Annotated in this window: 51 protein-coding genes and 1 CRISPR repeat array; of the genes, 32 read left to right on the plus strand and 19 right to left on the minus strand. The window is 72.5% G+C overall.

Features of this window, described 5'->3' with window-relative positions; genetic code table 11:
• The 4 genes from B5D66_RS16180 to B5D66_RS16190 all read left to right on the plus strand — a co-directional run.
• Positions 1-222 (plus strand): MerR family transcriptional regulator (locus B5D66_RS16180; protein WP_394330064.1); only part of this gene is annotated, 222 nt, incomplete at its 5' end.
• Positions 219-545 carry a hypothetical protein gene (locus B5D66_RS16185; protein ID WP_078762600.1) on the plus strand — a complete coding sequence of 109 codons (327 nt, stop codon included), beginning with the start codon at positions 219-221 and terminating at the stop codon, positions 543-545. The genes B5D66_RS16180 and B5D66_RS16185, both read left to right, overlap by 4 nt.
• A 590-nt stretch (positions 546-1135) precedes the next feature.
• A complete protein-coding gene (locus B5D66_RS26345; protein ID WP_268805439.1) occupies positions 1136-1258 on the plus strand; it encodes a hypothetical protein in 123 nt (40 codons plus the stop codon).
• 62 nt (positions 1259-1320) lie between these two features.
• Entirely contained in the window at positions 1321-2379 is a 1059-nt protein-coding gene (locus B5D66_RS16190; protein WP_078762814.1) for a methyltransferase domain-containing protein, read from the plus strand.
• A 418-nt stretch (positions 2380-2797) separates the two neighbouring features.
• A CRISPR array of direct repeats spans positions 2798-3253; the repeat unit is 29 nt; unit sequence GTAAGCCCCGCGCACGCGGGGATGGACCG.
• A 62-nt stretch (positions 3254-3315) separates the two neighbouring features.
• On the opposite strand, the gene B5D66_RS16195 is transcribed toward B5D66_RS16190, so the two are convergent.
• Positions 3316-3999 (minus strand): response regulator, encoded by a 684-nt coding sequence (locus B5D66_RS16195; protein WP_078762601.1) that lies wholly within the window; start codon positions 3997-3999, stop codon positions 3316-3318.
• A 232-nt stretch (positions 4000-4231) separates the two neighbouring features.
• On the opposite strand from B5D66_RS16195, the gene B5D66_RS16200 reads away from it, so the two are divergent.
• The 3 genes from B5D66_RS16200 (at position 4232) to B5D66_RS16210 (ending at position 8212) form a co-directional block, all read left to right on the plus strand.
• On the plus strand, positions 4232-4819 hold the full coding sequence (locus B5D66_RS16200) for an HD domain-containing protein (RefSeq protein ID WP_078762602.1): 588 nt from the start codon (positions 4232-4234) through the stop codon (positions 4817-4819).
• Between the two features lie 241 nt (positions 4820-5060).
• Positions 5061-6521, plus strand: a complete 1461-nt coding sequence (locus B5D66_RS16205) for an outer membrane protein assembly factor BamB family protein (RefSeq protein ID WP_159457279.1) — start codon at positions 5061-5063, stop codon at positions 6519-6521.
• Positions 6522-7357: 836 nt separating this feature from the next.
• A complete protein-coding gene (locus B5D66_RS16210; RefSeq protein WP_078762604.1) occupies positions 7358-8212 on the plus strand; it encodes a VanZ family protein in 855 nt (284 codons plus the stop codon).
• Positions 8213-8590: 378 nt separating this feature from the next.
• Here the strand turns inward: B5D66_RS16210 and B5D66_RS16215 are convergent, their stop codons facing one another.
• Positions 8591-9151: an NUDIX hydrolase gene (locus tag B5D66_RS16215; RefSeq protein WP_078762605.1), complete on the minus strand. Its 561-nt coding sequence runs from the start codon at positions 9149-9151 to the stop codon at positions 8591-8593.
• 717 nt (positions 9152-9868) lie between these two features.
• Complete coding sequence (locus B5D66_RS16220; RefSeq protein WP_078762815.1) at positions 9869-11062, minus strand: MFS transporter; 1194 nt, start codon at positions 11060-11062, stop codon at positions 9869-9871.
• A gap of 52 nt (positions 11063-11114) precedes the next feature.
• Here B5D66_RS16220 and B5D66_RS16225 point away from each other — a divergent pair, with 52 nt between their 5' ends.
• The 4 genes from B5D66_RS16225 (at position 11115) to B5D66_RS16240 (ending at position 14147) form a co-directional block, all read left to right on the plus strand.
• On the plus strand, positions 11115-11861 hold the full coding sequence (locus B5D66_RS16225) for an AraC family transcriptional regulator (RefSeq protein ID WP_235001037.1): 747 nt from the start codon (positions 11115-11117) through the stop codon (positions 11859-11861).
• A 253-nt stretch (positions 11862-12114) separates the two neighbouring features.
• Positions 12115-12882, plus strand: coding sequence for a DUF1963 domain-containing protein (locus B5D66_RS16230; protein WP_078762607.1), 768 nt, complete (start codon positions 12115-12117; stop codon positions 12880-12882).
• A 159-nt stretch (positions 12883-13041) separates the two neighbouring features.
• On the plus strand, positions 13042-13458 hold the full coding sequence (locus B5D66_RS16235; protein ID WP_078762608.1) for a TIGR03668 family PPOX class F420-dependent oxidoreductase: 417 nt from the start codon (positions 13042-13044) through the stop codon (positions 13456-13458).
• 89 nt (positions 13459-13547) lie between these two features.
• Positions 13548-14147: a hypothetical protein gene (locus tag B5D66_RS16240; protein WP_078762609.1), complete on the plus strand. Its 600-nt coding sequence runs from the start codon at positions 13548-13550 to the stop codon at positions 14145-14147.
• Positions 14148-15050: 903 nt separating this feature from the next.
• Here the strand turns inward: B5D66_RS16240 and codB are convergent.
• The 3 genes from codB to B5D66_RS16255 form a co-directional block, all read right to left on the minus strand.
• Complete coding sequence (gene codB / locus B5D66_RS16245; RefSeq protein ID WP_078762610.1) at positions 15051-16322, minus strand: cytosine permease; 1272 nt, start codon at positions 16320-16322, stop codon at positions 15051-15053.
• On the minus strand, positions 16319-16780 hold the full coding sequence (locus B5D66_RS16250; RefSeq protein WP_144390171.1) for a nucleoside deaminase: 462 nt from the start codon (positions 16778-16780) through the stop codon (positions 16319-16321). Before B5D66_RS16250 ends, codB begins: the two co-directional genes overlap by 4 nt.
• Before the next feature lie 223 nt (positions 16781-17003).
• Positions 17004-18143, minus strand: coding sequence for an Mrp/NBP35 family ATP-binding protein (locus B5D66_RS16255; protein WP_078762612.1), 1140 nt, complete (start codon positions 18141-18143; stop codon positions 17004-17006).
• Positions 18144-18374: 231 nt separating this feature from the next.
• On the opposite strand from B5D66_RS16255, the gene B5D66_RS16260 reads away from it, so the two are divergent.
• The 4 genes from B5D66_RS16260 (at position 18375) to B5D66_RS16275 (ending at position 22193) form a co-directional block, all read left to right on the plus strand.
• Positions 18375-19598, plus strand: a complete 1224-nt coding sequence (locus tag B5D66_RS16260; RefSeq protein WP_144390172.1) for a CPBP family intramembrane glutamic endopeptidase — start codon at positions 18375-18377, stop codon at positions 19596-19598.
• A gap of 53 nt (positions 19599-19651) precedes the next feature.
• Positions 19652-20311 carry a DUF6758 family protein gene (locus B5D66_RS16265; protein WP_078762614.1) on the plus strand — a complete coding sequence of 220 codons (660 nt, stop codon included), beginning with the start codon at positions 19652-19654 and terminating at the stop codon, positions 20309-20311.
• Positions 20312-20358: 47 nt separating this feature from the next.
• Complete coding sequence (locus B5D66_RS16270; protein ID WP_078762615.1) at positions 20359-21219, plus strand: PHP domain-containing protein; 861 nt, start codon at positions 20359-20361, stop codon at positions 21217-21219.
• Between the two features lie 173 nt (positions 21220-21392).
• Complete coding sequence (locus B5D66_RS16275; RefSeq protein ID WP_078762616.1) at positions 21393-22193, plus strand: MBL fold metallo-hydrolase; 801 nt, start codon at positions 21393-21395, stop codon at positions 22191-22193.
• 47 nt (positions 22194-22240) lie between these two features.
• Here B5D66_RS16275 and B5D66_RS16280 read toward each other — a convergent pair whose 3' ends face one another.
• On the minus strand, positions 22241-23122 hold the full coding sequence (locus tag B5D66_RS16280; protein WP_078762617.1) for an alpha/beta fold hydrolase: 882 nt from the start codon (positions 23120-23122) through the stop codon (positions 22241-22243).
• Between the two features lie 84 nt (positions 23123-23206).
• Positions 23207-24721, minus strand: coding sequence for a DEAD/DEAH box helicase (locus B5D66_RS16285; RefSeq protein ID WP_078762618.1), 1515 nt, complete (start codon positions 24719-24721; stop codon positions 23207-23209).
• A 541-nt stretch (positions 24722-25262) separates the two neighbouring features.
• Here B5D66_RS16285 and B5D66_RS16290 point away from each other — a divergent pair.
• Positions 25263-25967 (plus strand): ferritin-like fold-containing protein, encoded by a 705-nt coding sequence (locus B5D66_RS16290; RefSeq protein ID WP_078762619.1) that lies wholly within the window; start codon positions 25263-25265, stop codon positions 25965-25967.
• Between the two features lie 747 nt (positions 25968-26714).
• Complete coding sequence (locus B5D66_RS16295) at positions 26715-26957, plus strand: hypothetical protein (protein ID WP_078762620.1); 243 nt, start codon at positions 26715-26717, stop codon at positions 26955-26957.
• Between the two features lie 104 nt (positions 26958-27061).
• On the opposite strand, the gene B5D66_RS16300 is transcribed toward B5D66_RS16295, so the two are convergent.
• Positions 27062-27685 (minus strand): TetR/AcrR family transcriptional regulator, encoded by a 624-nt coding sequence (locus tag B5D66_RS16300; protein ID WP_078762621.1) that lies wholly within the window; start codon positions 27683-27685, stop codon positions 27062-27064.
• A gap of 173 nt (positions 27686-27858) precedes the next feature.
• Positions 27859-28086, minus strand: coding sequence for a hypothetical protein (locus B5D66_RS16305; RefSeq protein WP_078762622.1), 228 nt, complete (start codon positions 28084-28086; stop codon positions 27859-27861).
• A gap of 243 nt (positions 28087-28329) precedes the next feature.
• On the opposite strand from B5D66_RS16305, the gene moeZ reads away from it, so the two are divergent.
• The 5 genes from moeZ (at position 28330) to B5D66_RS16330 (ending at position 37023) form a co-directional block, all read left to right on the plus strand.
• Positions 28330-29508, plus strand: a complete 1179-nt coding sequence (gene moeZ, locus B5D66_RS16310) for an adenylyltransferase/sulfurtransferase MoeZ (protein ID WP_078762623.1) — start codon at positions 28330-28332, stop codon at positions 29506-29508.
• A 151-nt stretch (positions 29509-29659) separates the two neighbouring features.
• Positions 29660-30013: an SPW repeat domain-containing protein gene (locus tag B5D66_RS16315; protein ID WP_144390173.1), complete on the plus strand. Its 354-nt coding sequence runs from the start codon at positions 29660-29662 to the stop codon at positions 30011-30013.
• 89 nt (positions 30014-30102) lie between these two features.
• Positions 30103-30420, plus strand: coding sequence for an MGMT family protein (locus tag B5D66_RS16320; protein WP_078762624.1), 318 nt, complete (start codon positions 30103-30105; stop codon positions 30418-30420).
• A gap of 40 nt (positions 30421-30460) precedes the next feature.
• Positions 30461-33607: an ATP-dependent helicase gene (locus B5D66_RS16325; protein ID WP_078762625.1), complete on the plus strand. Its 3147-nt coding sequence runs from the start codon at positions 30461-30463 to the stop codon at positions 33605-33607.
• Between the two features lie 65 nt (positions 33608-33672).
• Complete coding sequence (locus B5D66_RS16330; RefSeq protein WP_078762816.1) at positions 33673-37023, plus strand: ATP-dependent helicase; 3351 nt, start codon at positions 33673-33675, stop codon at positions 37021-37023.
• A gap of 19 nt (positions 37024-37042) precedes the next feature.
• Here the strand turns inward: B5D66_RS16330 and B5D66_RS16335 are convergent, their stop codons facing one another.
• The 4 genes from B5D66_RS16335 to B5D66_RS16350 form a co-directional block, all read right to left on the minus strand.
• Positions 37043-38311, minus strand: coding sequence for an acyltransferase family protein (locus B5D66_RS16335; RefSeq protein ID WP_078762626.1), 1269 nt, complete (start codon positions 38309-38311; stop codon positions 37043-37045).
• A 23-nt stretch (positions 38312-38334) separates the two neighbouring features.
• Positions 38335-39174 (minus strand): alpha/beta hydrolase, encoded by an 840-nt coding sequence (locus tag B5D66_RS16340; RefSeq protein ID WP_078762627.1) that lies wholly within the window; start codon positions 39172-39174, stop codon positions 38335-38337.
• A 107-nt stretch (positions 39175-39281) separates the two neighbouring features.
• Entirely contained in the window at positions 39282-39935 is a 654-nt protein-coding gene (locus B5D66_RS16345) for a response regulator (protein WP_078762628.1), read from the minus strand.
• A gap of 58 nt (positions 39936-39993) precedes the next feature.
• Positions 39994-42249 (minus strand): histidine kinase, encoded by a 2256-nt coding sequence (locus tag B5D66_RS16350; protein ID WP_159457280.1) that lies wholly within the window; start codon positions 42247-42249, stop codon positions 39994-39996.
• A gap of 259 nt (positions 42250-42508) precedes the next feature.
• On the opposite strand from B5D66_RS16350, the gene B5D66_RS16355 reads away from it, so the two are divergent.
• Both B5D66_RS16355 and nudC read left to right on the plus strand, forming a co-directional pair.
• Complete coding sequence (locus B5D66_RS16355) at positions 42509-43891, plus strand: dipeptidase (RefSeq protein ID WP_078762630.1); 1383 nt, start codon at positions 42509-42511, stop codon at positions 43889-43891.
• A gap of 59 nt (positions 43892-43950) precedes the next feature.
• On the plus strand, positions 43951-44916 hold the full coding sequence (gene nudC, locus B5D66_RS16360; protein WP_078762631.1) for an NAD(+) diphosphatase: 966 nt from the start codon (positions 43951-43953) through the stop codon (positions 44914-44916).
• Positions 44917-44951: 35 nt separating this feature from the next.
• Here nudC and B5D66_RS16365 read toward each other — a convergent pair whose 3' ends face one another.
• Positions 44952-45437, minus strand: a complete 486-nt coding sequence (locus tag B5D66_RS16365; protein WP_235001038.1) for an ANTAR domain-containing protein — start codon at positions 45435-45437, stop codon at positions 44952-44954.
• Between the two features lie 76 nt (positions 45438-45513).
• On the minus strand, positions 45514-45771 hold the full coding sequence (locus tag B5D66_RS16370) for a mycoredoxin (protein WP_078762632.1): 258 nt from the start codon (positions 45769-45771) through the stop codon (positions 45514-45516).
• A 271-nt stretch (positions 45772-46042) separates the two neighbouring features.
• Here B5D66_RS16370 and B5D66_RS16375 point away from each other — a divergent pair, with 271 nt between their 5' ends.
• From B5D66_RS16375 to B5D66_RS16395, 6 genes are all read left to right on the plus strand, one after another.
• The gene (locus tag B5D66_RS16375; protein ID WP_078762633.1) at positions 46043-48130 is read left to right on the plus strand and encodes an ATP-dependent DNA helicase UvrD2; all 2088 of its coding nucleotides are present in this window, start codon (positions 46043-46045) and stop codon (positions 48128-48130) included.
• Positions 48127-49044, plus strand: coding sequence for an acyl-CoA thioesterase II (gene tesB / locus B5D66_RS16380; protein ID WP_078762634.1), 918 nt, complete (start codon positions 48127-48129; stop codon positions 49042-49044). The genes B5D66_RS16375 and tesB overlap by 4 nt, the downstream gene beginning before the upstream one ends.
• Before the next feature lie 627 nt (positions 49045-49671).
• Positions 49672-49950, plus strand: coding sequence for a WhiB family transcriptional regulator (locus tag B5D66_RS16385; protein ID WP_078762635.1), 279 nt, complete (start codon positions 49672-49674; stop codon positions 49948-49950).
• A gap of 67 nt (positions 49951-50017) precedes the next feature.
• Positions 50018-50176 (plus strand): hypothetical protein, encoded by a 159-nt coding sequence (locus B5D66_RS25780; RefSeq protein WP_200813677.1) that lies wholly within the window; start codon positions 50018-50020, stop codon positions 50174-50176.
• Between the two features lie 406 nt (positions 50177-50582).
• Positions 50583-51155, plus strand: coding sequence for a M48 metallopeptidase family protein (locus B5D66_RS16390; protein ID WP_235001039.1), 573 nt, complete (start codon positions 50583-50585; stop codon positions 51153-51155).
• Positions 51156-51200: 45 nt separating this feature from the next.
• Positions 51201-51857 carry an NTP transferase domain-containing protein gene (locus B5D66_RS16395; RefSeq protein ID WP_078762636.1) on the plus strand — a complete coding sequence of 219 codons (657 nt, stop codon included), beginning with the start codon at positions 51201-51203 and terminating at the stop codon, positions 51855-51857.
• A 37-nt stretch (positions 51858-51894) separates the two neighbouring features.
• Here B5D66_RS16395 and B5D66_RS16400 read toward each other — a convergent pair whose 3' ends face one another.
• Complete coding sequence (locus B5D66_RS16400; protein ID WP_235001040.1) at positions 51895-52713, minus strand: pentapeptide repeat-containing protein; 819 nt, start codon at positions 52711-52713, stop codon at positions 51895-51897.
• Positions 52714-53550: 837 nt separating this feature from the next.
• Here B5D66_RS16400 and B5D66_RS16405 point away from each other — a divergent pair.
• The gene (locus B5D66_RS16405) at positions 53551-54525 is read left to right on the plus strand and encodes a YbgA family protein (protein ID WP_078762638.1); all 975 of its coding nucleotides are present in this window, start codon (positions 53551-53553) and stop codon (positions 54523-54525) included.
• Positions 54526-54538: 13 nt separating this feature from the next.
• Here B5D66_RS16405 and B5D66_RS16410 read toward each other — a convergent pair whose 3' ends face one another.
• Positions 54539-55087, minus strand: coding sequence for an NUDIX hydrolase (locus B5D66_RS16410; protein WP_200813678.1), 549 nt, complete (start codon positions 55085-55087; stop codon positions 54539-54541).
• Complete coding sequence (locus B5D66_RS16415; protein WP_078762639.1) at positions 55084-56475, minus strand: zinc-dependent metalloprotease; 1392 nt, start codon at positions 56473-56475, stop codon at positions 55084-55086. The genes B5D66_RS16410 and B5D66_RS16415 overlap by 4 nt, the downstream gene beginning before the upstream one ends.
• 61 nt (positions 56476-56536) lie before the next feature.
• On the opposite strand from B5D66_RS16415, the gene B5D66_RS16420 reads away from it, so the two are divergent.
• Positions 56537-57658 (plus strand): NAD-dependent epimerase/dehydratase family protein, encoded by a 1122-nt coding sequence (locus B5D66_RS16420; RefSeq protein ID WP_078762640.1) that lies wholly within the window; start codon positions 56537-56539, stop codon positions 57656-57658.
• Positions 57659-57671 lie beyond the last annotated feature (13 nt).

Here is a 57671-nt window from a genome sequence, read left to right on the forward strand (position 1 = left end):
GTCCGGGTGAACGGGCGTCACCTTCCCATCGCGCAGACACCCGCCGTGGGGTGGCCGGAGTTGTTGACCACGATCGAGGTCGCCGATCTGTGCCGGGTGGCCCCCAGCACCGTCGGCCGATGGCTACAAGAAGGACGGTTGCGCGGACAGCGGACGTTGGGGGGTCATTGGCGGATTCCCGCCGACCAGATCCGCGCACTCCTGGAAGGAGACCAGGGATGAGGCGGCCCTGCCTTCCCGGCCACGCCGTCGCGCGTGATCTGTCCCGCCGAAGCGGCGTGCTGGTGTGGCACGGGGAAACCTCACGCGGCTATCTCGCTCTGGTCGGTCATGAACTGCTCATCGCGGCCACTCCCGAGGAGATGTGGATGAGGCTCGCCGCGCGCGGTCTCATCCCGACACGGGAGGAATCTTCCCCGCGTTCCATGGTTCTGCCCGGGCGCGATCACCTGGCCGGCGCCGACACGACCAACACCACCTGGACCCAGGTCAGAGCGGTCAGACCAGCCGGCCCGGTCTCGTGGGGGCGTCCCGCCTCCGCATAGGCGGCCGCGTCGGGGTGAGCGTCCTGCTCACCGGAAACCCCGGCGTTGGCCGGCCGGCCGTCCGTCTCGGGCGCGGGGCGGGCGGCCCGAGCTCCCGCGCGTCGTCCTCAGAGCCCGGCGCGCGGGACCCCGGGGAACCGATGAGGGGTGTTCCCCGGTCCGGGACGGTAGAGGGACCGTCCCGGACCACCCTCTGTCCGTCACGGAGCCGGCTTCAGGCATCGGTCCGCCCATTCCGAGCAGCGAATGGAGTCCGCCCATGGAACGCACCGACTCCGAGACATGCGGCATCCGCAACGGACAGGACATCGACCACAACGGTGATGCGTGCACATGCTGCAAGCGCCAGGGAACGCAGTGACCTGCCTCCCGCGCCGTGTGCTGATCTTGTCCGCCTCAGACCAGCAGCCCCAGAACGCAACGAACCCCCTCACCGGGCAGAGGCAAGGGAGTGGCGTTCTTCCCGATGGTCCGTGTTCGTAGAGTCACCGACGTGCCGCATTCGGTCACCCTGTTCTCGTTTCCGAGGTTCCAAGGCCGGGGACCGGTGAACACGTCCGGTCGTTCCCCCTGGCCCCGGAGGTGCCGCAGTGAGCAAGCACGACGACCCGTCCCGCTGGGATGGCCAGAAGGACAAGCCGATTCCTCCGCCGACCCCCGACGGCGGAGGAAGTAGCGGCGGGAAGCACGAGAGGGACGAAAACGACAAGTGAGTCCTGATGAGCTTCAGGCCCGCTTGGCCCGGAAGATTCCCCCGGCGTGGCGGGCCGCGTTCATGGCTGTCCCCCGGCACCTGTTCATCCCGGACACGGTCTGGGTTCGTGAGGAAGGCCGTCCCGTCCCGCTGCGCAGAGCCGACTCACCGGAGCGGTGGTTGGAGGCTTGCTACAGCGACGAGCCCATCGCTGTGCAGCTCGACGACGGCGATGGCAGTGGGCGCGGCTACGTGACGTCGTCAGCGTCCATGCCCAGCGTCGTCGCGCTCATGCTGGAAGCGGCAGAGCTGCGCTTCGGGCACCGGGTACTGGAAATCGGCACCGGGACCGGATTCAACGCCGCCCTGATCGCCTGCCGTGTGGGGATCGACAACACGACCACGGTCGAAATCGACGCCGACTTGGCCGAGCAGGCCCGCGAAGCGTTGAAGAATGCCGGATGGCCGGTGGAGACCGTGGCCGCAGACGGGACCCAGGGGTACCCGCCGGGCGCCCCCTACGACCGGATCCTGTCCACGGCGTCGGTCTACAAGGTCCCCTACCCGTGGATCGAGCAGGCCGCCCCCGGAGGGAAGGTGGTCACCCCCTGGGGAACCGCCTTCCACAGCGGCGCCCTGCTCCGCCTGTACGTCAACGGCGACGGGACCGCATCGGGCCACTTCGAAGGCGACACCGGATTCATGTGGGTCCGCGGCCAGCGCCCCCCGCACGGCGCGGTGGAAGACCGGGTGAGCCCCGAGCACGACTACGCCGAGACGGTCACCGATCTCCACCCCTACGAGCCCGTCGGGGACTTCTCCGCCTCATTCGCGATCGGTGCCCTGGTCCCAGGGATGACATCGACCCTGGTCTATGACCGGGACGACCCCGCTTCCCAGCGTTACACCGTCTATCTCATGGACCCCGGGTCCGGGTCGTGGGCTTCATGGCGCATCCAGCCGGGTCCTCACGAGTACGTGGTGAAGCAGCATGGCCCTCGTAGCCTCTTCGACGAACTGGCTCGCGCCTACCAGTGGTGGAAGGAGGCGGGGAAGCCCGACCACACCAGGTTCGGCCTCACTGTCACCCCGGACCGGCAAATCGTGTGGCTGGACGACCCGGCGCACCCGGTTGCCTAGCACGGGACGGGACATCCCCTTCTGTATGGTGACCCGGCCCGCTCGCCCTTATGGCCCCGCAACCTGCCCGGCGCTGGAAACCACGACGGGGTGGGGGATGAGAAGTCCAGGCGCCCACCAGCGGGACCGCTATCGAGAGTCGTCGGAGCTCGTAATCCAGATAGCGGCCCTGGATCAGGGCCGCAGCATCGATCACCGAGGGCCGCGTGCCGGGGTGCGTAGGAGCGGATCCGGGAGTGGCCGGACCGCTGCGCGGCGGGACAGACGGGGCGTGCGGAAGGGCGCGTGGAACGTTCGAGGGGAACGTGTCATGTGAGAGGGCGGTTCTCCGGCAGAATGGCTGTCGCCGCCCACTCCGGTGGGCTTCCGGATTTGGTAAAGCGGAGATAACGGCCCGCAAAGCCGCAGGTCATCTTCTGTAAGCCCCGCGCACGCGGGGATGGACCGGCAGTACTCAGCGACCACACCGCAGGTACGGCGTAAGCCCCGCGCACGCGGGGATGGACCGCCAGTGGGGGATACCGCGCTACGCGCGGCGACGTAAGCCCCGCGCACGCGGGGATGGACCGAGCCTGCGCGTAGACCACGGCGGCGCACAGTGGTAAGCCCCGCGCACGCGGGGATGGACCGAGGTTGGAGTTGCGGCAAAACGACCTGCTCGTGTAAGCCCCGCGCACGCGGGGATGGACCGTCCGGCGCGACTATCACACGGCTTTTCGACGTGTAAGCCCCGCGCACGCGGGGATGGACCGGAGCTGGCCGCCGCCGAGGCGGAGCAGGAGGAGTAAGCCCCGCGCACGCGGGGATGGACCGGAACAGCTCGGCATCCCCGAGCGCGGCCTGTGGTAAGCCCCGCGCACGCGGGGATGGGCCGGTCGGCAGTAGCCGGTCCTTCTCGGGGAAGGGGTGAGCCCGCGCAAGCCGGGACGAACCGGGCTAGTCCCCGAGTCCGGCCTTCTGGGCGTACAGGGCGGCCTCCATCCGCGTGTGCAGCTGGAGCTTGTCGAGGATGTTGCGGACGTGGTTCTTGACGGTGTTCTCGGAGATGTAGAGGCGCTGGCCGATGTCCCGGTTCTTCAGCCCGCGCGCCACCAGGCGCAGGACCTCCGTCTCGCGCTCGGTCAACCTCGGCGCGGACTCCGCCGGGGAGCGTGAGGAGCCCTTCTTCGCCAGCGCGGCGAACTCCCCGATCAGCTTCGCCGCCATCGACGGGTTGATGAACGACTGGCCGTCGGAGACCGCGCGCACCGCCGCCGGCACCTCGTCGACCGGGATCTCCTTCAACAGGTAACCGGTGGCCCCCGCCTTGATCGCCTCGAACAGGTCCTCCTCCTCGTCGCTGACCGTCAGCATGAGGATCTTCGCCATCGGGGCGATCGCCTTCACCCCGGCGCAGGCGTCGATCCCGCTGCTGCGCGGCATGCGGATGTCCATGAGCACGACATCGGGCGACAGGTCGCCGGCCTGCCGGACGGCCTCTTCGCCGTCACCGGCCTCGCCGACCACGTCGATGTCCGGCTCCACTTCGAGGACCGACACCAGACCGCGCCGGAACAGGGCGTGATCGTCGACGACCAGGACCCTGATGGGTTCGTAGCGACGGGTGGGGGGCGTGCTCATAGCAGGTCCTCCGGCGGCGGACGGGGGGGACCCCTAGTTTTTCACAGACAGTGAGTGGAAGACGGCGGGCATCCGTGCCGGGCGTCCGCCGCTCACCGGGCCGTCTCCAGCGGGGCGCCGCGGCCCGCGCGGCCAGGCGCGGCGCCGGAATCCTCCGCCCTGGTCCCGCCGTGGATCCGGGGGAGGTGTTCTACGCTCTACGGACCACCCGCCGGCGCCGAGAGGGGATCGTATGGCCGACGACCAGGACGCCCGTACCGTGGACTTCCTCTACGAGATGGGACTGCTGAAGCGGCTCCCCCGCACCGGTTGGGTCATCGCCGGCGTCTCCGACCCCGAGAGCGTCGCCGACCATTCCCACCGCACCGCGATCATCGCGGCGGTCATCGCCTCGTCGGAGGGCGCGGACCCGCAGCGCGCCGCGTTCCTCGCGCTGTTCCACGACACGCAGGAGACCCGGACCACCGACATCCCCCACCTGGGCAAGCGCTACCTGAAGGCGGTGCCGAACGGCGAGGTGACCGGCGACCAGGTCGCCGGCCTGCCCGGGGAACTGGCCGGCGTGATCGCCGATGCGGTCGCCGAGTACGAGGGGCGGGAGTCCGTCGAGGCGGTGTGCGCCCGTGACGCCGACAAGCTGGAATGCCTGCTCCAGGCCGTGGAGTACCGGGAACAGGGCAACAGGCATACCCGGGCGTGGATCGACACCTCGCTGGCGTCGCTGACGACGGAATCGGCCAAGCGCCTGGCGGACCTCGCGTTGGCCCGCGGGCCTCTCGACTGGATGCACCGCGCGCGGAAGGGGAGGCCGCCGTTGTAGGGACGGGGCCGCCGCCCAGGTCCCGCGGAGTCCCGCGCGGCCGCCGCCCGGTTTTCCGGACGGCCGTGGCCCTGCCCCGCCCGCGCCACCGGGCATCTCCGCGCCGGGGAGGAAGCGTTGCCGTCCCCGCGAAACGGAGGCTCCACGGCCACAAGTGGCCTTCTTTCCGATTCGGACGTGTGGTAGATCCGAGGCCGCTCTAGGATCTCTCGTGCCCCTCGCAATGACGGCCGGAGTCAGCATGAGCCCCGAACACCGACGTCCCCTCGCGACCGCGCTGTCCCTGGCGGCCCTGCTGGCCGTGGGCGGGTGTTCCACGCCGGCGGAGGACGCTCCCTCCCCGAAGCCTTCGGAGAGCGGCGCCGCGCAGCCTCCCGCCGAGCCGATCGTCCCGGCGACCCGGTTCGACACCGACGCCTCCGTGACGCTCCAGCGCGACTTCCTGGGGGAGGGGGCCGAACGGCTCCCCGTGGCGTTGCGCGGTGGCGTCGCCTACTACACCTCCGGCGACAGGCTCATCGCGCACGACACCATCCGGGACGAGTCCCTGTGGACGCTGAGCACCGAGGAGACGTTCGACGCCGAGAACCCGGGCCACAGCGCGGTGCTCGTCGAGACGGACGACGGTCCCGTCGTCTTCGGGGCCTTCCGCACCCACACCACCGCGTCCGGGACCACGCGGGCCTCGTCGAAGGTGGAGGTCATCGCGGCCGACGCCGACAGCGGCGACCTGCTGTGGCACGCCGTGCACGACCACGAGGAGTACGAGGAGTACACGCCCCGCGTCGTCGGGGTCAGCGGTGACAGCGTCATCCTCAACGCGGGCACGACGCTCGCCCTTGACCTCGCCGGCGGCGAGGTGACCTGGAGCGACGAGTCCGAGCCACGCCTGGTCATGGGGTCGACCGTCATCGGGACGGTCAGCCACTTCGACCGCTCCACCTGGATGCGGGCCGTGGACGCGGCCACCGGTGAGGAGCTGTGGACCGCCTGGGAGGACTACGCCGAGGACCTCGCCTCCGACCAGCGCCTCGACCTCCTCGCCGAGTTCCAGGAGGGCGGGGCCGAACCGGGCGAGGTCGCCGACGCCGCGGCCGAGTACTACGGGTACTTCGTCCACAGCCAGCGGCAGGGCGCCCCCGTGCGCGAGGAGTTCTTCCCGGCGGGGCCGGGACGGTTCGCCGTCGTGGCCTTCAACTACCTCAACACGAACCTCCACATGCAGGTCGCCGGAGGCAAGGAGCCCACCCAGGTCTTCGGAACCGTCCTGCTCGTGAGCGCGGAGACGGGGCGGATCGAGTACAGCTTCGCCTTCGACCCCGAGATCCGGGAGCGGATGGACAACGACTGGGGCGGATGGGTGGACGGCAGATGCCGCCACGACGGCGAACGCACGCTGGCCTGCTGGGGATGGGCGCCGCAGATCCGCTCCACCGTGGTCTTCGCCCTGGACACCGAGGAGGGCGCGCTCCGCTGGGTCGAGGAGTTCGGGGGCGAGGCGGAACGCGCCGACATCGACCCCACGGGGGCGTGGAGGGGCGCCCTCTACGGCGAGGCCGGCGGCGGAGCGGTGGTGCTCGACCTCGACGACGGCGCCGACTTGGAGACCCTGGCGGAGATGGCGCCGGCCACCACCAACGGTGTCGTCGCGGTCGAGTACGGCGAGAACGGGGAGTTCACGGTCGCGCCCGTGACGGGCTGAGGCGGGCGGGGAGGCCTCGCGGGGGTGTGGGGCGGAGGGCCGCGCGCCGCGGGGCCGGTGGACGGAGCCCTGACCGCCGGGCCGGGGAAGGCGAGGACCGTCCGCCTCCCCGGAGCCGGCCGGGTCCGGACCGCGTGGCCGAGGCGGCGCCACGGGGCCGGCAGCGGGGTGGACCAGCGGTTTCGCGCTCCCATCGGATCAGCGAGCGCGGTGGGGGTGGAGCCGACTGTGGGGGAGCCCCCAACGGTGTCTCCAGCCGAGCGGCCGCCCCTCGCCCAGGGGGCGGCTGGAACCGATCGGCGGGGGCATGCCCACGCGGGGATGGGCCGTACCCGCCCGCCGGTGTTCACTCCACCCCTCCACCCGCCGTTCGTGCGGTGCCTCGGCCGGACGCAGGTGTGCTGAGGGGGACATCCGGCCAGGGGTTCCCGTCCTGGTGCGCCCGCGTGCGGGCGTCAGGCTCGCGGGAGGGCTCTTCGTATCACGGATTTCCCGCTGTGACTTCAACCTGCAATTAGTTCACCTTTCTTACCTGCTGCTATATGGCGCGCAGTGGCCTACCTTGGTCAAAAGATGGACTGTGCGTAGAAATCTGGAATGCTGCTTCCCGGTAACCGGAGACATGCGGCCTTCTGTGACGAGTCCTCCTCGCATTTCCCGGCCAGAGCGGGCTTGGAAAACGCTTCTGCTTTCTCCGGGTATCCCTGAACACGCCGGGCGATCCAGGTCCATCGGTCTGCCTGAGAAGAAACAGACATGACGGCTAAGCCGTCTGCTCTTCCGGAACAGGGCCGGAATGGGCAGGCGGTTCAGCAGTTTTATAGGAGTCTTCGAACATGTGGCAGGTCCTGCTCTACACCACACCGTTGACGGTGGGGATCACCCTCGCGGTGCTGGCGGTGGCGGCGGTGGTGGTGGCCCGCCTGCTACGGAACAACCCGGGAACCTTCCCCCGTGAGGCGAAATGGATCCTGGCCGCGGCCACACCGGTCTACCTGCTCATCCTGGCCGCGCCCATCCTGAGCTGGGACCAGATCGGGGAGGGCGATCGCGAGATCATCTGGAATCCCGTCGCCTACTACAAGGCTGACAACGCCCCGACCGAGGGCGTCTCCATCTCTTATCCCGCAGACAGATCCCAGACGGTGAGCCTGCGGGTCATCCCCGTCTCACCGGAACGGCTGGAGGAGGTCCAGGCCGAGATCGAACGAGAGGGAGAGGACTACTATCTGGCGGCCGACTACCACCGGTACCCGCTCACCACCGGCGAAGTCGCCTACTTCGACGCGGAGGGCGAGGAGCTCGCGCCTGACGTGGCCGCCCAGCTCGACGAGCTCTACGAGGAACACGCCGCCGGCGTCGACGACAACGTCGCTCCCAGCCTGCTGGTGCAGGAGAAGACGGTCAACACCCTGCTGTTCATCCCCATTGGCATCGTGGCCTTTGCCGCCTTCTCCTCGTGGGCCGCGCGCCTGGCCTTCGGCCCAGGGTTGTCCTTCACCATCGAGTTCCTGCAATGGGCCATGGCGGCCACCCGCAGCAGCGAACTCGCCGACTTCGTCGTGAACTCCGCCGGCCACCTCATCGGCCTGGCCATGGCCGTGGCCGCCTTCCGGTTCGCTGCCAGGTCTCGGCGTCGCTCTCACCACCATCAAGACCCCGCGAAGACACCCGAGCACCTCACCGTCTGACCGACACTGATCCCCGGCTCGCCCAATCGCGCCGAGGGCGACTTTCTCGACACGCCGCGAGCCCGCATACGCGGAGAGGTCCTTCGGTTATCTCCGTAGAGAGGGGAACCGCTTCTCGCTGATGAAGCGATAAGTTATTTGAGAACGGTTCCTGAGGATACTCGTCTTTATCCGTTTCCATCTGTACTGATGAATCGCTAACGGGTCGCTGTGGAAACGGGGTTCCAAGAGGACGGCAAGATACGGACTTCCCCTCGCTCGCTGATCATCCCTGGAGGGATTTCAGCGAACGGTCTGTTCTTCGACCGCGAGTCGGTGCAGACGAGTCCCCTGCGCGCGGGAACGGAGCGGTCGGCATGCCCATCGGGTCGCCCACCGTCAACCGCTCCGCCCCGGCGTGCCCACGGCGCGTGCGACGCGCGGCCCGACCAGCCGTTCGGCCATCGGGAGCGAGTACCAGCCCGCACCTGTGACCTCGGCCTCCTGGACGCGCCCGATCTCGGCGCGGACCGTCGTGAACGCGAACCCGATGTCGAGGTGATGGTGCTCCGGCTCGCCCTTGTCCGGCCGCGCCGGAACCCGGCCGTACTCGATGTAGGCGGGGGAGTACGAGACGGGGAGCACGGCGTCGGTGTCGACACCGGTCTCCTCCGCCAGCTCGCGGACGGCCGCGCCGATCAGCGTCGTGTCGGCGGGTTCGAGATGTCCACCAGGCTGCAACAGCAGCCCGTATGCGCGGTGTTCGACCAGAAGGATCTCGGCCTCACCGCGTACCAGGAGCGCGCCGACGGTCACGTGCATGGGGAAGGTCCACCGCGAAGCGAAATCCCGGCCCTGCCGCAGCAACAGCGCCGGCTCGGCGAGCCCCGCGGCCTCTTCGGGAAACCGCTCCAGGTAGGCGGCCAGCGTGGCCGAAATGTGCGCGTCAGCGATCGCCACCCGCCACCTCCACCCCGGTCTGGAAGCAACCCCCTCCATGGCCGACCGCGCGCAGGCGGGAGACGGGAGAAGCCGCAGGCCGGCTCACCGATGGCGTTCGAGCCTACAAGGCGGTGGCCGGCCGGTGGGCGTGTACCACGCAGAGGGGCCTCGCGCGTGTGGGGTGGGCCGGCTGTCCCCCTGACCTGGGGTGGGCGGGACGCCGTTCCTTCGAGTCACGACCAGGGGCGCCCACCGCGGGGTGAAGCCGGTCCGTGGAGCATCGCGCCGGGGCCGTCTCCGCCGGTGCCCGGTCCGTCTTCGTCCTCAACCCGCGCACAGGAGTCGCCGATCCACCGTTGGGCGTTCGCGTCTCCCCGATTCCGCCACTCGATCCCCGGATCACGTGTTCGATCTTGTCGGCGTCCTCAGCGGGCCTCTGGGGCCGCGTACGCCGGCCGTCCACCGGCCGGTGCGACGCTGCCTCCCCGACGCCGCGGCCTCGAAGCGGCCCCGGGGCGGCCGTCCCCGAGCAGCCTCCTGATCTCGGTGTGCCGTGGCCGGGCGGAAGGCGTCCAGAACGCCGCCGGGCTTTCGACGCGCCCGCGTCGATGTGCCGGTGTCATCCAACGGAGGCAAGGGCGCCATCGCCCCCACACCCTCCCCGTCGGCCCGCCACGGTGGACGGCGGGTTCCGTGATCGGACACCTCCTCGCCCTCCCGGCGGGCCAGGCGCGCTCACCGGTCCGCGCGGGGCTCCCCGTCCTGCCGTGCCGGCGCGGCGGCCTGGGGCGGGCGGGCGGCGGGTTCGGGGAGGGTGCGGAAGAGCAGCCAGCTCAGGGCGGGCATGGCGATCAGGGGGAGGAGAGCCGTCCGCAGGGAGGTGGCGTCGGCCAGGTACCCCAGCAGGGGGCTGACGAGGCCGCCGACGCTGACGGTGAGGCCGAGGGTGACGCCGCTGGCGGTGCCGACACGGGAGGGCAGGTAGTCCTGGCCGAGGGTGACCTGGAGGGAGAAGGGGACGTACAGGCCGGCGGAGGTGAGGGCCACGAAGAGGAACATCGCCGGGCCAGGCAGGTAGATCACCCCGGTGACGGCGGCGATCGAGAGCAGGTAGGACCAGCGGGAGACACGGACCCGGTCGTAGCGGTTGGCCAGCGATCCGCCCAGGAGCGAGCCGACGGCGCCCCCCAGGAACAGCAGGAACAGGGCGACGGTTCCCGCGGTGGCGCTGCCCTGCATGCGCTGCTGGGCGTAGAGGAAGATGAAGGTGCTCAGGCCGGTGAAGACGATGGAGCGGAAGACCACCGCCAGGGACAGCTTCACGAAGGAGGCCACGTCGTCGGCGCCCGCGGGCACCGGCGTCTTCGACGGGCCGGCCTGAGACCGGGCGAGCATCCGGAGCACGGGCACGCACAGGGCGGCGCCGACGAGCGCGGGCAGCACCAGGACCGGCGTCCAGCGCAGTGAGCCGTTTCCGATCACGGCCGACACCAGGAGCGGGGCGAGGGCGAAGCCGATGTTGCCGCCGAGGGAGAACCAGCTCATAGCGCTGTGGCTGCCCCGGCTGGCCAGCCGGGCCACGCGGGCGGACTCCGGGTGGTAGGCGGCCACCCCGATCCCGGAGACCGCGACGAAGACCAAGGTCAGCCCATAGGAGCCGCTCAGGCCGCTCAGCGCGATCCCCAGGCCGCCCAGCAGGGTGCTGACCGGCAGTAGCCACGGCATCGGCCATCGGTCGGTGAGCGCGCCGAACAGCGGCTGGGCCACCGACGACAGCAGCGACGCGGCCAGCACGATTCCGGAGGCCACCGCGTAGCCGTAGTCCCGTTCGGCCACGAAGAACGGGATCAGCGCCGCGACGGAGCCCTGGTAGACATCGACGCAGGCGTGCCCCACGGCCAGCAGGGAGATCGGGATGTTCCTTCGCACCCGTCCCATGCTGGAAGACCCACCCGCTGGCCCGCTTTCGATAGATTGCCAGGTGTTGCAGAAAATCCGCCACACGCCTGTCGCGCCGACCCGGACCCAGCGCCTCGCCTCCGGCGGCGAGATCGACGCGCACCGCCATGACGACCACCAGATCGCCTACGCCAGCCGGGGCGCCATCGCGGTGACGACCGACGCCGGCTCCTGGGTCGCCCCCGCCACCCGCGCGATCTGGATCCCCGCCGGCACCGTCCACCAGCATCAGGCCCACGGCGAACTCGTCCTCCACCTCGTCGGTCTGCCCGTCACGGAGAACCCGCTCGGCCTCGACAAACCGGCCGTCCTCGCCGTCAGCCCCCTCCTGCGCGAACTCATCGTCGCCTACACGCGCGCCCCCGAGGACGACAGCCCGCCCCGCCTGCGCCTGCGCGCCGTCATGCTCGACCAGCTCACCGTCTCCCCCGAGCAGCCCCTGCACCTGCCGGTTCCCACCAGCCCCCTGCTGCGGGAACTGCACGACATCCTGCGCGCCGACCCGGCGGACAACCGCTCCCTCGACGAACTCGGACGGCAGATCGGCGCCAGCGCCCGCACCCTCTCCCGCCGTCTCCGCGCCGACCTCGGCCTCACCTATCCCCAATGGCGCACCCAGATCAGGCTCCACCACGCCCTGATCCTCCTGGCCGACGACACCCCCGTCACCACCGTCGCCCACCGATGCGGCTGGTCGTCCGCCAGCACCTTCATCGACGTCTTCCGCCGAGCCTTCGGCCACACCCCCGGCTCCCGCCCCGCCGCCTGACGCGGGACCGGCCGGCGCGGGGGCGGACGGGGGAACGCCGGTGGGCGAATGGGGGCGGAACCCGCCACGGAGGAGTCCGGTCACGGTCCACGGACCCGCCCCACCGAGAGGGATCGTCTTCACGCGCGTGGAGACGGCCGGCCGCCCCACCCGCGGTTTCCGCCGTGTGGAGTCCACGGCCGGCCGGGTCGTGGATCTTCCGAGATTCAGGCGTTCATAGGCCGGGATGAACATGTGACAGACTTCTCACCTCATGGACAGACGCCAGGAATTTCGCGAATCCGCCCTCGAAATGGGGATCCCCGAACACACCGTCGACTGGGCGCTCCAGTTCGCGCTGCCGCAGATCGAACTGCGGCCGGAGGGGCAGAGCGACGGTCCCGTCGTCGGACGCTACGGGGGTCTGCCCGCCCTCCCGGCCGACGTCGAATGGTCCGGCTACCCGCATTTCTTCGCCTCGGTCGACTGCGCGGCCCTGCCCGCCGGCGCGCTCGACCTTCCAATGCCCACGGACGGCCACCTCCTGTTCTTCGCCAGCAAGGACGACCCGACGTGGGCGGACGACTCCGAGGACATCGAGGGTCGGGTGGTGTACGTCCCGGCGGGGACACCGACCGCCGAGCGGCGGCCCGAGGAGAAGTACGCCGGCTACCTCGACGAGCCGTTCCCGCTCCACGGGCACGTCGCCTGGAACCTGCCGGGTCCCGGCCACGACGTCATCGACTCGGACGAGGAACGCGCGCAGATCTGGGAGGAGTTCGGCGACCTCGGCTACGACAACTCCTCCGCCGGCGAACTCACCCTGGGCGGGCACGCCTCCCCCATCTGGGACGATCCGTGCCTTCCTCCCTATCCGGGCGGTGACGACACGCCGTGGCGGCTGCTGGCCCAGGCCCATCGCCCGGCAAGGGAGGGATCCTCGAACAGCGGCACGGTCTTCTGGCTGATACGTCCCGAGGACCTGGCCGAGGGAAGGTTCGACAGGGCCAAGGTGCGGCTGGAGATGTACCCGCCCGAGTGACCAGGCCCGTGGGAAGGGCCATGTGCGCGGGGACGGGCCGATCCGCCGGAACGGCCCAGGGCGAGGGCTCCCTCCGCCGCAGGTGCCGTGTGGCCCACGGGGAGCGGTGCTCGGCCGGAGAGGCTTCGCGCGGCGGGGGCGCCGTGCGAGCCTCGGACCATGAGACTGACACCGCACGACGCCCGGGAGCGGTTCGCCGCGAGCCGGGTCGCCCGCCTGGCGACCGCCGACGGGCGGGGACGCCCCCACCTCGTGCCGGTCACGTTCGCCGTCCACGGCGACACGGTCGCGATCGGTATCGACCACAAGCCGAAGAGCGGCCACAACCTGAAACGGCTCGCCAACATCGCGGAGAACCCGCTGGTGTGTCTCCTCGCCGACGAGTACGACGAGGACTGGGAACGGCTGTGGTGGGCGCGGGCGGACGGGAGGGCGCGCGTCGTCCGCGACGGCCGGCCGTGGACGGAGGCCCGATCCCGGCTGATTGCCCGATACCGGCAATACCGTGACATACCTCCCGAGGGGCCGATGATCCTGGTCGACGTGCTGCGCTGGTCGGGATGGTCGTTCACCTGAGACACGTTCCGGAGCCCGGTTCGTCCAGAAAGGTCCTACCGCTGCGGCAGGATCTCCTCGACACCTGAAAACCGGGAGGTGGCGCCCGCATGCGTCAAATACGGGACGAACTCGTGCTACGGCCCGATCGCCGGTCGGGACGGACGAAGCTGGCCGTCTCGGCGGTGATCGCCGTGGTCATGACGGTGAGCATCGCGTTCCGCGTCGGCTGGGAGGTCGCCCTGGCCTCGGTCGTCTTCTGGATCGTGCTGTTCGCGGTGGTCATCGGGCATCTGCGCCACGCCCGGATCGTCCTGACACCGTACGAGATCGCCGTGGAGGGGATGGTCTTCCGGCAGCGCCGGCCACGCTCCCAGGCCGTGCGGGTGGTTCGCGCGACCGTCGTCCCATCACGGGGATGGGCCTCTGACACCCTGTTCCTGCTCGACGCCCACGACAACGTGCTTTTCCGGGTGTACGGCCTCAACTACGCGACCGAGGACATCAACCGGCTGGTGGGCGCGCTCGGACTGCCCTGCGAAGGCCCCGGCCGTCCCGTCAGCGCCGGAGAACTGGCCAAGATCTACCCGGGCATCGTCCCGTGGTACGAGCGGCACCCCTACCTGCTGGGTCTCCTGACGACCGGTGTCGTGGCGCTGGTCGTGCTGGCCGTCGTCCTGATCGCCATCTCCATGGGAGCAGGGTCGTAGCGTCCTCGCCCGGCGGGGCCGCCCGCGCCCCTCTCGGCGGTCATCGCGTCCCGGAAACGGGAACCGGCCGCACACGTGACCTTTTCCGGCTCATGCCCCCGGACGGGGCGACCGTCCGGCAGAATGACGGCCACCGGCGCCGGTCCGCCGACCGGTCCGGCAGGTCCCGGGATTTATAAAGCGGAGATAACGGCCCGCAAAGCCGCAGGTCATCTTCTGTAAGCCCCGCGCACGCGGGGATGGACCGGCGTTGAGGTGCACACCTCCCCCTCCCCCATCCGTAAGCCCCGCGCACGCGGGGATGGACCGCGACGTACATCGGACCGCCACACACGTCGCACGTAAGCCCCGCGCACGCGGGGATGGACCGCGGCCGTCAGCGGCGACGTGTTCGAGTCCGCGGTAAGCCCCGCGCAGGCGGGGATGGACCGGCTCGCCCGATGACACGCAGGCGAGTTCCTTCGTAAGCCCTGGGCGCGCGGGGGAGTCTTCGGCTGTCTCCGTGAAGATGTTCGCGGGGCGCCTGCTGCCCTCTCATGACGGAAAAGGCCTTTGAAAGCACCGCCCTGAAAAGGACCATCGCAGCCTTTCTACCTGCGCTGATGCATTACCGGCGGACCGCTGCAAAAATGGGGTCTGGAGAGACCAGTAAGACGGCTTTGACCTGCGACTTTACTCTTGGGTCGCTGATCATCCCTAGAGGGATCGCAACAGGGGGAGCGCGTCCGGCCGCTGCCGGATGTGGGACGTCGCTGATCATCCCTGGAGGGACCGCGGCTCCGGTCGTGGGACGGTGCGGGTGGGGCCCGAGTGCGGGAGGTCTCCTGTGCCGTGGTCGGCGGGAGGCATGGTGAAGGGGCCGGGGGTTTCCCGGCCCCTTCGCATGTGATGGGAGGAGCGGCCTCAGCCGGTCCGGCGGCGGGACAGGGCGCTGAGGGCCAGGGCGCCGCCCGTGGCGACGAGGATGCCGACCACCGGCGGCACGAACCAGCCGGCCTCGTTGCTCCACCAGGCCGCCAGCGACGCGACCGCGTAGACCGCGATGACGTCCCAGCGCGCCACCGGCAGGGTGGCGGCGTCGGGCAGCTCGCCGCGCCGGCGCAGCAGGAAGTCGCCGATGATGACACCGCCCAGCGGCGGGATGAGGATGCCCAGCCAGGTGAGGTAGGCGGTGAGGTGGTCGTAGATGCCGGTCACCGCCAGCAGGGTTCCCAGCACGACGCACACGAGCACCCAGGGCTTGCGGGAGCGGGTGTTGAAGATCTCCGCCCCCGCGACTCCCACGGCGTACGCGGCGTTGTCATTCGTGGTCCAGATGTTCGCGACCAGGAAGACGACCCCCCAGACCACCAGCCCCATCTGGAACAGCACGAGAACGAAGTCGCCCTCGCCGAAGGCGAGGGCGCCGATCGCCCCGCAGAACAGCATGAGGAACTGCCCGCCGAAGAACGCGACGACGCAGGCCCAGAACCCCGCGGAGGGGGTCCGCGCGAAACGCGACCAGTTGGGGGCCTGGGTGCCGCCGGAGGCGAACGTGCCGACGATGACGGTGATCGCCGCCGTGAGGGTCATGCCCTGCGTGGGCTCGACCGCGTTGAGCCCGGCCAGGCCGCCCGTCTCCGCGAACGCCCGCCACGTCACCCAGCCCGCGAGGATCAGCAGCAGCGGCACCGACACGACCGACAGCCAGTACATGCCCTTGTAGCCGATGTAGGCGGTGACGCCCATGACCGCGCCGGCCGCCACCATGACGAGCTGTCCGGGCAGGTCGCCCTCCCAGCCCGCGGCCTGGGCCGTCAGCAGGCCGACCGTGGCGATGGAGACGCCGTACCAGCCGATCTGGGTTCCGCCGAGCAGCAGCGACGCCAGCTTCGCGCCGCCGGTGCCCAGCGAGTAGCGCGACATCATGACGGTGGTCAGGTTGGTGCGCGCCCCGATCCAGCCGATCACGCCGACGTAGAGCCCCAGCACGAGCGAGCCGAGCAGGAGCACGCCCACGAGCGGGCCGAACCGGAAGGCCGCGCCCACCTGCGCGCCCGCCAGCATCGTCGGCGTGAACAGGGTGAACCCGACCAGGACGACGCTGAGCGACAACAGCGACTTGCGCGCGTGGACGGGGACCGGCTCGACCGGGTAGTCGGGGTCGACGGTCTCCTCCGGCGCGGTGGCGGTCATTCGCCGTCCTCGCCGATGTCCTCATTCCACAGGGCCGGGTTGGCGGCGATGAAGTCCGACATCATCCGCACGCAGCCCGGGTCGTCCAGCAGCACGACCTCGACGCCGTTCTCGGCGAGCCATTCGTGGCCGCCGCTGAAGGTGCGGGCCTCGCCGATGACCAGGCGGGAGATCCCGAACTGGCGGACCAGGCCGCTGCAGTACCAGCACGGCGACAGGGTGGTGACCATGGTGGTGCCGGCGTAGGAGCGCTGCCGTCCGGCGTTGCGGAACGCGGCGGTCTCGCCGTGCACGGACGGGTCGTCGTCCTGCACCCTGCGGTTGTGGCCGCGGCCGAGGACCTCGCCGTCGCGGCCGATGAGCGCCGCGCCGATGGGGATGCCCCCGCCGGCCAGGCCCGCCTCGGCCTCCTCGACGGCGATCTGCAACCACTGCGCGTACCGCGCGGAATCGGACATGGAAGCCCCCATTCGACGGTGGGATGGAAGAACGTGTGGCCTCCGTGCGACGAGGAGACCACCCCGCCGGCGCGAGGGCAACAGGGCGAATCGGGCGCGAGTCCCGAACGGCCTCGAAGACTCTATACGTATGTCCAGGTCAGATGGACGGTCGGGGGTGTGTTCCCGGACACGCGCGAGGCCGTCACCCACAGCGGTGACGGCCTCGCGCGTGAAGAACGGTCTAGCGGCGGGCGGGGCTGATCCCCAGCTGCAGGCCCGACAGGCCGCGCGGCTTGCCCACCAGCTCGCCGGCGATCGTGCGCAGCACCTTGGCCGCCTCGGAGTCGGGCTGGTCCAGCACCAGCGGCTTCCCCTCGTCGCCGCCCTCGCGCAGCGCCATCTCCAGCGGCACCTGGCCCAGCAGCGGGACGTTGGCGCCCAACGCCTTGGTGAGGCCGTCGGCCACGGCCTGGCCGCCGCCCTCGCCGAACAGGTAGGTGCGCTCCTGGCTGCCGGGGGCGACGAAGTAGGACATGTTCTCGATGACGCCGGCCACCCGCTGGTGGGTCTGCGCGGAGATGGCGCCGGCGCGCTCGGCGACCTCGGCCGCGGCGAGCTGCGGGGTGGTCACCACGAGGATCTCGGCGCCCGGCAGGAGCTGGGCGACGGAGATGGCGATGTCGCCGGTGCCCGGGGGCAGGTCCATCAGCAGCACGTCGAGGTCGCCCCAGAAGACGTCGGCGAGGAACTGCTGCAACGCGCGGTGCAGCATGGGGCCGCGCCACACGACGGGCTGGTTGCCCTGGGTGAACATCCCGACGGAGATGACCTTGATGTCGTGCGCGGTCGGGGGCAGGATCATGTCCTCGACCTTGGTGGGACGGTCGGAGACGCCCAGCATCCGCGGCACGGAGTGGCCGTAGATGTCGGCGTCGACGACGCCGACCTTGTGGCCCTGGGCGGCCATGGCCGCGGCGAGGTTCACCGTCACCGACGACTTGCCGACCCCGCCCTTGCCGGACGCGACCGCGAACACCTTGGTCAGCGAGCTCGGCTTGGCGAAGGGGATCTCCTTCTCGGCCTGCCCGCCGCGCAGCTTGGTCTGGAGGGCCTTGCGCTGCTCGTCGCTCATGACGTCGAGCTCCACCGCGACCCGGGAGACACCGGGGACCTTGGCGACGGCCTCGGACACGTCCTTTTCGATGCGTCCCCGCATGGGACAACCGGCCACCGTCAGGAAGACGCCGACCTTCACGACGCCGTCGTCGCCGATCTCGACGCTCTTGACCATGTCGAGGTCGGTGATGGGACGGCGGATCTCGGGGTCCTGGACCGTTGCCAGGGCCGCGTTCACCTGCTCGGTGGTGGGTGTGGAGGACATGTACTCAATGGTACGAAAGTCGGGGCGGCCCGTGGGCCGCAGACCCGCGCGCGAGGGCGCGTTCCCGCGCGCAACAGGCGTATTCCCGATGGGGCACCGGGGAAGGTCCACAGTTCCCGCCCTGCTCCGGGGCAGGTGGGAGCGCTGCCGGGGCGGTGTGCCACGTGGCGGCCCGTTGCGTCCGGCGCCTTAACACGGTCGATACACCACCGGCTAGTAACCTCGGCAGCGATGGGAAACGTGTCACCACCGCCGGGTTCGTCCTGGGCGTCCGGAGCCGAAGGGCCCGATCGTCCGGAGTTCGAGCCGTCCTCCCCGGCCTGGGCGTGGCCGCCCGGAGCCGAGGGGGACCCGGTGTGGGCGTGGCCGCCCCCGCCGGCCGCGCGGGTGCGCCGTTCCCGGGTGGTGTCCGTGCCGCCCGGCACCCCGTACCACCGTCTCGCCCGCACCGCCCGCTTCCGCTGGTGGGTGCCGCCGCTGGCCGTCGTCGCGGCGGTCGCGCTGTATCTCCTCGTCCAGATCCCGCTGGTGCTCGCGGCCAAACTGGTCGCGGTCGTCGCCGGGGCGCCGTTGGACGTGACGGTCTTCTTCGGCTCGGAGGTCCCCGACCTCGCCGTCGAACTCGTCCTGCTGGCGGCCATGATCCCGGTGGTCATGTTCATCGCCCGGTTCGTCCAGTGGCGCCCGGTCGGGACGCTGTCCTCGGTCGAGGGCAGGCTGCGGGTGAGGTGGCTGCTGACGTGTTCGCTGGTGGCGCTCCTCGTCGTCGGGGTGATGGTGCCCGCCCGCTTCGGGCTGTACCTGGCGACCGGTGTCAGCGGCCCGCTGGTCGGCGAGTGGGTGGGACCGCGGCTGTTCCTCGGCGCGCTGCTGGTGGTCGTGCTTCTGGTGCCCTTCCAGGCGGCGGCCGAGGAGTACGCGCTGCGCGGTTTCGTGATGCAGGCGGTCGGCTCCTACGGGGCTCCCGGACCCGGGGGAGGCCCCCTCACCCGCCTGCTGCGGTCCCCGCTGCCCGCGATCCTGGTCAGCGGCGGGGTGTTCGCCCTGTTGCACACCTACAGCGCCTGGGCGCTGGCCGAGGTGCTGTGCTTCGGCGTCGCCATGGCCTGGCTGGCCTGGTACACCGGGGGGCTGGAGGCGCCGATCGCGCTGCACGTGCTGCACAATCTCGCGGCCATGGGCATCTCGGCTTATGAGGGCACGCTCGGCGCCAGCGGCGGCTCGGGGAGCTGGCAGAGCCTGGCCGGCACCGTGGCCCAGCTCGTCGTGTACTGCCTGGTGGTGGTGTGGCTGGCCCGCCGCGCCGGGCTGCGGCGCGTGGTTCCCGGTTCCGCCCCCGCGCCCGACCCCGCCTGTTCGCCCGCCCCCGACCCCGGATCGCCCGGCTGGGCGCTGCGCCCGGCCGCCTCCGAGACCGAGGAGCGGCGGGACCACCGGCACCGTTACGGCGGCTGACCGGCGGGGACGTGTTTTCCCGTCGGACCGTCCGGGTATCACCTCCCTCGATCATGAAGGCTGACCCGTCGTGTCCCCGATGTGGCCACGCCGTACACCCGCCCAGCGTGTGGACGAGCGCGTGGCACTGTCCCCTGCACGGCCCCGTGGCGCCGTTGCAGCCCGTTCGCCGGCCCGGGGCCGAGTCGCTGGAACTCGTCCTGTCGGCCGCGCAGGTTCCCGTGTGGGTGCCGTGGCCGCTGCCCAGCGGCTGGGTCATCACCGGTTTCGCCGAGGCCGGTGACGAGCGCAGCGGTTCGCTGGCCGTCGCGGTCGCGTTGTCCGGCCCCGCTCCGTTGGGCGGGGTGGGCGAGCTCCTGATCGTCGCCGAGGACCCCGGTATCGGGCTGGGCGCCCGGCTGGCCGGGCTGGAGGGCCCCGATCCCGGCGACGGGTTCGACTCCGGTCCTCCCCACGATCACGTCCGCCACGACGGGCACGAGATCGCCCTGTGGAGCGTCGACGCGGGCAAGGAGTGCGCGGTCTACGTCGGCGAGGCCATGGCCAGCTGGATGTGGTTCCTGCTCGCCCCCTCCGACACCGGGCTCATGATGTGCGAGCTGTCCACGGTGCGCGACCTGCGCGACCGGCGTGACGGGGGAGCGGCGCTCGAACCCCCCTTCGGCGCCCTGTCGCCCTTCCTCGACGGACGGCTGCGCCCGATGAATCCCTGAAATCCGGCCCCTCCCCGCGGCCGCGCCCCCTCCCTACAATCGTTGCGATGCGCATCGATCTGCACTCCCACAGTTCCGTCTCCGACGGCACCGACGCGCCGGCCGAGGTCATCGAGTACGCCGTCGCGGCCGGCCTGGACGTCCTCGCCCTCACCGACCACGACACCGTGGCCGGGATCCCCGACGCCGCAGGGAACCTGCCCCCGGGGTTCACGCTCGTCCCCGGCATGGAGCTGTCCTGCGCCCACCAGGGCTCCTCGGTCCACCTGCTGGCCTACCTCTTCGACGCCCGCCACCCCGGGCTGGCCGCCGAACTCGTCCGCATCCGCGACGATCGGGTGAGCCGCGCGCGCGGCATGGTGGAGCTGCTGCGGGAGGCCGGGGTCGGGGTCACCTGGGAACGGGTGCGCGAGATCGCCGGCGACATCGACGGCGACGACGTCGTCGGCCGGCCGCACATCGCCCGCGCCATCGTCGAGGCCGGCGCCGCCGACAGCGTCCAGGACGCCTTCGACCGCTGGATCGGCTCCGGAGGCCCCGCCTACGTCGCGCGTTACGCCCTGGACCCCGTGCGAGCCGTGCGGCTGGTGCGCGAGGCCGGAGGCGTGTGCGCGCTCGCCCACCCCGCCCGCGGCGAGGGCGCCTTGACCGGGGCCGTCCCCGACGACCTGGTGGAGCGCATGGCCGCGGCCGGGCTCGGCGCGATCGAGGCCGACCACCCCTCCCACGACGAGGCCGAGCGCGCCCGCTGGCGGGCCCGCGCGGCGGAGCTGGGGCTCGTGGTCACCGGGTCCAGCGACGACCATGGCGACCTGACCGGGCACCGGCTGGGGCGGTGCACCACCGACCCGGACGCCTACGCCGAGCTGATCGCGCCGGCCACCGGCGCCACGCCCGTCGTGGGCTGATCCGCGGCCCCGGTCCCGACGCCCGCGGTCGGCGATTCAGTGACTTATCCGGACTTTACGAAACGGGCACGACGCTGATGTGCCGCGAACCGGACGGTACACATCTACACAGCGGGGCCGCGACAATAGGCCCGCACAACGTCATAGTCAGACGGAATCGAAGGGTCGGCACCGTGTTCTGGAAGCGGAAGGACAAGAAGAAGGCCGAGCAGGCTGAGGAGGTCACCGGCACGGGCGGCACCGAGACGGAGACCGTCGAGGAGGCGGGCGACGAGGAGAAGACCCCCGACACCGCCGCAACGGCCGACTCCACCGACAGCGCGAAGGAGACGGCGGAGAAGGACGCCCCCGCCATCCAGCGCGTCGAGATCCCCGGAAAGCTGGAGGTGGACGGCGAGGAGCACGACGTCCTCACCAACACCTGGATCGTCCCGGCCGACGACGAGGGCGTCATCGTGATCGACCCGGCCGACGACGCCGAGGCGATCCTCGAAGCCGTCGGTGACCGCGAGATCTACCTCGTGGCCTGCACCAACGGCTACGCCCCGCACATCGCCGGCGCCGTGGCCGTCGCCGAACGCGACGAGGCCCCCATCGCCCTGCACGCCCGCGAACTGCGCGCGTGGCGCAAGCTCCACGGGATCGAGCGCAAGCCCGACTGGGAGGTCGAGGGCGGCGGCGTGCTCGACGTCGGCGACCTGGAGGTGGAGATCCTGCCGACCCCGGGCACCGCGCCCGGATCGGTCTCCTACTACATCGCCTCGCTCGGCGTCGTCTTCAGCGGCGACACCCTGGTCGCGGGCAACCTGGGCACCGTGGGCGGCGGCTACGTCGACTACACCCGCCAGCTCGCCTCGGTGGGCGAGATCCTGCTGTCACTCCCCCCGAAGACCCGCGTGCTGCCCTCCAGCGGCGAGGAGACCACGGTCGCGGCCGAGTCGGAGAACTTCGACAGCTGGGTCGCCGGCGACTGACGGCCCCACGGCCGTCCCAGGGCGAGGGGCGGCCGTGGCGGGCCGGGTCACGGCTTGCGGGTCTTCTCCACCGAGTTCCAGAAGTCGGTCAGGGCGCTCGCGGTCGTCTCGGGCGCCTCGACGTTGGGGGAGTGCGCGGCCCCGGGCACGACGACGCGCTGGGCCTTCAGACGCTCGGCCATGTCCGACTGGACCTGCGGCGGCCAGGCGTCGTCGTTCTCGCCGTAGAGCACGAGCTTGGGCAGGTCGACGGCGGCGAGCTCGCCCGTGCGGTCGGCCGCGCTGGTCACCTCGTGCGCCATGCGCACCAGGCCGATCGGGGAGTTGGCGAGCATGCGGTCGCGCAGGAAGGCGTACAGCTCCTCGGTGGGGACGCTGGAACGCGCCTGGCTGTCGAAGTGCTCCCACCATATGGCGGCGAGCACCTCCGAGGTGGGGGAGTCGCCGAGCAGCGCCATGAGCGCCCGCGCGTTGGCCGCGGAGGTGCCGGCGATCCCGCTGGGCCCCGACCCCATCGCGGTGTAGGAGAGCAGCGGGACCTCGCCCGAGAGCACGGTCTCGCGGGTCACCAGGCCGCCGAAGGAGTGCCCGAGGAGGTGGACCGGGCCCTCGTCCAGGGCCCGGATCAGATCGGTGACGCACCGCCCCAGCGCCGCGCAGGTGTAGGCGGCGGGGTCCTCGGGGCCGGGCGACTCGTACTGGCCGGGCAGGTCGATCGCGTACACCCGCCGCCCGGCCTGGGCGAGCGTCTGCAGCAGCGCGATGAAGTCCTCTTTGCTGCCGGTGAACCCCGGGACGAGGACGGCGGCCTGGAACTCACAGCCGCCGGCGGCCGGGACCGCCGCCAGGGCAGCGATCGGGCCGTCCGGGGTCGCGACGTCCATCCGCCGCACTCCGGGCGGCAGGTCCAGAAACCGAGGCGTACTCACGACGATTCACCCTAGACGATCGATGGCCACGGGGGGCCGTGGGCGACCGGGGGAAGAACCTCCGGCCGTCCCGCCCGTCCGGGGTCAGTCCTGGTCGTTGCGGACCTCGACGCCGCTGCGGGTGCGCCGGCGGCGCCGGACCCGACGCGGACGTTCGGCCTCGTTGTCCCCTGGGGTGGGCTCGGCCGCCGCGGGGGAGTCGGCGGGACGCTCCGCGCCGGAGCCGCCACGGGTGCGCCGCCGGTTACGGGAGCGGCCCCGGCGCGGGGACTCCTCCGCGCGGTCGCGGCGGGGACGCCCGGTGTCGCCGATGTCCTCGACCTCCTCGGCCTCCAGCCCCGCGCGCTCGCGCCGCTCCTTGGCCAGCGTCCCCTTGGTCCCGGCGGGGATGCGCAGGTCCGAGAAGAAGTGGTCGGAGGTGGAGTAGGTCTCGGCCGGATCGCCGAAGGACAGCCCCAGGGCGTTGTTGATCAGCTTCCAGCGCGCGATCTCGCGCCAGTCGATGAACGACACCGCGGTCCCCGAGCGGCCGGCGCGGCCGGTGCGGCCGATCCGGTGGGTGTAGGTCTTCTCGTCGTCGGGACACTCGTAGTTGACCACGTGGGTGACGTCGTCGACGTCCAGCCCGCGCGCCGCGACGTCGGTGGCGACCAGGACGTCGATCTTGCCGTTGCGGAACGCGCGCAACGCCCGCTCGCGCTGGCTCTGCCCGAGGTCGCCGTGGACGGCCGCGGCGGCGAACCCGCGTTCCTTCAGCGTCGAGGCGACCTGGTCGCACACGCGCTTGGTCTGGCAGAACACCATGGTCAGGCCGCGGCCCTCGGCCTGGAGCAGCCGGGCGAGCATCTCCGGCTTGTCCATCTGGTGGGTGCGGTAGACGTACTGGTCGATGCCGCCGGTGCGGCGCCCCTCGGGCTCGTCGTCGTCGCCCGCGCGCACGTGGGTGGGGCGGCGCAGGTACTTGCGCGACAGGGCGACGATCTCGCTGGGCATGGTCGCCGAGAACAGCATGATCTGCCGTTCCTGCGGCACCTTGTTCAGGATGCGCTCGATGTCGGGCAGGAAGCCGAGGTCGAGCATCTTGTCGGCCTCGTCGAGCACCAGCGCCGCGGTGCCGTCCAGCACCAGGTGGCCCTGGCCCTCCAGGTCGAGCAGCCGTCCCGGGGTGCCGACGACGACGTCCACGCCGCTCTTGAGACCGGAGATCTGGGGCTCGTAGGCGCGACCGCCGTAGACGGTGACGATGCGGGCGCCGGTGCGCTTGCCGGCGGTGGCGAGGTCGGCGGCGACCTGGATGGCGAGCTCGCGGGTGGGGACCACGACGAGCGCGCGGGGACGCTTGGACGTCCCGGGCGTCTCCTGGCAGCGCTGGAGCAGCGGGATGCCGAAGGCGAACGTCTTGCCGGTGCCGGTGCGGGCCTGGCCGATGATGTCGGTACCGGTCAGCGCCAGGGGGAGGGCGAGGGACTGGATGGGGAAGGGCTCGACGATGCCCTCGGCCTCAAGGGCGTCGGCGATGTCGTCGGCGACGCCGAGATCACGGAATGTCCGCTTGGTCTGTGTGGTGTTCTGTGTGCTGGTCAGGGCTCGTGCCTCCATCTTGGGCGGGCCGCACAGGGTGCTGAATGGCCTGAAACGTGCGCGGACCGTCCCGCCGGCGAGCCGGGCGCCTGGTGTGGACCCCTCAGAAGGGAGGTACGGCGCTGCTCACGCATTCCGGGCCAGCCGGAAGGCGGTGGCGCGGCCTCACGTCCACGGGCGCCGCAGGTGGTGGTCTGCGATCAGCATGCGGGGTCGTCCGCTGGGTTGTCGTCGTGCGCGGCGGCACGCCGCGCTGTGGGTCCCGGGTGTCGGGGGCACCGCGGGGTCGGCCCCGTGCCGGGTTCCGCGACCTTCGCGTGCTCGTGTGCAGCGGGGGACTCCGCGCGGTGACCAGCCGGTGCCGGTCACAGGGCTGAGTCTATCCTGAGGGCTCTGCCGCTGGATATGCCGCTTTTACCGCGAGTCCGGGACGGCCCCCGCGGTCTCATGACAGGCAACGACGCGGCGGCCCCGATTAGTCCCGCCCGCAGGGCTGGACGTCCAGGTGCCCGTGAGCTCCCGGCCGAGGGCGGTGTCGGCCGGCCGATAGGCTGCACCCATGACCAACGGTTCCGCGTCCGGTTCTCCGGCTCCCACCGACGGCTCCCGCGCCAGCGGCGCGGTCCTCGACCTGCTCGGCCTGCTGGCCTACGCCGAGCTCGTGGCCTTCTTCCGGTTGACCGACGACGCCGAACTGGCCCCCACGCTCGTCGACAAGGGCGAGCTCGCCGGGCTCGCCGCCACCGAGTACGGCCACTACCGGATGCTGCGCGACCGGCTGAGGGAACTGGGGGCCGACCCCGAGGAGGCCATGCGCCCCTTCGTCGCCCCGCTGGACGCCTGGCACGCCCGGACCGAGCCGCAGGACTGGCTGGAGAGCCTGGTGAAGGCCTACGTCGGCGACGGCATCGCCGGCGACTTCTACCGCCAGGTCGCCGAGCTCACCGACGCCCAGACCCGCGACCTCGTGCACGGCGTCCTGTCGGAGGCCGGCCGCGCGGAGTTCGTCGCCGCGAAGGTCCGCGCCGCCGTCGCCGACGACCCCAAGCTGGCCGGCCGGCTCGCGCTGTGGGCCAGGCGCCTGGTGGGCGAGGCGCTCAGCCAGGCCCAGCGCGTCGCCACCGAGCGGCCCGAACTGGCCGCGCTGCTGGCGGCCGAGGACGAGACGGACTCGCACAGCGACCTGGCGTCGGTCAGCAGGGTCTTCGCCCGGATCACCGACGCCCACGCCGCGCGGGTCAAGGCGATGGGCCTGTCCGCCTGAGACGGGCCGGCGGGAATTCCAGCACCCCCGGCGGTGTTGACCCCTTCAGAGGCCGCGAGGCGCCACGGACGGGACGGCCCCGCGCGGTACCCGCACCCGGTGCTGTCCGATCCGTCACACCGCCCTTGGCACCACGGGTTCCGATATATAGTCGGCTCCGTTCCCTCCGGCCACGTCCGCTTCGAGGTTCCTCACAATGTCTTGTGGGTCCGTCGCCGAGCGTCCGCCGCTTCGGCCTCCGCGGGAATCCGGTCCGGCGACCGGCTTTCCGGCCCTCAGGACCGACATCGGTCCCCCGCCGCGCCTCGCGGTCCGGTGCCGCGCCCCGCGTCGCCGCCCCGCCGCCCGAGGCGGCCACGGCCCTCTCCCCCGACCCGGGGGACACCCGGGTCCACCGTTTCGGCCCGCCCTCCCCTCAAGGACCGAGGCCGGCGGACGGACGGGCCCGCCCACGTTCGCCGATCCCCGAGTGGCGGGGGAACGGGGATTCGTCCGCTAAGTTGGTTGCGCTCTCGGCGGGACCGCCGAGTGCCGCGTTTTCGGCGATCCGCGAGGTGATCACGGGGACCCGCCCGCCGGGCGTACTCTGAGCCGTATCTGGAGTGTGCCCGCCGCGTGTCCCCGCGTGAGTGCAGCGGAGCACATCGGGCGGCGCGATCGACGCGCCCGACCCGTTCGAACGAATCAGGGGACCCGCCCCGTGACCAAAAACGCGGCCGTCAAGGTGCCGCGAGAAAGGAAGAGCACATGAGGAGCGGCCGGCATGGGGCGGCGCGTCCACCGCTCAGCGTCGTGATCTACCAGGATCGCGTCGACTTCTCCCTCTTCGCCGTGCTGGCGGTCATCACTCTGGTCGTCATGATCCTCAGTGGTGTGACCAGCCTGGCCTTCTGGTTGTCCTTCCTCGGACTGCTCACGCTCATCGTGCTCGTGGTCCGACGCATCGACCGGCTGTCCCGGGACGAGGTCAACGCCGAGGAGTTCCTGTAGGCCCCCACCACGCCCTCCCGGGGACATAAGCCGAGGGCGGAGCCCCTGGCCCCGCCCTCATCGATCTCGCGCCCTCGACGCGGTCGCCCCGACCGTCCGGGCCGTCACTCCCGGGTGAGGTCCCAGCCGCTGATCCCCCGCCACGCCAGCCGGGCGATGAGCTGCTCGGCCGCCTCCTTGGGGATCGTTCCGTACTTGCTCAGCCAGTAGCGGGCGCTGGTCTCGGCCAGGCCGACCAGACCGACGCTGAGCAGGTGCGCCTCGTCGTCGGAGATGCTGGTGTCCTGCCGGATGACGGCGCCGATCAGGTCCGCGCACTGCAAGAGCGTCTGCTCGGTCTTCTCCCGGACCGCGGGCAGGTTGCGCAGGTCCGACTCGAACACGAGCCGGAACGCCTCGCCCTCGCCCGCGACGAAGTCGAAGTAGGCCCGGAAACTGGCGATGACGCGCTGGCGGTTGTCGTCGGTGGACTCCAACGCCTCGCGCTGCTTCTCCACGAGCGCCTCGGAGTGCTGCTCCAAAAGGGCGAGGTAGAGTTCCAGCTTGCCCGGGAAGTGCTGGTAGAGGACCGGCTTGCTCACTCCGGCGCGCTCGGCGATCTCGTCCATCGCCGCGGCGTGGTAGCCCTGGGCGACGAAGACCTCTTGGGCCGCGGCCAGCAACTGGCGGCGGCGCGCGACCCGAGGCAGCCGGGTTCCCCTCGGACGGGCGTCTGAAGGAGCTGTCACACCCACACTCTCCGAACTGGTCGCACGGCGCGGGCCGGGCCGCGCACGCTCCTGTCGAACATGGCCGGGTACGGGACGGGACGTCGCGAACCAGGCGCATATCGCACCATCCTACTCGGCCGTAGGTTCCGCTGGAGTCGCGGAACCCACGGCCTTCGGGACGCAACCCCTGGTCAGCGGTAGTCGTCCTCGTCGAGCTGGACCTCGATGGCCTGCTCCACGGCGTCCCCCTCGGAGACCTCGCGGTCGGCCTCGGCCGAGGCCCGGTCGAGCCAGTCGCCCTCCTCGTCGCCGAGGGAGGCGCGCTGTTCGGCGGCGTCGGCCTCGGGGGCCTCGACCGAGGACTCCTCGAGGGGTTCGTCGGGGCGAGAGGCGGGCGTCCGCTGCGGATCAGACGTCACAAGAGGCTCCCTGGTCGATTACTGAACGTCCCTCCTACGCTACTCCGCCCCTCCCCGGCCCATGTCAAGGGTGGGTGGGGGTTCGGTCGGAGGTGAGCAAGGAAGCACTTCACGGGCCGACCGGGTGGGGATCCCGGGGCGGGAATGCGAAACCCCACCGCGTAGGTTGGGTAAGGAAAGACCGATCGCGTCCCCCGCGCGTCGCCGGGGGCCGTGGCGACATCACCATTTTGAGGAGCTACCGTGTCGCTGCCGCCGCTGGTCGAACCAGCCGACGAGCTCACCGTCGAGGAGGTGCGCCGCTACTCTCGCCATCTGATCATCCCCGACGTTGGCATGGACGGCCAGAAGCGTCTGAAGAACGCCAAGGTCCTGGTCGTGGGCGCCGGCGGGCTGGGTTCCCCCGCGCTGCTCTACCTCGCCGCCGCGGGTGTGGGCACCCTCGGCATCATCGACTTCGACGTCGTGGACGAGTCCAACCTCCAGCGTCAGGTCATCCACGGCCAAAGCGACGTGGGCCGGTCCAAGGCGGAGTCGGCCCGTGACTCCATCCGGGAGATCAACCCGCTCGTCGAGGTCGTGCTGCACGAGGAGCGCCTGGACACCGACAACGTCTTCCGGATCTTCGAGCCCTACGACCTCATCGTCGACGGTACGGACAACTTCGCGACCCGCTACCTGGTCAACGACGCCTGCGTCCTGCTCGGCAAGCCCTACGTGTGGGGCTCCATCTACCGCTTCGACGGCCAGGCGTCGGTGTTCTGGGCCGAGCACGGTCCCTGCTACCGCTGCCTGTACCCCGAGCCGCCGCCGCCGGGCATGGTCCCCTCCTGCGCCGAGGGCGGCGTGCTGGGCGTGCTGTGCGCCTCGATCGGCTCCATCCAGGTCAACGAGGCCATCAAGCTGCTCGCCGGATTCGGCGACCCGCTCGTGGGCCGGCTGATGATCTATGACGCCCTGGAGATGAACTACCGCTCGGTGAAGGTCCGCAAGGACCCCGAGTGCCCGCTGTGCGGCAAGAACCCGACGATCACCGAGCTGATCGACTACGAGGCGTTCTGCGGCACGATCTCGCAGGAGGCGCAGGACGCCGCCGCGGGCTCCACCATCACCGCGGGCGAGCTCAAGGAGATGATGGACCGGGGCGAGGACTTCTACCTCGTGGACGTCCGCGAGAAGAACGAGTACGAGATCGTCAACATCCCCGGCGCCGTCCTCATCCCCAAGGGGGAGTTCCTCAACGGCGAGGCGTTCGCCAAGCTCCCGCAGGACAAGAAGATCGTCCTGCACTGCAAGTCCGGCGCGCGTTCCGCCGAGGCGCTGGCCGCGCTGAAGGGGGCCGGCTTCGCCAACGCGGTGCACGTCGGGGGCGGCGTGCTGGCCTGGGTGAACCAGATCGACCCCAGCCTGCCGACCTACTGACCGGATCGGGAGGGCCTTTCGGCCGTCCTCGACGGGGCCGTCACGCTAGCGCGTGGCGGCCCCGTCGCGTTCCCGGTCCGCGCCGGTTGGGACCCCGCCCGCGCGGGGTAGGTCCGTCGAGAGAGACCGGTACCGACCGGGGAGGTGCGACATGAGGACGAAGGGACGCTGGGAGGACTGGGTCTCCCTGGTCGCGGGGCTGGCCGCGGCCGTCAGCTGGCTCTGGCACGGCATGACCGGGGTGGGCACGGCGGCGATGTTCGTGATCGGCGTGCTCGTCGTCTTGGCCTCGGTCATGTCCATCACCCGCCCGGGCGTCATCGCGACCGAGGGCGCGACCTTGCTGCTGGGGGCGCTGTTGTTCATCACCCCGTGGGGGCTGGGCTTCACCGACGTGCCCGCCGCGGCGTGGACCGCCTGGCTGGCGGGGGCGGTGATCGCCGTCGTCGGCCTGGTCGGCCTGCCCCTGAGCACCACGGCGCACCACCGCGCGATCCCGCACTGAGCGCGACGGTCGGAGACGAGACGCCCCCTCCGCGGGCCGGGTCCGCCCGCGCGGAGCCGGTCCCGGGGGCGGGCCGCTAGGGTGGGCCCATGGCCCGGCCCCCCTCCCACCCCGACGACTACGCCGAGCGCGTCCTCGACCTGGTCGAACGCATCCCGTCAGGGCGGGTCATGTCCTACGGCGACGTGGCCGAGTACCTCGGCCAGGGAGGGCCACGCCAGGTGGGGGCGGTCATGTCCGCCTGGGGCGGGGCCGTCCCGTGGTGGCGGGTCATCCGCGCCGACGGCAGCCCGCCGCCCGGGCACGAGGTCCGGGCGCGCGAGCACTACGCGGCCGAGGCCACGCCCCTGCGCCCGAACGGGCGGGTGGACATGCGACGGGCCAGATGGGACGGCGGTGAGCCGTGACGTGCCCGCTTCGTCCTGATCATCTGGTGAACTAGGTGGAGTGAGTTCCTCCCCGTACCGTCTCGTCCGGCGGGCGCGCCCCCCCGCGGCCCCGCCCCCGCTCGACGACGACCAGCGCCGCGTGGTCGACCACCCCTCGGGTCCGCTGCTCGTGCTCGCCGGCCCCGGCACGGGCAAGACGACCACGATCGTCGAGGCCGTCGTCGACCGGATCGAGCGGCGCGCCGTCGACCCCGCGCGGATCCTGGTGCTGACCTTCGGCCGCAAGGCGGCCCAGGAGCTCCGGGAGCGCATCACCGCCCGCCTGGGCCGGACGACGCGCGAACCCCTCGCGATGACCTTCCACGGCTACGCCTACGCGCTGATCCGCCGGGAGTTCCGTCTCGCCGGCGACCAGCCGCCGCGCCTGCTGTCGGGACCCGAACAGCTCATGGAGGTGCGCGAGCTGCTGTCCGGCGAGGTGCTGGACGGCGCCGGGGCGTGGCCCGAACGCCTCCGCCCGGCCCTGGAGACCCGCGGGTTCGCCGAGGAGCTGCGCGACTTCCTCATGCGCGCCGAGGAGCGCGGCCTGGACGCGGACCGCCTCGGTGGGCTCGGCCAGGACCTCCGCCGCGACGACTGGACCGCGGCGGGCGGCTTCCTGGCCCGCTACACCGGCCGCTTCGACGTCGCCCCCGTGCCCACCCTCAACTACGCCGAACTGGTGCGGATCGCCGCCAACCTGCTCACCGACCCGGAGGTACAGGCCAGGGAGCGGGCCGCCCGCGAGATCGTCTTCGTCGACGAGTACCAGGACACCGACCCGGCGCAGGAGGCCCTGCTCCAGGCCCTGGCCGGCGGCGGACGGGACCTGGTGGCGGTGGGCGATCCCGACCAGTCCATCTACGGGTTCCGCGGCGCCGACGTGCGCAACATCCTGGACTTCCCCCGCCGCTTCCCGACGGTCACGGGCGACCCCGCCCCCGTGGTGGCGCTGCGTGTCGGCCGGCGCGGGGGCGCGGCACTGCTCGCCGCCTCGCGCGGCGTCGCCCGCAGGCTCCCCGCCGCGCCCAGCCCCGGAGGCGGACCGGTCAACGCCCACCGCGCCCTCGTCCCGGCGCCGGAGGCGCCCAACGGCGACGTGTCGGTGCTGGTCGCCGAGAGCCCGGCCCAGGAGGCCGCGATCGTCGCCGACACCCTACGCAGGGCCCATCTCGTCGACGGCGTCCCGTGGTCGCGCATGGCCGTCCTGGTGCGTTCGGCCACCCGGCAGGTCCCGACCCTGCGCCGGGCGCTCATGGCCGCGGGCGTGCCGGTCGCCGTCGCGGGGGACGACCTGCCGCTGGCCGTCGAACCCCTGGTCCGGCCGATGCTCCTGCTCATCCGCTGCGCGCTGCGTCCGGCCAGCCTCGACGAGGCGTCCGCCCACGAGCTGCTGAGCAGCGCGTTCGGTGACGCCGACAGTATCGCGCTGCGCAGACTCGGCCGCGCGCTGCGCCAGCTCGAACTCGACTCCGGGGGCCAGCGGCCCGCCGCGGTGCTGCTCGCCGACGCGCTGCGCGACCCCCGTGACCTCGCGACGATCGCCCCCGAGGTGCGCGCGCCGGCCGAGCGCGTCGCCGCCCTGCTCGAACTCGTCCGGGGCCGCACCGCCGCCGGGGCCTCCGCCGAGGAGGTGCTGTGGGCGGTGTGGGAGGCCAGCGGCCTGGCCGACCGGCTGTCACGTGCCAGCCAGGCCGGGGGCCGGCGCGGGGCCGCCGCCGACCGCGACCTCGACTCCGTCGTCGCGCTGTTCGAGAGCGCGGCCCGCTACTGCGACCGACTGCCGCCCGGCACGCCCGAGGGGTTCCTCGACGACCTGGAGGCCCAGGAGATCCCCGCGGACACCCTCGCCGAACAGGCGCCGACCGGCGAGGCCGTGCGCGTCCTCACCGCCCACCGCGCCAAGGGCCTGGAGTGGGACGTCGTGGTCGTCGCCGGGGTGCAGGAGGGCGACTGGCCGGACCTGCGCCTGCGCGGTTCGCTGCTCGGGGTGGAACAGCTCGTCGACACGGTCGCGGGCTTCCCCGAGAACAGCGGCGCGGCCGTCGCCTCGCGGCTGTTGGACGAGGAGCGGCGGCTGTTCTACGTCGCCGTCACCCGGGCCCGCCGCCGTCTCGTCGTCACCGCCGTGGGCGGACAGGACACCGACGAGCGGCCCTCCCGCTTCCTCGCCGAGCTGGGGGCGGGCGAACCTGAACGGGTGACCACGGGCCGGCGCTGGCTGTCGCTGCCCGCGCTCGTCGCCGACCTGCGTTCCGTCGTCACCGACCCCGCGAGCCCCCTGCCGCTGCGCCGGGCCGCGGCCGCGCACCTGGCCCGGCTCGCCGACGAGGGGATACGCGGCGCCGATCCCGGCGGCTGGCACGCCCTCACGGAGTGGTCCGACGACCGCCCCCTCGTCGACGAGGGGTCCACCATCCGCGTCTCCCCGTCCCAGGTCGAGGGGTTCGCCACCTGCGAGCTGCGCTGGCTGCTGGAGAACGCGGTGGGCGCCTCGGCCGCCGAGACCTCCTCGGCGCTGGGCAAGGTCGTGCACGCGGTCGCCGTCCTCGTCGCCGAGGGCGCCGGCCTGGAGGACGTGCACCGCCGCATGGACGCGATCTGGGCCGACCTGGACTTCGGCGGTCCCTGGTACGCGGACAAGATGCGCGAACGCGCCGACGGCATGGTCGCCAAGCTCCTGGCCTGGCACGAGACCAACCCCAGGGAACTCGTCGCGACCGAGGAGGGGTTCAAGGTCGACATCGGCGGCATCGAGATCACCGGCCGCGTCGACCGCCTGGAACGCGACGAGCGGGGACGCGCCGTCATCGTGGACATCAAGACCGGCGGCGGCCGGCCCAAGGACGACGAGCTGGCCCGCCACCCCCAGCTCGGCGTCTACCAGCTCGCCGTGCTCAGGTCGGCGTTCGCCCGGCTCGGCCTGACCGAACCGGGCGGCGCCGAACTCGTCCAGGTCGGTAAGGCGGGCTACGGTGACCGGGTACGCGAACAGCCCCAACGCCCCCTGGACGAGGACCCCGACCCGGCCTGGCCGGAGAAGATGGTGCGCGGCGTCGCCGACGGAATGTCCGGTTCGCGGTTCCAGGCCATCCCCAACCTCAACTGCGACTCTTGCGCGGTGCGGGCCAGCTGCCCGGCGCACAACGAGGGGCGGCGGACCTGAACCCGCGCCACCGCCCCGCCCCCGAACCCCTCGCCCCCACACCCCCGACCACGGACCGGGAGACGATGTCCGACAACGAGACCGAGCCGACCACGGCCCCACGCGGCCGTGACCTCACCCCCGCCGAGCTCGCCCGGCTGCTCGGCCAGCCCGAGCCGACCGCCGAGCAGGCCGCCGTCATCGCCGCGCCGCTCGGCCCCGGCGTCGTCGTCGCCGGCGCGGGCTCCGGCAAGAGCGAGACGATGGCCGCGCGGGTGGTGTGGCTGGTCGCCAACGGCCGGGTCCGCCCCGAGAACGTCCTCGGTCTCACCTTCACCCGCAAGGCCGCCGCGGAACTCGCCGAACGTGTCCGTAAACGGCTGGAACAGCTGCGCGCCACCGAGCAGGTGCCCGCCGAGCTCCTCGACGGCGAGCCCACCGTCTCCACCTACAACGCCTACGCCGCGCGGCTGGTCGGCGACCACGCGCTGCGCGAGGCCGTCGAACCCTCGACGCGGCTCATCAGCCAGGCCCAGACATGGCAGCTCGCCTCGCGCATCGTGTCCTCCTACAACGGGCCGATGGACGCCATCGACGCGACGCCGGCGACGGTCACCGAACGGATGCTGGCCCTGGCCGGCGAGCTCTCCGAGCACCTGCGCGCCCCCGACGACGTGCGTGGCGTCGGCGAGTGGCTGCACGGCCGCGCCGAGACGCTGAAGAGGATCACGGCCAAGACACGTAACGTGCTCGCGACGCAGCGCCGCCGCGAGCAGCTGCTGCCCCTGGTGGAACGCTACGCCCGCGAGAAGGCCGCCCGCGAGGTCATGGACTACGGCGACCAGGTCGCCCTCGCCGCCCGCATCGCCCAGCGCCACGCCGAGGTCGGCATGATCGAGCGCAGCCGCTACCACGTGGTCCTGCTCGACGAGTACCAGGACACCAGCCACGCCCAGCTCGTCCTGTTGCGCGCGCTGTTCGGCGACGGGCACCCGGTGACCGCGGTGGGCGACCCCTGCCAGTCCATCTACGGTTGGCGTGGGGCCAGCTCCGGCAACCTCACCGGCTTTCCCACCGACTTTCCCGAGTCCCCCGGCCGCCCCGCGCCGGTCCGCCAGCTCGCCACCAGCTTCCGCAACGGGGAGCGGGTCCTGGAGGTCGCCAAACGGATCTCCGCCGACCTGCGCGCCGAGGCGTCCTACGTGCCGGTGCTGCACCCGGGACCCGCCCGGCGCGGCCGGGGCGCGGTCACCTGCGCGCTGCTGCCGACCGAGTCCGACGAGGCCGAGTGGATCGCCCGTACCCTCCAGGCCGCCCTGGAGACGCCCGAACGGTTCGCCCCCGACGGGCGGGAGTGGCCCGAGGGGGAGGGACCCCGGCGCGTTAGCCCGGGGGACATCGCGGTCCTGTGCCGCAAACGGTCACAGTTCCCGCTGCTGCGCGAGACGCTGGAGCGGCACGGCATCCCCGTCGAGGTGGTCGGCCTGGGCGGGCTCATGACGGTGCCCGAGGTGCGCGACATCGTCGCGACCCTGCGGGTCCTGCACGATCCGGCCGCGGGCAACGAGCTCGCCCGGCTGCTCACCGGCCCGCGCTGGCGGATCGGCCCCCGCGACCTGGTGGCCCTGGGCGAACGCGCGGCCCGGCTCGCCAGGGAGACCCGGCGCGACCTGCGCGACGGGGAGGACGGGGCCGAGCCGCCGCGCACCGACCTGCTGCGCCAGACCGTCGTGGACCTGACCGCCGAGAGCGGCAGCCTCGTCGACGCCCTGGACGACCTCGGCCCCGCCGACGCCTACTCCGCGACGGGCCACGCCCGGTTGACGGAGCTGGCCGCCGAACTCGCCGCCCTGCGCCGCCTGGTCGCCCAGCCGCTGCCCGACCTCATCGGCGAGGTCGAGCGGGTCCTCGGCCTGGACATCGAGGTCGCCGCGCGGCCGGGGCGCGACCCGATCGCCGCGCGTGCCGACCTGGACGCCTTCATCGACGCCGCGGTCCGGTTCGTCGGCAACAGCGACGATCCGACACTCGGCGCCTTCCTGGCCTTCCTGCGCTCCGCCGAGGACGCCGAGAACGGCCTGGAGCCGGGCGAGCGGGTCGGCGGCGCCGACACGGTCAAGCTCATGACCATGCACGCGGCCAAGGGACTGCAGTGGCCGATCGTGGTCGTCCCCGGTCTGTGCGGGGGCAAGCACCCCCTGTTCCCCGGGAAGCCGCGGGGCAAGGGCGCGTGGATCAACAACGAGCGGCAGCTCCCCTTCCCGCTGCGCGGGGACGCCGCGGGACTGCCCAAGCTCCACGATGTCGACCCCAAGAGCATCACCGCCTTCGTCGAGGCCGACGAGGCGCGCCATCTCATGGAGGAGCGGCGGCTGGCCTATGTCGCGGTCACCCGCGCCTCCTACGCGCTGCTGTGCACCGGACACTGGTGGGGCAGCAGCGGCACCACGCCGCGCGGCCCCTCGATCTTCCTGGAGGAGGTCCGCGCGGTGTGCGAGGCGGGCGCCGGCCGCGTCGCCGAATGGGCGCCGCCGCCCGAGGAGGACGAGACCAACCCCAACCTGGCCGAGGTCGTCCCGGTGTCCTGGCCGCAGACCCCCGCCGACTACGACGGCGCGAGCGCCGAACGCCACCGCGGCATCGTCGCCGGCGCCGAACTCGTCCGGCGGGCCGGGGAGGGCGAGGGGGCCAGGTGGCTGGAGAGCCTGGACCGCGCCCAACTGCCACCGGCCATACGACGCCGCCTGGAGGGGTGGGCGCGTGACACCGAGCTGCTGTTGGCCGAGCACGCCGCGAACGAGCCCTCCGACGGCACCATCCCGGTCGAGCTGCCCGCGCACCTGTCGGTGTCCTCCCTGGTGACCCTCGCCCGCGACCCGGCCGCGCTGGCGCGCCGGATCCGCCGCCCGATGCCCCGCCCGCCCGCCCCGCACACCCGCCGCGGCACCGCGTTCCACGCCTGGTTGGAGCAGCGGTTCGGCCAGGACAGCCTGATCGGCCCCGAGGAGCTGCCGGGCGCCGCTGACGAGACCGCCGGGGGCGACGAGGAGCTGGCGGAGCTGCGTCGATTGTTCGAGGAGAGCGAGTGGGCCGGCCGGGTCCCCCTCGACGTCGAGGTGAGGTTCGAGACGGTCATCGGTGACCGGCTCATCCGGGGCCGGATGGACGCGGTCTTCCACGACAGCGAACGCGACCACTACGACGTCGTGGACTGGAAGACCGGACGCCCGCCCGGCACCGAGCGGGAGCGGCGGGCGGTGGCGGTGCAGCTCGCCGCCTACCGTCTCGCCTGGTCGCGCATTCGCGACGTCCCATTGGAGAACGTGCGCGCCGCGTTCCACTACGTGCGCGCCGGCCTGACGGTCCGGCCCGCCGACCTCCTCGACGCCGAGGGGCTGGCCGCGCTCATCGAGCGGGTCCCCGACGTGGACGCCTGACCCGTGCCCGCCCGACCGCTCAGATCACCACCAGGGCGAACGCCGTGAACCCCACGGCGGCCAGCGCCACCACCGCGCGCGGCCCGGCCCGGCCCAGGACGGTGCGCTCCCACGGCCCCTCGAACCGGCGCGCGGCCACCGTCACCGCCACCAGCAGCGCGGCCAGCACCGGCAGCCACGACAGGCGGGCCGCGATCCACTCCGGCCCCGACGGCGTGGAGGTCAGCCCCGGTACCACGCCGACGCCCGACGCCGCGGTCGCCGTCAGCACCAGCACGCCCTGGTGCCAGCAGAACACCGTCATCGCCGCCAGGTTGAGCGCGGCCACGGCGGCCCACAGCGGCGGACGGCGCAGCAGCCGCTCCAGCCGTTCGCGCGCGAGCACCGCCACCCCGATCTGCGCCGCGGCCAGCGAGGGGACGAACAGCGACGGCGGGTTGGCGTTGCCGCGTTCGGCGCCGGGAACCCCCACCGCGCTCACCGGGTAGTCCAGCGGCCCCACCAGCACCACCAGGCCGGCCGCGCCGACCACCAGCAGCGTCCACGCCGCGCGGCGGCCCACCCCGCCCCGCGCCCACGCCACGCCGACCTGGTAGGAGAACAGCCAGGCCGGCAGGATCGTGAGGAGACCCACCCAGGCGGGGACGGCCTCCCGCCAGGGACCGAAACGGGCGAGGTCGACCGCCGCCACGACCGCGAGCGGCGCCACGACGGCGGCGAGCCCCCAACGCCGGTCCGCGGCCACGACCACGGAGGTCGACGCGGTGATCGCCGCGTACACCACGATGAACCACATCGGCTGCACGACGAGCAGGGCCGCGGTGCGCAGCGTCTGGTCCGCGACGCCGGCCGCGGCGAACAGCCCGGTGAGCACCCCCCACACCGCCGCCGTGAACACCAGCGGACGGGTCAGCCGCACCACCCGGGCCCGCACCCAGGCGCCGGTGGTGCTCCCACGCTCCCGCGCCCGGGCCAGGCCGCGCGCCGACACGTAGCCGCCCACCAGGAAGAACAGGCCCAGCGCCTGGAAGATCCAGCTCAGCGGCGCCAGGGCCGGCATGTCCCGCAGCGGGCTGGCCACCCGCAGCCCGCCGTCGGCCCACACCACCGGCGCGGTCACCAGCCAGTGGCCGGACACCACGCAGCAGACGGCGAACGCCCGTATCCCGTCGACGGCGCGTTCCCGCCCGGTCGGGGTGGCCCGCCCGATCCGCTCCACCACGCCGTGGAGGAGCGCCCGGACGCCGGAACGGGCGCCCCGGGCGCCGGTACCGCGCCGGCAGGGCATCGGCGGTTCCCCCTTCGCGGCGGTCACGAGCGGGCCGGGGTGACCGAGGAGAGGTCGCCGAGCACGACGCGCGCCACGTTCGCCAGCGACTCGCTTCCCGGTTGGTAGTAGGACTCATGCCCACTGATCGGCCCCGAGGCGACCACCCGGGCCGGCGAATCCGGGGCCATCGGATCGGCGCCCAGGCCGATCGGGCCGAGCGAGAGCGAGGGGACGAACCGGATCCAGTCGTCGGGAGCGCGCACCGACCACACCCGCGCCCGCACGTCGGCGACCGAGCCCACCCCCAGGCCGGGCGCCGCCAGGGCCACCACCTCGTCGGCGACCCCCGCCTCCCGCGCGGCCAGACCGCACACCACGGCCCCGTAGCTGTGGCAGACCAGGCTGACCCGGGCGTCGGCGGGCAGTTCCCGGCGCAACCGGGCGAGCTCCCGCGCCCCCTCACGGGCGGGTACCAGGGTCACCGCGTCGGGGAAGGCGTCCTGGGGAGCCCGATAGCCCAGCCACGCCACCACCGCCACCTCGGCCCCGGGACGCTGCCGGCGCAGCTCCTCCCACAGGGCCCGCGCGTTGGCCAGTGGAGCGGTGCCGGGATGTTCGGGATTGTCGCGGAAGACGTCGCGGTTCTGGCCGCTGCCCGGCACGATCACGGCCACCGCGTCGGCGCCGTCGAGGTCGCCCAGCACCTCGACGATCCGCCCGCCCTCGGGGTCGTCGGCGAGCAGCAGGCGTCCCCCGACCGTCCGGGCCTCATAGCGCAGCGGTTCCACGGGGTCGGCCGGCGCGGCCGGGCGCAGCCAGGCGGCACCGCATCCCAGGAAGGCCGCCACGGCCGCCAGCAGGGTGAGCAGGCGTGTAGTCATGGCCCCGACGCTAGGAATCGGGAGGCCGCCCGGTCGTCCCCTCGTGGAGGGGGTCGGCGGGTCACCCGTGAGGGTGAGGGACCCTCACCCTCACGGGTGACCGAGGGTCAGGCGAGCCCATTCTCGTAGCAGAACACCACGGCCTGGGTGCGGTCGCGCAGCCCCAGCTTCATCAGGATCCGCCCGACGTGGGTCTTGACCGTCTGCTCCGACAGGAACAGCTCCGTGGCGATCTCGGCGTTGGACAGGCCCCGCGCGATCTGCCGCAGCACGTCCACCTCGCGTGGGGTGAGCTGGTCGAACGCCTGCGGCCGGGCGTGGATGCGCTCGCGCCGACGCCGGGCGATGTCGCCGATCAGCCGCCTGGTCACCGACGGGGCGAGCAGCGCGTCGCCGCGGGCCACGACCCGCACGGCGGTCCGCAGGTCCTCCACCGGGGCGTCCTTGAGGAGGAAGCCGCTCGCGCCGGCGCCCAGCGCCTCGTAGACGTACTCGTCCAGGTCGAACGTCGTCAGCACGAGCACCCGGGGGCCGGTCCCGTCCGCCTCGGTGATCTCGCGGGTGGCGGCCAGGCCGTCCAGCACCGGCATGCGCACGTCCATGACGACCACGTCGGGACGGTGCTCGCGGGCCAGGTCGACGGCCTCACGGCCGTCGGCGGCCTGCCCCACGACGTCGATGTCGGCGGCGGCGTCGAGCAGCGTGGCGATGCCGTCGCGCACCATGGCCTGGTCGTCGGCGACGATGACGGTGATGGGCACGGCGTTCAGCCTAGTGCGCGGGGTCGGGCCGCGCGGACTCCGGCGCGGACCGGCCGGCTCACTCCCCGCCGTCCATGGGGAGCCGCGCGACCACTTCGAACCCGCCCTCCGGCAGCGGACCGGCGCGCAGCGTCCCGCCGAGCATCGCCACCCGCTCGCGCATGCCCACGAGACCGTGTCCGCCCACGTCGGCGGCCGGCCGCGGGCCCGGTCCCCCCGCGTCGTTGACGACGCGGACCACGATCTGGCCGTCGTCCTCCTCCACTGTGACCCGCACCGGCGCGCCGGGGGCGTGGCGGCCGGCGTTGCTCAGCGACTCCTGCACGATCCGGTACACCGACAGGCCCACGGTCTCGGAGGGTTCGGCGGACAGCCCGGACACGCGCGCCCGCACCGGCACCCCGGCCTGCCGGGCGCCCTCGACCAGGTCGCCGATGTCGGACAGGCCCGGCTGCGGCGCGCGCTCGGCGTCCTCGGCCTCCTCGCGCAGCAGCCCCACGACCCGGCGCATCTCCACCAGCGCCTCGCGCGCGGCGTCGCGGATCGTGTGGAAGGTGCCCGCGGCGGCCGGGGACAGGTCCGGGTACTTGTAGGGGGCGGCCTCCGCCTGGATGGCGATCATCGACATGTGGTGGGACACGACGTCGTGGAGTTCCCGCGCGATGCGCGAACGCTCCTCCAGCACGGCCTGGCGGGCCCGGTCCCGGCGGCGCAGCGCGCTCTCCTGGGCGAGGTCGCGCTGGGCCGCGCGCCGGCCGCGGACGTTGTGGCCGAAGGCGAGGACCCCGACGACCGCGACGGAGATCCACAGCGCCTGCGCCACCGGGGCGGCGACGAACAGGCACGCCGACAAGATGTCGGCCACCACGGTGACGGCGCCGACCCCGACCGTGGTCCTGCCGGGATAGGCCAGCGCCACCAGGTACAGGACCGGGACCAGCGCGAGCAGGACGGCGATCGGCCACGGCCACAGCACGGTGGGGGACATCCCCCCGGGCACGCTGGGGGGCAGGGAGGTCCCCACAAGGGCGTAGGCCACCAGGGTCGCCAGCAGGCCGCCGGCCATGAACCTCCAGGCCAGCAGCGGCGAACGGGGGAGCAGCGCGATCGGCATCCCGGTGACCAGGCCCGACACCACCGCCACGGGAACGGGCAGGCCCAGCATCCCCGTGGCCTGCACGGCGGCGGTCGAGGCCGTCGCGGCGCCCAGCCCGAACAGCAGGAACCAGGCGGCCGACCGGCGCGCCCACACAGCGTCCCGCCGCTCCTCGGGGTCCTCGCCCGGGGGCCGCTCCCCGGGCAGCAGCAACCACAGCAGCAGGTACAGCGGGACGCCGACGACGGCCCACAGCGGGACCGCGAACAGCGCGCGCACGGCGGTCAGCGCCCGGGGGGAGCGTCCTCCGGCCAGGGCGCGGCACACGCCGGCGACCAGGCGCCCCTCCAACGGCCGGACCGGTCCTCGGGGGAGCCGCAGCGTCACCTCCGGCCGTGGCAGGGGCCGCCACACGGCGTCGAGCACCCCGTCCCACAGGGGGACGGGGGCGCGGGGCGGCCGGTGCGCCCGGACGGTCCCCCGGGAGATGCCCGTCTCCTCGCGGCGCACCCGCATGTTGTCGCCGGCGACCAGCACACCGACCAGCACCGCCGACGTCCACACGACCGCAGCGGGCGGCGCCGCGAACAGCAGCGTGTAGCAGGGGAGGACGAGGACCAGCGTCCAGGCGCCGACGGCGACCACCACCGGACGCGGGTGGCGCGCCGCCACCGCGTAGAGCACGGGCAGGTAGGCGACGATCACCGCGACGGGGAAGGGGACGTCCACGCCGGTCGCGCCCGCCCCCCACAGCAGCAGGAGCACGGCCACCACGCCCACGGTCATCGACCGCCAGGTCAGCAGGGCCGACCGGGGGAGGGTGAGCAGGGACGATCCCAGGAACAGGCCCGCGAGCAGCGCGCGGATCTCGGGGAGGCCGAAGTCGATGAGCTGCACCGCCGAGAAGAGGGCCAGAACGCCCGCGGCGACCGCGAGGAACAGCTGCCGGTTCGCCCGCCCCCGGCCGCCCGCCGGTGCCGGCCCGGCCGTACGCACCAGCCACGCCACCGGGTAGAGCAGCGCCGGAAGCACCAGCAGGACCGTCGCCAACCGCACCGCGCCCGGTCGCCACCCCCGGCGTTCGGCGATCCCCGCGCAGACGCCGCCGAGCACGGGGTCGGTGCCGGGCGGGTCCGGCGCGGGCAGGCACGCCACCTCCGAGGTGGGCGCCCACGCCGCCGCGCGCAGCGCGCGGATCGCCCGGCGCGCCGTGTCCACGGGCGGGGCCGACCGCCTCCCGTCCTCCCCGCCGTCCGGCGGGACCGTTCCTCCGCCCATCACCCACCCGCAGGATCGACCGTGTTACGCGCCCACCCTAGGTCGCGCGGCGCCCTTCCACGCGGATCCCCGGGGCGAGGCCCCGTTCCGGGGGCGACGTCGGGCCCGCCGTGCCGGACGCGGGGGCCGAGAATGGGACGGAACGGCATTAGGCTCATTTATGGTCAACAGAAAAGTACGGAAGGGGTCGGTCCGCCAAATGGAAGCGCGCACCTACATCGAAGAACACCGCGACGAGTTCGTCGCCGCGCTCAAGGAATGGCTGTCGATCCCCTCGATCTCGGCCGACCCCGCCCACCACGGCGACGTCCGCCGCTCGGCCGCCTGGCTGGCCGACCACCTGACCGCCACCGGCTTCCCGACCGTCGAGATCTGGGAGACCGCGGGCATGCCCGCGGTCTTCGCCGAGTGGCCGGCGGCCGACCCCACGGCCCCCACCGTGGTCGTGTACGGCCACCACGACGTGCAGCCGGTCGAACCGCGGGAGGAGTGGCACACCGACCCCTTCGCCCCGGTCGAGCAGGGCGACCGCCTCGTCGGTCGCGGGGCCTCCGACGACAAGGGGCAGGTGCTCTTCCACACCCTGGGCCTGCGCGCCAACCTCGCCGCCTCCGGCGCCTCCGCGCCTCCCGTCACCATCAAGCTGCTGGTCGAGGGGGAGGAGGAGTCCGGCTCGCCGAACTTCGCCGAACTGCTGAAGCGCCACCGCGACCGGCTCGCCTGCGACGTCGTCGTCATCTCCGACACCACCATGTGGTCCGCCGACACCCCGTCCATGTGCGTGGGCATGCGCGGCCTCACCGACTGCCAGATCGACGTGTACGGCTCGGCGACGGACCTGCACAGCGGCTCCTTCGGCGGAGCGGTGCCCAACCCCGCCCGCGAACTCGCCGCCCTCCTCGCCGGAATGCACGACGCCGACGGGCACATCGCGATCCCCGGCTTCTACGACGACGTCGTGGAGATCTCCGAGCGGGAACGGGACCTGATCGCGCGCCTCCCCTTCGACGAGGAGGAGTGGCTGCGCACGGCCGGCAGCGCCGCCGTCGCCGGCGAGGAGGGCTACTCCACCCTCGAACGCCTGTGGGTGCGTCCCACCGCCGAGATCAACGGCATGTGGAGCGGGCACACCGGCGCCGGCACCAAGACCATCGTGCCCCGCTCCGCGCACGCCAAGGTCAGCTTCCGGCTGGCCCCCGACCAGGACCCGCTGCGCGTCCAGCAGTGCGTCCGCGACTACGTCACCGCCAACCTCCCGCGGGGGCTGCGCGTCTCGATCGAGTTCGGCGGCCCCGGCGTGCGCCCCTGCGCCTCGGACCTGGACTCGGTGGGCGTGCGCGTCGCCCGCGACGCGATGAGCCGCGCGTTCGGCACCGAGGTGCTGTTCACCCGCGAGGGCGGCAGCGGCCCCGAGGCCGACATCGCCGAGATCCTGGCGGCGCCGCTGGTCTTCGTCGCGGTCGGCCTCGACGACGACCGCATCCACGCGCCCAACGAGAAGGTGGAGATCCCGCTCCTCCTCAAGGGAGCCGAGGCCATCGCCTACATGTGGGACGGCCTCGCGGCGCAGGCGCGGGCCTGAAACACCCCGTCCGCCGGGCGGAGCGACGCCCGGCGGGCCCCGTCCATCTGGAAGGCAGCATGACATCCTCACCCGCCCCGGCCCTGTCGCGCGGCACGATCGACCTGGCGGGGCACCGCCGCACCGACGAGACCTGGCTGGCCGAGGCCTGGGCGTCGCCGGACACGCGCGTCCTCGTCCTGGAACGCGGGGAACCGCAGACCTACGGCTGGCGGGCCCTGCTCGCCAAGCAGTCCCGCGCCCTGGTCACCTCCGACGCCGAAGAACCCGAACTGGTCTTCACCACGCCGGAACTGGCCCCCGAGGGGGAGCGCTACCTCCTCGGGGTCGACGACGAGGGCCGCGCCTACTTCGCGGTCCGCGCCGAGGCGGGGGTGGAGCTGGAGGAGGCCGAGGGGACCGAGCTGACGTCGCTGCGCGAGGTCGGCGCGCTCCTGGGGCCGCGCGACTCCGGCCTGCTCACCCACGCGGTCGCGCTCGCCAACTGGCACGCCACCCACCTCTTCTGCCCGCGCTGCGGCTCGCCCACGAGGATCGCGGCGGCCGGGCACGTGCGGATCTGCGAACGAGAGGGGGCGGAGAACTTCCCGCGGACGGACCCGGCGGTGATCATGCTGGTCCACCGGGGGCAGGGCGAGGCGGAACAGTGCCTTCTCGCGCACAACCCGCAGTGGCCGGACGGCCGCTACTCGGTGCTCGCCGGATTCGTCGAACCCGGTGAGTCACTGGAGCAGGCGGTGGTCCGGGAGGTCGCCGAGGAGGTGGGGATCGCGGTCGCCGAGCCCCGCTACCTGGCGTCGCAGCCCTGGCCGTTCCCGCGCAGCCTGATGCTGGGGTACACGGCCCGCGCGGTGGGACAGGCCCTGCGCACCGACCACGAGGAGATCGAGCAGGTCCGCTGGTTCACCCGCGAGGAGCTGTACGCCGCGGCCGACAGCGGCGAGGTGGTGCTCCCGGGACCGGTGTCGATCGCGCGCGGGCTCATCGAGCACTGGTACGGCGGTGAGCTGCCCGGCGCCTGGTGACCGCTCCCGCCACGGGAGCGGACGGCAGGCGCCGCTCAGCCACGTCGTCGCCGGGAGCCGCCGCGGACCGCGCCGCCCTCGCGGGCCAGCTCGGCGGGCAGCGGGATGAGCGGGTCGGCGCTGCTGGCGACGACCTCGCGGGCCAGGTCGGCCACCTTGCGCCCACGCGAGCGCGCGGCCTGACGCAGGCGTTCGAAGGCCACGCGGGGCGAGAGCCGGTGCCGTTCGGCCAGGACGCCGATGGCCTGCTCGATGACGACGCGGGTGCCCAGGGCGTGTTCGAGCTGGGCCACGGTGACCCGGAGCCGTTCGGTCTCCGACGCCTGGACCGCGGCCTTGGGCGGGGCGGGGGGAGGGGACAGCCGTGGCCCCTCCTCGGCGTAGAGGAGGTCGGCCAGCACCATCGCGCCGAGCAGGTCGGGTAGCTCCTCACCGCTGTGGACCCGCCACCCGGTGGGCGTGCGGCGGATCGTGTCGACGGCGATATCGCCCCCGTTGTCGACCGGGCTCTCAGGCGTCACGTCTTCCCCCAAGTTCCTCGCCCCCAAGGCTGGTAGGACGGGGCCGCCGCCCGGTGGTGCCGAGCGGCGGGTCCGTCTACTGCGCGGCCAGTTTCTCCTTGACCTGTGACAGCGATGGGTTCGTCAATGCCGTACCGTCGGCGAACAGGACCGTGGGAACGGTCTGGTTTCCGCCGTTGACCTGCATCACGTACTCGGCGGCCTGGGGGTCCTGTTCGATGTTGATCTCATTGATCTCGATGCCCTCGCGGGCGAGCTGGCTCTTCAGCCGCTTGCAGAAACCGCACCAGGGGGTGGAGTACATGGTGATCTGCGCGGTCGTGGGGGTGGTCATGGGCGGTCTCCTTCTCACGGGTCTGGCGTTCGCCGCCTACTACCAACACCGGCAACCGTACTGAGCTTCCCCGATGTGATCAGGTCGGAGGGTGGGACGCTGCCGGGTGTGTCCCGGTTCCCGCTTTGTTCCCCGCTGTCCCGGTGGGGTTGTCCACAGCCCCTGACTCCGGTGCCGTCGCTGTTCACCGCCTCGCCGATACTTGAGAGACTGACCGGGCAGGAGTAGCCGCCGGGGCCTAAGTGGCCGGGGGGATTGGAGACGACCGCACATGGACGCTGACCGCCTGCTGGAAGGGCTCGACCCCGAACAGAAGGAGGTTGCGCGCTCGGTGCGTGGTCCCGTCTGCGTCCTGGCGGGGGCGGGCACCGGAAAGACCCGCGCCATCACCCATCGCATCGCCTACGCCGTGGCCAGCGGCGTCGTCGCCGAACAGCAGATCCTCGCCGTGACCTTCACCGTCCGCGCGGCCGGCGAGATGCGCGGACGGCTCCGCTCGCTGGGCGCTCCCCGGGTGCAGGCCCGCACCTTCCACGCCGCGGCGTTGCGCCAGCTCTCCTACTTCTGGCCACAAGCGGTCGGCGGCCCCAAACCGCGGCTCATCGAGAGCAAGCTGGGCGTGGTGGCCGAGGCGGCGCACGCCTGCGGACTCCAGCTCGACCGGCTGGGCCTGCGCGACGTCGCCGGTGAGATCGAGTGGTCGAAGGTCACCCAGACCCGCCCCGCCGACTACGAGGCCATCGTCGACAAGGCCGGGCGCACGCCCCCGATCCAGGCGCGCGACATCGCCCGCGTCTACGACGCCTACGAGGAGATCCGGCGCGAGCGCAACCTCCTCGACTTCGAGTCGATGCTCGAACTCACGGCCGCGATGCTGACCGACTCCCCCAAGATCGCCGAGGAGATCCGCGCCCAGTACCGCTATTTCGTCGTCGACGAGTTCCAGGACGTCAACCCGCTCCAAAAGCTTCTGCTCGACGCCTGGCTGGGCGACCGCGACGACGTGTGCGTGGTCGGCGACCCCAACCAGACCATCTACTCCTTCGCCGGGGCGACCCCCGGCTACCTCACCGGGTTCCCCGCGGCCTACCCGCACGCCACGGTGGTGCGGCTGGTCCGCGACTACCGGTCCACCCCGCAGGTCGTGCGGGTCGCCAACGCCTCGCTCGAACACGCCAGCGGACCCGCCGCGGCCCAGCGGCTCCAGCTCGTCGCGCAGCGCCCCGACGGCCCCGACCCCTCCTACACCGAATACGACGACGAACCCGCCGAGGCCACGTCGGTCGCGCGTAAAATCGCCGCCCTGATCGAGTCCGGGACACCGGCCCGCGAGATCGCCGTGCTGTTTCGGACCAACTCCCAGTCCGCCACCTACGAGCAGGCCCTCTCCGACCTCGGGGTCCCCTACACGGTCCGGGGGAGCGCCCAGTTCTTCGACCGTCCCGAGGTCCGAGGCGCCGTCCACACCCTGCGCGGCGCCAGCCGGGCCGACGACCACGCCCCGCTGGTCGAGACCGTCCGGGCCATCCTCGCCCCGCTCGGTCTCACCCCGCAGCCCCCCGAGGGACGCCAGGCGCGCGAGAAGTGGGAGGCGTTGGCGGCCCTCGCCCAACTCGCCGAGGACGTCGTGGCCGAGCGCGCCGACGCCACCATGGCCGACTTCGTCACCGAGTTGGAGAACCGCGTCGCCACCGAGCACGCCCCCGAGATCGAGGGGGTGACGCTGGCCTCGCTGCACTCGGCCAAGGGGCTCGAATGGGACGCGGTGTTCCTGGTCGGGTTGACCGAGGGCATGCTGCCGATCATCTACGCCGAATCGGCCGAACAGGTCGAGGAGGAGCGCCGGCTCTTCTACGTCGGTGTCACCCGCGCGCGCGAGTACCTGGCCATGTCGTGGTCCCTCGCGCGTTCCCCCGGCGGGCGTAAGACCCGCAAACCCTCCCGCTTCCTCGACGGCCTGCGCCCGGCCTCGCCGTCGCTGGCCGGCCGGCGTGCCGAACGCGCGTCGGCGAAGATCGTGCGCTGCCGGATCTGCGGCGCGACGCTCACCGAGGCCGTCGAACGCAAGATCGGCCGCTGCGCCGGCTGTCCGGCCGACTACGACGAGGAACTCCTCGAACGGCTGCGCGAGTGGCGGCGCGCCATCTCGTCCGAGCAGAAGGTCCCGGCCTACGTCGTCTTCACCGACGCCACCCTCCAGGCGATCGCCGAACACGTGCCCACCAGTTCCGCCCAGCTCTCCCGCATATCCGGTGTGGGCGCGGTCAAGCTCGACCGTTACGGTGAGGCCGTGCTGGCGCTGTGCGCGGGCGAGGAGCCGGCGCGCGCCGGCGCGGCGGGACATGAGGAGGAGCAGTGACCGGGCCGACGACGCCGGGGGACGGCGAGGACAACCCGCCGGTCCCCGAGGGAGGACAGACCCTTCAGGGGCTGCTCTCCATCCTCGACCTCGAACCGATCGAGGTGAACATCTTCCGCGGGCGCAGCCCCGACGGCGGACCGCAACGGGTCTTCGGCGGACAGGTGGCCGGCCAGGCCCTGGTGGCGGCCGGTCGCACGGTTCCCGCCGACCGTCACGTCCACTCGCTGCACGCCTACTTCATCCGTCCCGGCGACCCCGCGGTGCCGATCGTCTACACCGTCGACCGCGTGCGCGACGGTCGTTCCTTCACCACCCGCAGGGTCACCGCGGTCCAGCACGGCAAGGCCATCTTCGCGCTGTCGGCGTCGTTCCACCACGTCGAACCCGGCCTGGAGCACCAGGTGCCGATGCCCGACGTCCCGCCGCCCGAAGAGCTGCCGACCATGCACGACCGGCTCTTCGAGGTGTTCGGCCGGGTTCCCCGCTTCGCCACCTGGCATCCGATCGAACTGCGTCCGGCGGGTCCCCTGTCGTTCGAGGTCGAACACGACCCACAGTTGCGGACCACGCGCAACCTGGTCTGGCTGAAGGCCGACGGCCGGTTGCCCGACGATCCACTGCTGCACGTCTGCCTCATGACCTACGCCTCGGACATGACCCTGCTCGACACGGTGCTGCTGGCCCACGGGCGTTCCTTCTCGGGGATCTCCATGGCCAGCCTCGACCACGCCATGTGGTTCCACCGGCCGTTCCGGGCCGACGACTGGCTGCTCTACGCCCAGGAGACACCGGTGGCCGGTGGGGCCCGGGGGCTGGCGCGCGGCCTCGTCTACACCCGCGCCGGCGATCTGGTGTGCTCGGTGGTCCAGGAGGGGCTGATCCGCGTGGTCGAGGACGCCCCGCGGGGGTGATCCCCTCCCTCGGCCGTGGCGCCCGACGTTGCGCCGGCCGCTCAGGTTCCGGCCGGTAACGGACAAAACACCAGGTCAAAAATAGGTTGCCGGTTCTCGTTCGACCCCTCTAGGGTTGTCCCATCAAGTTCGCGCCCGCCGCGGGAGAAGATCCCTGCGGCCGATTGAAGAAGGAGGTGCTCCGATCAAATGACCACGATAACTCTCGCTTTCGAGCTGTCCGCGTCTGTTCGGGGCATCACCCGGCGCGGCAATGGTGTGTGCGGATATGGCGCTGATCTCTCCAAGACCTTCCAGGGCTTCGGCGGTGGTCTGCCTTCTCGCGAATCCTCGCACCAGCTCGACGGAGTCACGCTCGCACGATCCCCGCGCCCTTGGGGCGCCGTGGGGTTGACGTGTCCACGGAGCACACCGGCCTGATCCACTAGGGCCGGGAACTCCTCCCGTGGCCGCGGAACCCCACACAGGGGCCGCGGCCATTTTGGTGTCCCGCACCGGGTCTTCTCTTTGCCAGAGGAGCCGGTCGCCGGGGCTTACCGCAGGTCAACGCCCCCTCATCGGATCGGGAAACCGATCCGGTCGACGTTGTCACCTACCGCGTAACACCAAGAATCAGGGAGGACACCGATGCTCGCGTCGGTCCTGGAAACCCCGTGGCTCGCAGAGGCCGAGGTCCCCTGCCGTCGGGAACCAGACCTCTTCTTTGCGGAAGCGCCGGCCGATGTCGAGGCGGCCAAGGCCGTCTGCTCGGACTGCCCGGTACGCGAACAGTGCCTGGCCGACGCGCTGGAGCGGCGGGAGCCGTGGGGCGTGTGGGGCGGACAGCTCCTCGTCGCCGGGCAGGTCGTGGCGCGCAAGCGTCCGCGCGGCCGTCCGCGCAAGGACGCCCAGCCTGTCGCCGCCTAGCCGGCCTTCCGGCCCCTTCGGGCCACCGATCCATCCGCTCGTCCCTACCCCCAGGTGAGGAAGTCCCATGCTGTTCCACGAACTCGTCAACCTGCAGAAGACCGTCGATGACAAGCGCGAACGCCGCCGCCAGCGGCTCACCGCGCGAGGACTCCGCGTCCAACTGCGCGAGCAGCGTCGTGCCGAGCGGGCCCTCATGGAAATGAGGTTCTCGCGATTGTGTTGACGCGGGTGTGACACGGGCCGGTGCCTTGGGCGCCGGCCCGTCCGGTTTCGGGGACATCGCGACCGGGAGCGTGCAAGGCGCTCTTCCGGGAGGGCGGGCGTGGCCCGAGCGGTGGCGACGACACGGTCTGCTCCGTCGATGGTCCGGAGCGCGGACCCGCCGGACGGGGACAGGCCGGTCGTGCGATCGGCGGTGTGACGTTCCCCTCGTCCGGCGCTCGGGACCGTCGCGCGCGGTGGCCGGAAGCGGTCGTCATCGTGTTCGGGTCCTTTGCCCAGGTCATGTGGTGGGGACGGGGTGCCCGCGGACCCTTCGGGAACGTGAATAGGTACTTAAGTGTCTTTTGTTGACAAAAACCGTCATAGGTTCTCTGTGGCCTGTCCTAGCCCTGAGCTACGTTGAAAACGTGCCTCCCACGACCAAAGTCGAGGTGCGCCGCAGTTCCCGCCGCCGGCGGACCGTGTCCGCCTATCGAGACGGGGACAAGACGGTCGTCCTCGTTCCCGCGACGTTCTCCCGCGCCGAAGAGAAGCGCTGGGTGGAGCGGATGCTGGAACGGCTCCAAGCACGCGAGGAGCGCCGCCGACCCGACGACGACGCGCTACGGGCTCGCGCGGTGGAGCTCTCGCAGCGTTACCTCGACGGCAGGGCCGAGCCACGCAGCGTCCGCTGGGTCGACAACCAGAACACGCGCTGGGGGTCGTGCACACCCGAGAACGGGTCCATCCGCCTATCGCGACGCCTGGTGGGGATGCCGTCCTGGGTCGTCGACTACGTGCTCGTCCACGAGCTCGCCCACCTCGTCATCCCCGGACACGGCCGCGACTTCTGGGAGCTGGTGGGGCGCTACCCCCGGACCGAACGCGCTCGCGGATACCTGGAGGGCATCGCCGCCGCACCGAGGCTCGGCCACGGCCCCGAGGGGGATCCCCTCGAACTCGGGGACGATCCCGGCGAGAACCGCGAGGCGCGGACGTGAGGAACGCGCCCCCTGCCATCCCCGCGGCCGCCTAGCATCGGCACCGTGGACAACGCCCCCCGCCCCGCTCCCGTCCGTGTCGCCGCTGTCCTGGTCACTCCCGACACCGGCGCCCTGCCACCCCCCGGAATCGATCCGGACGTCTACGCGCTCGCCCTCGTCGAGGACACCTACGAGGTCGCCGCGGGACTCACGGGGTGCGAACCCGTCGTCGTCGTGTGGCGCAGACCACGGATCACCGACCGAGTGGCCGAGCTGACCTGGCCGGGGACGACCGTGGCCGACGTCGACGGCCCGCAGCCGCTGCGCGCCGCGCTGGAGGCGGTGGAGGGCCGGGGCGCCGAGCAGGCCGTCATCGTCGCCGCCGACGCCCCGGACCTGCCGCCGCTCCTGATCGGCAAGCTCCTTCGTGGGCTGGGGTCCGCCGAACTCGCGGTCTGCCCGGCCGAGGGCGGTGGTCTCGTGGCCTTGGCCTGCCGGTTGCCGCCGCCGCCGTGGCAGCAGGGCGCCGACCTGGACGCCCCCGACGCGCTCGCCACCCTGGCCCGGGCCCGGCCGACCCGCAGGGCGCTGTCCGTCGCCCCGGGCTGGCACCGGCTACGCGCCCCCGCCGACATCGACCGTCTCGACCAGGGCCTGGAGGGATGGGAGTCGACCCGGGCCGTACTGGCATCCGGGACGGTCAACCGACCGCCCGGCTGAACCCGAGGGGAACGCGGACCGGCGGTCCGCGGGGAGCTCACCAGTGCGCGGGACGGGACAGGGAGGCCGGCAGGAGGGTCGTGTCGTCCCCCTTGGCCGAGGTGACCTGGGGGCCGGTCAGGAAGACGCCGCCGGTGAGGTCGGCCCCGCGCAGATCGGCGTCGCGCAGGTCGGCCCCCAGCAGGTCGGCCCCCCGCAGATCGGCGTCGCGCAGATCGGCCGCGATGAGGTAGGAGCCGCGCAGATCCGCCCCGCGCAGATCGGCTCCCCGCAGCCGGGCCCCGATGAGGTCGGCCCCCCTGTGGTCGGCCCGCGGCCCCGGCAGCGCGGCCCGGGCCTGCGCGCTGCTCTGGGAGAGCAGGTCGCCCACTTCCCGGTGGAGCGCCGCCAGGTCCAGGGCGAGCAGGGTTCCGGCGTCCTCGAGGGAGAGCCGTTCGACCTTCGCCGCGGCCCGGCCGAGTCCGTCGCGCAGGGCGGGATCGACGGGCAGCGACAGCGCCTCGTCGAGGTGACGGAGCAGCTCGTGGAGCAGCCGCATGACCGGGAAGACCGCGAACATCTGCTTCGCCGTCCGTCGGTCCCGGCGCCAGTCACGCCCCTCGAAGGTGATCTGGGAGACCTTCTGGCCCGCGCCGAAACAGTCGAAGACCGTGCAGCCGGAGAACCCCTTCTCGCGCAGGTGGGAGTGGATGCCGCAGCGGGAGTCCTCGCGCAGGTTCGGGCAGGGGCGGCCGGCCTCCTTGTCCAGCGCGAAGTCGGCGGAGGCGGCGAAGGGGAGCGCGACGCAGCACAGCCCGAAACAGGAGGCGCAGTCGGCGCGCAGGGCGGAGCGACGGTCGGGGCCGGACGGTGGCAAGGCGAACGGTTCTCCTCGGGACGTGTGCGGGGTCTCCTCCCCATCCTCCCCCATGTCCGCCACCCCTCCGGTCTGGTGGGGGAGGGCAGCGGGTGGGGAAAAGCGGTGGTCACGGCAGGGGGCGCAGCACCATCCCCGCCGTTTCGAGGGGGGACGCCGTACGTGGACACCGCCGGGAACGTCTCACGGGAGTGCCGCGGGGGAGGGAGATCCGGCCGGACCGGTACCCCGGCCCGCCACGGCCGGCCGCCGTGGTCGCCGGCGCGGATCCGCGCGACCTCGGGAGCCGGTCGCCGTGGACGTTCTCGGGCCGGTGCGGGGCGGCTCGCGCGAGACGCCGCCGAGACGGGCCAGGCCGGACAGGACACCCGGTCCCGGGCCGCCAAAAGAGCGCGGTCCTTGGCGCGCCGCGAGCGTCGGAGGCCGGGGACGGGCCTGCCCGGTCGCCGTGAAGCGCTTCGGCGCGGCCGGCGCAGCGGCCTGGGCGGGCCGCGGCGCCCCGACCCGCTCGCCGGCGGCGGGCTCGCGCGGCCTTCGGTCCTGAGCCGCGGGGTGGGAGGCGGGGTCTTCCAGGCGGACGCCGGCGCGCCCGCGCCATCGCGGCCGCTCGCGGAGGGCGTCCCTGGCGGGGGGCGGGCCGCCACCGCGTTCGCGCGGCGACCTCGGGGGAGAGCGGCGCGTTCCTGCGGTACAGGACCCGGGAGGGCCATGGGCGCGGAGGACTCGGGGCAACGGCGTGACGGTCGTGGCCGCGCGGCGCTCCTCGACGGCGGATGTTCCCGATAACGCCGGTGACCTGCGAGGTTAGCTCCCAGCGCATCGGGTATCGCCCGCTGTATGAGCACCGAGCAACCCGAACCGGACGAACGCCCTCGGATCGGGGTATCCAGTTGCCTATTGGGGGCGCCCGTCCGCTACAACGGGGGACACTCCCGACACCGATTCCTCACCGACGAACTCGACCGCCACGTCGTGTGGGTCCCGGTCTGTCCCGAGGCCGAGATCGGGCTGGGCACCCCACGCGAGACCCTCCGCCTCGACCGCTCCGCGGACCAGCGCACGCGCATCGTCACGGCCAGGACCGGGACCGACCACACCGACGCCATCGCCGCCGTCGCCGACCGGCACGAAGCCCAGCTTCGCCGCCTGGACGGCTACGTGCTGAAGAACCGGTCGCCGAGCTGCGGACTGTACGGCATGCCGGTGTTCGAGAACGGCCGGCGCGTCGACGGAAAGGGCCGCGGCGTGTTCGCCGAACGCCTGGTCGTCCAGCACCCGGGACTCCCCGTGGAGGAGCAGGGCCGCCTCTGCGACCCGGGCCTGCGCGAACACTGGGTGGAGAGGGTCTTCGCGCACGCCCGGCTGCGCGCGCTGTTCGAGTCCGACTGGCGTCCACGCGACCTTGTGGCCTTCCACGCCCGGCACAAGCTCCAACTCATGGCGCACGATCCCGAGGGGTACCGTCGTACCGGGCGGATCGTCGCCGCGGCCGGCCGAAACGATCCGGAGACGACCGAGGAGGACTACACCCGGGAGTTCCACACCACGATGGCCCGACGCGCCACCCCGGGGAAGCAGACCAACGCGCTCCAACACGCGTTCGGGATGATCAGCCCGCTCCTCGACGACGTGCGCCGCCACGACCTGCTGGCCACCGTGGACGCCTACCGGGCGGGACGGCTCCCCCTGAGCCTGCCGATCGCGCTGCTCCGCCACCACTGCACCGCCGAGCGGGTCGAGTGGGCGTGCGAGCAGACCTATCTGGCGCCGTTCCCCGAGGATCTGAGGTTGCGCAACACGGTCGGGGTCTGAGGGAAGGCGGGGATCAGGCCCGTCGCGCCGCCTCGGCCGCCGCCGACACCAGGGAGCGGCAGGCGGTGTCGGTCGGCTCGGGCAGGTCCGCCACCGGGAACCAGCCGAGGTCGTCGGACTCGTCCACGAGCCGGGACAGCGTGGCACCGGCGGGCGCGACCACCGCGTACTGCACGTCGAGGTGGACCGAACCACCGCCGCAGGGGACGGCGTGGCGGTCCAGGCGGATCGGGCCCGGCAACAGACGCAACCCCGGGATCCCGGACTCCTCGGTCGCCTCGCGCAGCGCGACGTCGGCCAGGGTGGCGTCGTCGGCCTCGCAGTGACCACCGAGCTGGAGCCACAGCCGGATGGAACGGTGCAGCGTGAGGACGGTGGCGGTACCCGAGGGATCGACGATCGCGGCGCTGGCGGTGAGGTGGCCGGGACGGCAGGAACGCCACATCGCGTCCTCGTGCCGGTCGAGGTGGGCGAGATAGTCGCGGCGCAGTTCCTCCTGCTCGGAGCTGGGCGCCTCCCACGACTCCAGGACGGCCCGCGCGTCGGCGAGCAGACCGCTCACTCGCGTTCCCCGTCGTCGCCGTCCTTGCCGTCCTCGTCGCCGGGCCGCTCCCGAGGGCCGGCCTCGGGGTCGGTGAGCTGGGACAGGTCGAACGGGTCGGAACCGGCCCGGCCGGAGACGAACGACTCGGGGTCGTCCAGGTCCGAGCCCGAGGGCATGAGGTCGGGGTGCTCCCACACCGCGTCGCGGCCCTCGACGCCCCGGGCCTCCTCCAGCGCCCGCCACAGCGCGGCGGCCTCGCGCAGTCGGCGCGGGCGCAGCTCCAGCCCCACCAGCGTCGCGAAGGTGTGCTCCGCCGGACCGCCCGAGGCGCGCCGACGGCGGATGGCCTCGGCCAGCGCAGCGGCCTGGGGCAGCCGCGTCGAGACCGCGGAGTCGACGACGACCGACACCCACCCCTCGACCAGCGCCAGTGTCGTCTCCAACCGGGCCAGCGACGCCTTCTGCTGCGGGGTGTCCTGCGGCTGGAACAGCCCCTCGCCCTCGGTGCCCGACAGCGCCTCCTGTAGCGCGTCGGGGTTGGAGATGTCGATGCGGCCGAGCTTCTCCTCCAGGCCGCTCATGTCGAACGACATACCGCGCGCGTACTCCTCGACCAGGCCGAAGACGTGCGAGCGCAGCCACGGGACGTGGCCGAACAGCCGGTGGTGGGCGACCTCGCGAGCCGCGAGGTAGAGACGCACCTCGTCCAGGGGGACGCCCAATCCCTCGCCGAAGGCCGAGACACCGGCCGGCAGCAGCGCCGCCCGGCCCTCGCCGGCCAGCGGAAGGCCGACGTCGGTGGACCCCACGACCTCGCGCGCGAGCTCGCCGATGGCCTGGCCGGCCTGCTGGCCGACCAGCATGCCGCCCATCTGGCGCACCATGCCCAGCAGCGGGCCGGCCATGCCCTGCATCTCCTCGGGGATGTTGTGCCCCATGGACTCCACGACGCGGGCGGTCAACGGGTCGCACAGCGTGGTCCAGGTCGACATGGTGCGCTCGATCCACTCCGACCGGCTCCACGCCTGGGCCGTGGTGACGCCGGAGGGCAGCACCGTGGACTCGTTCACCCACAGGTCGGCGAGCCGCAACGCCTCCTGGACGTGGGCGTACTCGGCGGCGCCGACGCTGGAGTCGCCGCGCTCGGAGACGACGTGCCGGGCGATGTTCTTGGCCATGTCCCAGTTGATGCCCGACGCCGAGGCGCCGGAGGAGGACTGGGCCGCCATCATGTCGGCGAACTGGCGCAGCATCTGGGCCATCTGCTGCGGGTCGCCCATGGGGAAGCCGGGCGGCATGTTGGGGAAGTCCCCGCCTGGGCCGCCGCTGCCGGACCCGCCGGATCCGCGTCCGGACTCGTCGTCGGGGTCGTTCGGCATGCTGAAACCGAAAGGATGGTCACTCACGATTAGACCTCAGGCAGGATAGGAACGTCTCCACTGTCACGTTAGCTGGGAGCCGCCCGGAGTGAGTACTCGATCTGGCCAGGTTCGCCCACAGCACAGCCGCGACACCGAAGGGCCGGTCGTCGCGGTCACGGGAGCGGCCAACGGCGTCGGGCGGATACTCGTGGAACGACTGTTGACCTCCAGAGGTTCCGGGGAGATCTCCGAGGTGGTCGCCATCGACGGGCGGTGGGGAGACACCGAAGGGGTCACCTGGCGCGTCGCCGACGTCTGCGACCCCCGGTTGGCCGCCCGGCTCCACGGCGTGGACGTCCTCGTGCACACCGCCGACGACCGTTCCCCCGAGACCCCCCAACGCGAGCGGCACGCCCACAACATCCGCGCCGCCCAGACCGTCCTCACCGCCGCGGCGGCCGAGCGCGTCTCCCGCGTGGTGCTGCTCACCGGGACGATGGTCTACGGCGCCGACCCGGCCAACCCGGTGCCCATGGACGAGGACGCGCCGCTCAGCCCGGCGAGCGGGCCCGGCCTGGCGGGTGACTTCACCGAGATCGAGGAGCTGGCCCGGCTGGCCCGGCGCGCCCATCCCGGCCTGTCCGTCACCGTCGTCCGCCCGGCCCCCCTCGTCGGCCCGGGGCTCGACACGTTGGTGACCCGCCACTTCGCGGCGCCCCGTCTCCTCGGGGTCAAGGGGTGCGAACAGGCCTGGCAGTTCTGCCATGTCGACGACCTCGCCGACGCGCTCGACTTCGTCGTGCGCAACGAGGTCACCGGGCCCGACGGGGCTCTCGCGGTGGGATGCGAGGGGGCGCTGTCCCACGACGTCGCCCAGGAGGTCGCCGGACTGCGCGGTTTCGAACTGCCCGCGCACCTGGCCTTCGGCACCGCGCGCCGGCTGCACCAGGTCGGGCTGACCCCCGAGGGGGTCGACGACCTGCGTTTCCTGGTCTACCCGTGCGTGGTCGACTGCGCCACGCTGCGCCGGGCGGGGTGGCGGCCGGCCTACGACAACGAGACCGCCCTGCGCGTCCTGTTGGAGGCGCGGGCCGGACACGCCCTGGTGGGACGCAACCTCGGCCGCAAGGAGGCCACGATCACGGCGGCCGGCGCGGCCGGCGCCGCGGTCGCGGCCATCGGCACCGCGGCCGCCGTACGCCATCTGCGCAAGCGCCGCCGGGGGTGAGGCCGGCCGGTGG

The sequence above is a fragment of the Marinactinospora thermotolerans DSM 45154 genome, from assembly GCF_900167435.1.
Lineage (GTDB): Bacteria > Actinomycetota > Actinomycetes > Streptosporangiales > Streptosporangiaceae > Marinactinospora > Marinactinospora thermotolerans.

Excerpts from the sequence above, each read along its gene's own strand:
- B5D66_RS16210 (WP_078762604.1), top strand. The coding sequence starts at position 7,358 with ATGTGGCAGGTCCTGCTCTACACCACACCGTTGACGGTGGGGATCACC.
- B5D66_RS16265 (WP_078762614.1), top strand. The coding sequence starts at position 19,652 with ATGAAGGCTGACCCGTCGTGTCCCCGATGTGGCCACGCCGTACACCCG.
- B5D66_RS16375 (WP_078762633.1), top strand. The coding sequence starts at position 46,043 with ATGGACGCTGACCGCCTGCTGGAAGGGCTCGACCCCGAACAGAAGGAG.
- B5D66_RS16355 (WP_078762630.1), top strand. The coding sequence starts at position 42,509 with ATGGAAGCGCGCACCTACATCGAAGAACACCGCGACGAGTTCGTCGCC.
- B5D66_RS16285 (WP_078762618.1), bottom strand. The coding sequence starts at position 24,721 with ATGGAGGCACGAGCCCTGACCAGCACACAGAACACCACACAGACCAAG.
- B5D66_RS16270 (WP_078762615.1), top strand. The coding sequence starts at position 20,359 with ATGCGCATCGATCTGCACTCCCACAGTTCCGTCTCCGACGGCACCGAC.
- B5D66_RS16330 (WP_078762816.1), top strand. The coding sequence starts at position 33,673 with ATGTCCGACAACGAGACCGAGCCGACCACGGCCCCACGCGGCCGTGAC.
- B5D66_RS16190 (WP_078762814.1), top strand. The coding sequence starts at position 1,321 with ATGGCTGTCCCCCGGCACCTGTTCATCCCGGACACGGTCTGGGTTCGT.
- B5D66_RS16260 (WP_144390172.1), top strand. The coding sequence starts at position 18,375 with ATGGGAAACGTGTCACCACCGCCGGGTTCGTCCTGGGCGTCCGGAGCC.
- B5D66_RS16320 (WP_078762624.1), top strand. The coding sequence starts at position 30,103 with ATGGCCCGGCCCCCCTCCCACCCCGACGACTACGCCGAGCGCGTCCTC.
- B5D66_RS16385 (WP_078762635.1), top strand. The coding sequence starts at position 49,672 with ATGCTCGCGTCGGTCCTGGAAACCCCGTGGCTCGCAGAGGCCGAGGTC.
- B5D66_RS16205 (WP_159457279.1), top strand. The coding sequence starts at position 5,061 with ATGAGCCCCGAACACCGACGTCCCCTCGCGACCGCGCTGTCCCTGGCG.
- B5D66_RS16335 (WP_078762626.1), bottom strand. The coding sequence starts at position 38,311 with ATGCCCTGCCGGCGCGGTACCGGCGCCCGGGGCGCCCGTTCCGGCGTC.
- B5D66_RS16340 (WP_078762627.1), bottom strand. The coding sequence starts at position 39,174 with ATGACTACACGCCTGCTCACCCTGCTGGCGGCCGTGGCGGCCTTCCTG.
- B5D66_RS16200 (WP_078762602.1), top strand. The coding sequence starts at position 4,232 with ATGGCCGACGACCAGGACGCCCGTACCGTGGACTTCCTCTACGAGATG.
- B5D66_RS16255 (WP_078762612.1), bottom strand. The coding sequence starts at position 18,143 with ATGTCCTCCACACCCACCACCGAGCAGGTGAACGCGGCCCTGGCAACG.
- B5D66_RS16235 (WP_078762608.1), top strand. The coding sequence starts at position 13,042 with ATGAGACTGACACCGCACGACGCCCGGGAGCGGTTCGCCGCGAGCCGG.
- B5D66_RS16250 (WP_144390171.1), bottom strand. The coding sequence starts at position 16,780 with ATGTCCGATTCCGCGCGGTACGCGCAGTGGTTGCAGATCGCCGTCGAG.
- B5D66_RS16290 (WP_078762619.1), top strand. The coding sequence starts at position 25,263 with ATGACCAACGGTTCCGCGTCCGGTTCTCCGGCTCCCACCGACGGCTCC.
- B5D66_RS16185 (WP_078762600.1), top strand. The coding sequence starts at position 219 with ATGAGGCGGCCCTGCCTTCCCGGCCACGCCGTCGCGCGTGATCTGTCC.
- B5D66_RS16240 (WP_078762609.1), top strand. The coding sequence starts at position 13,548 with ATGCGTCAAATACGGGACGAACTCGTGCTACGGCCCGATCGCCGGTCG.
- nudC (WP_078762631.1), top strand. The coding sequence starts at position 43,951 with ATGACATCCTCACCCGCCCCGGCCCTGTCGCGCGGCACGATCGACCTG.
- B5D66_RS16295 (WP_078762620.1), top strand. The coding sequence starts at position 26,715 with ATGAGGAGCGGCCGGCATGGGGCGGCGCGTCCACCGCTCAGCGTCGTG.
- B5D66_RS16230 (WP_078762607.1), top strand. The coding sequence starts at position 12,115 with ATGGACAGACGCCAGGAATTTCGCGAATCCGCCCTCGAAATGGGGATC.
- B5D66_RS16405 (WP_078762638.1), top strand. The coding sequence starts at position 53,551 with ATGAGCACCGAGCAACCCGAACCGGACGAACGCCCTCGGATCGGGGTA.
- B5D66_RS16195 (WP_078762601.1), bottom strand. The coding sequence starts at position 3,999 with ATGAGCACGCCCCCCACCCGTCGCTACGAACCCATCAGGGTCCTGGTC.
- codB (WP_078762610.1), bottom strand. The coding sequence starts at position 16,322 with ATGACCGCCACCGCGCCGGAGGAGACCGTCGACCCCGACTACCCGGTC.
- B5D66_RS25780 (WP_200813677.1), top strand. The coding sequence starts at position 50,018 with ATGCTGTTCCACGAACTCGTCAACCTGCAGAAGACCGTCGATGACAAG.
- B5D66_RS16315 (WP_144390173.1), top strand. The coding sequence starts at position 29,660 with ATGAGGACGAAGGGACGCTGGGAGGACTGGGTCTCCCTGGTCGCGGGG.
- B5D66_RS16370 (WP_078762632.1), bottom strand. The coding sequence starts at position 45,771 with ATGACCACCCCCACGACCGCGCAGATCACCATGTACTCCACCCCCTGG.